Consider the following 56,255-nt stretch of genomic DNA (forward strand, 5'->3'; position numbering starts at 1 on the left):
ATCGCTTCGGCAGGTCCAGCTGGTGCGCATCCGTTCCGCTCAGCAACTCCTCCGCCTGGTGCTGCGTGTGCTCAGCCGCCATCTGGGCCTCCGCGACGACGTCGCCGCGTTCGCGTACCAGGTCCTCGTAGATCGGCAGGTGATCGTTTCCACTGGAGATGCGTGGCACAGTGCCGGTCCTTCCCTGTTCGTGCTTCTTCCGGCTTCTTCCGGCGGCCGGGAATTCTGTCAGGCCCGATTGAGCCGTGCGGCGATCCCATGCCCGATCAGCAAATAAATCACAGCCGGAAGTCCATAATTGAGGACGACCCGTAGACCCTCTGTGTCCATCGTGAAAATGTCCTGTGCCCACCAGGCCAGCCAGTCCGCCGATCCGTGCACGAACTCGACGAACGGATTCGCCGTATTCGCGTCGAGCAGGAAGAGAAGGATCCACAGGCCCAGCAGACCGGCCGCCACATCCGCGACGGTGCAGACCGCCAGGGCAGTCCGGCGTGCGGCGGCCCGGTTGCGCAGGGAACGGTCGGGCTCGGGGGGCCGGTCGTAGCCGTGGTATCCGGAAGCCGGTTCGGTGCTGCTCATGAGAAATCCGATCTGACGCTTTGTCGGGGCAGCGGACCACTCGAGCACTGATATTCAGCCACCCGCAGCCCGCTTCTTCTCACTTCTGCGCCCCGCACGCCGCACCGCGTTACACCGCCCCTTTGATGACGCACAATATGGCCGCCTATTCGGGCACGTCCCGAAATACCCATGCGGGAGGGGACATGTGGGGACGGCGAGAAACGACCAACGTCGCTTTTCGGCGCCGCCCCGGGCCTACTGCCGTACGCCGATCACGACCTGCGCGTACCGCTCCTCGCAGACCGCCAGGCGGGTGTGCAGTCCGCCGCGGGTGAAGGCGTCGACGGCCGCCGGCGCCTGCCGCCGGCTCGTCTCCACCAGTACGCATCCGCCGGGAGCGAGCCAGCGGGGCGCCTCGGCGGCGACCCGCCGCAGGATGTCGAGGCCGTCGGCTCCGCCGTCGAGGGCGACCAGCGGCTCGTGGTCACGGGCCTCCGCGGGCAGCAGCCCGATCTCGTCGGTGGGGACGTACGGCACGTTCGCCGCGAGGATGTCGACACGGCCGCGCAACGCTCGGGGCAGTGCCTCGAAGAGGTCGCCCGCGTGGACGTGCCCGCCGAAGGAGGCGACGTTGCGGCGTGCGCAGCGCACGGCGGCGGGGTCGATGTCGGCGGCGTGCAGCTCGACGGCGCCGAGCGCGGCGGCCAGGGCGGCGCCTACGGCTCCCGACCCGCAGCACAGGTCCACGACGACCGCCGCGCCGGGCGTCTGGGCGAGCGCCTGTTCCACCAGGAACTCGGTACGGCGCCGGGGCACGAAGACCCCGGGTTCCACGGCGATGCGCAGGCCCCGGAACTCGGCCCAGCCGACGACGAGTTCGAGCGGCAGACCCGCGACCCGGCGCTCCACCAGGGCGGCGACCTCGTCCGGGCTGTGTGCGGCGGAGAGGATCAGCTCGGCCTCGTCCTCGGCGAAGACGCAGCCCGCGGCGCGCAGGGCGGCCACGACGGCGGCACGGGTCGAGGACGAGGAGGACGGCGACGAGCGGTACGGCGACGGAGAGGACGAGGAGGAGGACGAGGACGGCGGGACGGAAGGAAGAGACGGCATGAAAGCCAGGAGCCTTTCGAGAAACCGAAGGGCGCTCCGGCGGTCACCTACTGACGGTGATCCGCGTCGCCTCGCGGTGAGAGCACCCGGTCCGACACAGCGGTAATGGGTCTCACCTCCCCGGCTTCCGGCGGCTGGGACCGTCCGCAGCCGGACCGTCACACTACCCGATGGCCCGGCCCGCCCGGCCGGCTCCCGCACCCCGGCACGCTGACCAGGCACGGAGCACTGCCGGCCACCGCGTACCGTTGAACCATGAACGTCACCCGAGGCTTCACCGGGCGCCCGCGCGTGGACCGCCCCGGACTGCCGCCCGGTCAGTACGACACGGGCGACGACTGGCCCGTGCTGTCCGCCGAGGTCACCCCCGACCTGGCACCGCAGGACTGGACCTTCCGGATCGACGGTCTGGTGGACGAGCCCCGCACCTGGGACTGGGAGGCCGCGCACCGGCTGCCGGCGTCGTCGTACGAGGGGGCCATCCACTGCGTGACGAGCTGGTCGAAGTTCGGGGTGCGGTTCGGCGGGGTGTCCCTGGACGCGTTCCTGGACGCCGTGCGGCCCCAGGGGACGGCCACCCATGCCGTCGCCTACGCGCACACCGGCTACACCACCAACCTCCCGCTCGCGGACCTGACCGGCGGACGTGCCTGGATCGCCTGGGAGTACGACGGGAAGCCACTGCCCGCCGAACACGGGGGCCCGGCGCGGCTGCTGGTGCCGCACCTGTACTTCTGGAAGAGCGCCAAGTGGATCGCGGGCCTGCGGATCCTCGACCACGACGAGCCGGGTTTCTGGGAGCGGAACGGCTACCACGATCGCGGCAACCCCTGGGAGGAGCAGCGGTACTCCGGTGACTGACACCTTCGTTCCCCCCACGCGCTTCGCCGTGCCCGGGCGGATCGCGGTGAGCGAGCAGGCGGCCTCGGTGTGGCGGACCGCCACGCTCGCGGAGATCCGCCGCGAGACCCCGCGTGTCGCGACCTTCCGGTTCGCCGTGCCCGGCTGGCCGGGGCACCTGCCCGGCCAGCACCTGCTGCTGCGGCTGACCGCCGAGGACGGGTACACGGCCCAGCGCCACTACTCGATCGCGTCCGCACCCGACGACTCAGGGCACATCGAGTTGACCCTCGACCACGTCGAGGGCGGCGAGGTCTCCGGCTGGTTCCACACGACGGCCCGGCCCGGTGACCAGGTCGAGGTGCGCGGCCCGCTGAGCGGCTTCTTCGCCTGGCCGGGCGACCGGCCCGCGCTCCTGGTCGGGGCGGGCTCCGGGGTCGTACCCCTGATGTCGATGGTGCGGCACCACCGGGCGCGCGGCCTGTCCGTGCCGCTGCGGCTGCTGGTGTCGGCGCGCAGTCCCGAACAGCTCGTCTACGCGCGGGAGTTCGGCGAGGAGACGACACCCGTGTTCACGCGGAGTGCGCCACAGGGTGTGCCGGTGGGACGTATGACGGCCGCACATGTGGCGCCGCTCCTGGCCGAGAGTCCTCCTGGTGGGTGGGAGGCCTATGTGTGCGGGTCCAACTCCTTCGCCGAGCACGCCTCCCGGCTGCTGGTGGCCGCCGGCCAGCCGGTGGACCGCATCCGGATCGAGCGCTTCGGCTGACCCGGGCCTGCACGGCTCCGCACCGGCGGCGGGCGGGGTGTGCGTCCCGCCGCGGGAGGTGACCGCCGGTGTTTCGCCGCACCCCCGACGGGCACCTGTCCGGGGGCTCGGCAAGTGCCACGGATCACCGTTGATCCGCCCTTCGCACCCGGACGGCTCGTGCCGGTCCTTCCGTACGGCGTGGACGAGCGGTGCCAGCGCGTGAGCGCCGGGGCCGCGCCGGGCGATCGACGACCGCCGGACGGGGTACCGGATCCCTGCCTGGGCACTCGCATGGTGACGCGCTGCGAGGGAAGCGGCGGTGCCGCCCGCGTACGAGCGGCGGTGCTGCCCCCGTACGGCTTGTCCGGCCCACCGGCTGCGGTGACGGCGAGGAGGTCGACATGCGAACCCGTGCGCGCGGCTGGCGCTGGCGGCGCAATCCGCTGCGGCGCCGGTCGGACGTCGTGGAGGCATGGACGGTGCTGGTGGTGGCCGTCCTGCTGTTCGTCGGCGCGCCCTTGGTGGGGGCGGTCGCGGCAGGTTGGGCCCACGGCGAGGCGCGGGCGATCGCGGCGCAGCAGCGCGCCGAGCGGCATCGCGTCCGCGCCGAGGTGGTCGGCAGGGCCGGTGACTCGCTGCCGTCGATGCAGGCCGCGGGGCAGCACGCCTACCGCGCGACGGTCCGCTGGAGCGAGCCGGGCGAAGGGCAGCGCACCGCCGTCGCGCGGGTGCCCGGCGGCACGCGGCAGGGCGAGACGGTCGACGTGTGGTTCGACTCCCGGGGGCGGAGCGTCACGCCGCCGGCGGACGGTTCCACGGTCTGGCAGCACACGGTGGCGGTGGGCGTGTGCGCCGCGGGCGGTGCCGTGGCTCTGGTGCTGCTCGCGCACGGGATCGTGCGCCGGGTGGCGCTCAGCCGCCGGCTGGCCGAGTGGGAACGGGAGTGGGCCCGTACGGAGCCGCAGTGGACCCATCGCCGGGCGTGAGCCGGGCGGCCAGGGCCGACCGGGCCCCCTGCCCCGCCTCCGTGACCCACAGGTGACCCGACCACCTGCCCAGCCGGCTCGGCCACCCTCCGCGCGCATGCCCGGCCTCCCCGCGGGGCCTCCACAGTGCCTGACCAGCCCATCACTCACACGCCCCTTGGCCTCCGCACGGACGTGAGCAGGGCACAGACCTGGCGAGTCCTCCGACCAACCACGTACGGTGTGATCATCCGCACTGTCTCCTCACAAAGGCGGTCCCAGATGGCCCTGTTCGACCTTCCTCTCGAGGAACTCCGCGAGTACCGCAGCGCGTCCACCGAGCCCGAGGACTTCGACGCCTTCTGGGCCAAGACCCTGCAGGAGGCCCGCGAACACGACCTGGACGCCCGTTTCGAGCCGGTCGACACGGGCCTGGCCACGGTGCGGGTGTACGACGTGACGTTCGCCGGGTACGGTGGCCACCCGGTCAAGGGCTGGCTGACCCTGCCCGCGGACGCGGAGGCGCCGCTGCCGCTGGTCGTGGAGTTCATCGGCTACGGAGGCGGACGCGGCCTGCCGCACGAGCACCTGCTGTGGGCGTCCACCGGGCGGGCCCACTTCGTGATGGACACCCGCGGCCAGGGCAGCGCCTGGGGCGCCGGCGGCGGCACCGCGGACCCGGTGGGCGGCGCGCCCGCGTACCCCGGTTTCATGACGCGCGGCATCGACGCGCCCGAGAACTACTACTACCGCCGGGTGTTCACCGACGCGGTCCGCGCCGTCGAGGCGGCCCGCTCCCACCCGCTGACCGACCCGGCCCGCACGGTCGCCGTCGGCGCCAGCCAGGGCGGCGGCATCACGATCGCGGTGGGCGGTCTGGTGCCGGACCTGGCGGGCATCGCGCCGGACGTGCCGTTCCTGTGCGACTTCCCGCGCGCCGCCACTCTCACGGACCGTCACCCGTACCGGGAGATCGGCCTGTACCTGAAGACGCACCGCGGCCGCTCGCAGGACGCCCTGCGCACGCTCTCCTACTTCGACGCCGTGCACTTCGCCGCCCGCGGTCGGGCCCCGGCCCTGTTCTCGGCGGCGCTGGAGGACCAGACGTGCCCGCCCTCCACCGTGTTCGCGGCCTTCAACGCCTGGGCGCACGACGACAAGGCGATCGAGGTGTACGACTTCAACGACCACGAGGGCGGCGGCCCCTTCCAGGAGGCGGCCAAGCTGCGCTGGATGCGGTCGTACGTCTGAGCCCGCGCTCCGCACGCCCTGGCACCTGATTCGGCCTTTCCCGGTTCGCGGGGTTTCCCCTGGTCCGACCAGTCGGTACGTTCTGGGCGCCCGGGTCGCGGCAGCGCGGCCCCGGGCCTGGTGACGGCCGAGGGAGGGGCGATGTCCGGGCACGAGGCAGCCGTTGACGGCCACTGCGACCGGCGTTTCGCGGCGGTGCGCGCGGCGTTCGAGGAGAACGTCCGGGAGCGGGGCGAGCTGGGGGCCGCCGTGACCGTCATGGTCGACGGTGTGACGGTGGTGGATCTGTGGGGCGGCTGGGCGGACGCGGCACGCACCCGCCCCTGGGAGCGGGACACGCTGGTCAACGTGTGGTCGACGTCGAAGGGCCCGGTGGCGCTGTGCGCGCACATCCTCGCCGACCGGGGACTGCTCGACCTCGACGCGCCGGTGGCGGCGTACTGGCCGGAGTTCGCGGCGGCGGGCAAGGAGAAGGTGCTCGTACGGCATCTGCTGTCGCACCGGGCCGGTCTGTCCGGTCTGCGTGAACCGCACTCGCTGACGCAGTTGTACGACTGGGAGCTGACCACGCAGCGGCTCGCGGCGGCGCGGCCCTGGTGGGAGCCGGGGACACGGTCGGGGTATCACGCGCTGACGTACGGCCACCTCGTGGGCGAGGTGGTCCGGCGGGTGTCCGGACTGCTGCCCGGTGCGTTCCTGGAGCGGGAGGTGACCGGGCCGCTCGGCGTCGACTTCACCATCGGGCTGCCGGAGAAGGAGTGGGACAGGGCGGCCGAGCTGGTGCAGCCGCCGGCCGCGCCGACCCGTGCACGGGCCGCCGTCTTCGCCCGGTCGGCGCCTGCCGCGCTCGCCGCGCTGACCAATCCGCCGGTGGGTGCGGCGGAGGCCAACTCGCCGGGGTGGCGGGCCGCCGAGATACCGGCCGTGAACGGACACGGCACCGCGCGGGCCGTCGCCGCGCTGTACGCGATCTTCGCGGGGCACGGCGCGTACGGCGGCCACCGCTTCCTCTCCCCCGAGGCGGCCGAGCGGGTGCGCGAGGGGCAGGGCGCCTGCCGGGATCTGGTGCTCGGCGCAGGCTTCGAGGGCGAGACCGAGGCGGGGCTCGGCCTGTGGCTCAGCGGTCCGAACGGCTCCTACGGACCCAACCCGCGCGCTTTCGGTCACGACGGTTTCGGCGGCTCCTGCGGGCTCGCGGACCCGGAGGCGGGGGTGTCGCTGGGCTACGCCCTGAACCGCATGGGGCCGCACATCGCCGACGACCCGCGCAAAACGGCTCTCGTCGACGCCTTGTACGGCGCGCTGTAACACGGTCGCGGGCGGGCCGGTTTCGGCCGAACCGGCGGATCACCCTTCCCTGCTGGTTTAGACCAATGCTAGATCTGGTGGCGCTACGAGCCCGCACGGCTACCGCATGTGACCACCAGGAGGCGCGGCATGGCCCGCAGCACCCCGCACGACCACCCGCTCACCCGAGGGGAGCCCCTGTACCGGCGGATCGCGACGGAGTTGCTCGGTGAACTGCGCGGCGGGACCATCCCGCCCGGCGAACGGCTGCCGGGCGAACGGCAGTTGGCCGAGCACTTCGGGGTCAGCCGGGAGACCGTACGGCAGGCGCTCGACCTGCTGCGCCGGGACGGACTGGTCGCCACCGACCGCCGGGGCAGCCACGCCACCCTGCCCGGCCTGCCGGTGGAGACCCCGGACTGCCTCACCTTCCCGGTCGGGGCCCGGGCCGCGCGTCACGGCGCGGTGGCCCGGGCCACCGTCACCTGGGAGCCCCCGTCACCGGAGCACGCCGAGGCTTTGGGACTGGCCCCGCACCGGCCGACCCTGGTGCACCGCTACCGGTCGGCGACCGCCGACGGGCGCGGGCGGCGGACGGCGGTGACGTCGTTCTCCGCGGTGGCGCTCGCCGAGGTCGAGGAACTGGCCCGCTACCGCGACCGTGCCGACGGCCGGGCCGGCGCACAGTTGCGGCGGGCCTACGACTGGATGCGCAGGGCCGGGCTCACCCTGCACCACCGGGACTGCATCACCCCGCTCCCGGGCACGACCTCGGTGCGCGTCACCCGGCGGGTGCACGACCAGTACGCCCGCCCGCTGGAGATCACCGACCTCGTGGTGGACGACCAACGGGAGGCCCTGGTCTACGAGTTCACCCTGCCGTCCGCGGGCTGACCGCGCGCGGCCGGGCGGCCGGCGGCGGTGCCGTACGGCCGGTCAGGCGGGACCCGCCCGCACCACCCTGGCCTGCCGCCCCAGCGCCAGCAGCCGGCCGTCCGCCGACCACACCGCGCTGTCGTCCACGGCCCACCCGCCGCCCGCGTGGTCGGTGCGGATGCGCACGAGCGCCCAGCCGTCCAGGGCGTCCTCGACGGCGTCGGTGAAGTGGACGGTCAGTTCCGCGGTGGGCACCGGGCGCGGCGTGCGCCAGCGGGCGAAGAGGGCGGGCGGCAGGACATCGGTGAGGGTGGTGACGCCCGCGGCGTCGAGCACCTGCCCGTCCGCGAACCGCACCCAGGCGACGAGTTCGGCCCGGGGGCCGCCCGCCAGCGGGAGATCCGCCGTGGCGGGCCGGATGTCGACCCGCTGGGCGAAGGGGGCCAGCCAGGGCTGGAGCCGCAGGGGCGGGCAGTCGTGGGGTCCGGGTACGTCCGGGGCCGGCTGTCCGGCATGCGCGGGTCCGGAGCGGTCCGGGCCGAACAGCGCCGAGCCGAGCAGGACGGGTGCCCCGTTCTGGTGGCCGGTGAAGACACAGGCGGCGGTCCGGCGGCCGGTCGAGGGCGCGGTGCCGGACACGTGCAGCGGGTCGGCGGCGACGGGGGCCAGGAAGTGCGTGGTCAGCGTGCGGACCGGTCGGCCACCGCCGGCGAGACGTTCGCGTACGGCGGTCAGGGCCACGGCGGCGGCATGGCCGCCGTGCGCTCCCTCCCAGGACCACCACTCGGGGTCGATCCGGGTCTCGGTGTCGGTCGTTGTCGTCACGCGCTCACCATAGCCTGGCGAGTTGGAAAACCAAACTTACAAGTGGGAAAAGAACTTAGCCCGGCCGCCTCGTGCCCCTCACCGCCGTGCCACGACGAGCCGCACCCGCGGACTGCCGTCCTCGCGCCACCCGAACTCGGGCAGCGCCCACAACTCCACCCGGAACCCCGCCCGCGTCAGCTCCCGCCGGACGTCGCCGAGCCGGAAGGTCCGGTAGTACATGACGAACGGCGGCCGCCACACCGCGTTGCGCACCCGCATGACCGCGTCGAAACCCAGGAGCATCCAGTAGCCGAGCGACCCCGGGCGGGGCGGCGCGACGAGCGGGAAGGCGAAGCAGCCGCCCGGCCGCAGCACGGAGTGGACCTGCGCGAACAGCCCCGGCAGCTCGCGAGGCAGGAAGTGGCCGAAGGCCCCGAAGCTCACCACGAGGTCGAAGGCGGGCCCGAACGGCAGCGCGCGGACGTCCGCGCGGACCCAGGAGACGGGGGGTCCGGCCGGACGCGGCCGTTCCCGTGCGACGGCGAGCATCCCGGCGCTGAAGTCGACCCCGGTGACACTGTCCCGGCACGCCCGGGCCAGCACGTCGGTGCCCGCTCCCGTACCGCAGCACAGGTCCAGCCCGGCGCCGAAGGGGCCCGTCCGCTCCAGCGCCGCCCCGACCGCGTCGAGCACCGTGTCGGACGTCCGGAAGGGGGTGTGGTCGAACTTCGGCGCGAGGAGGTCGTAGCCGCGTTCGACGGACGACAGCGCCTGGACCGCGAGCTCGCGCAGACTGGGGCCTTCGGGGCTGAACATACTGTCAGCCTAGGTGAGCCCGCTGCTTCGCCGCAGACCAGCGACATGTACTTCATGGGTCCTGCCGGTCCTCATGGGCTTCCTTCACCCCACCGACGAACGGGACCCGGCCGCATCGGCACCGGGTGCGGTGCAGCGATTCGCGAAGTCGTCCGCCGCGCCCGGGCGGTGGGCGGTGGGATGCCGGCCGTTCGCTGAGTCGCGCTGTGTCTGCCCGTACCACCCCACGCGGTGTTACAGTGCGGTGAGCCCACATGTGCGCCCCATCTAGGGCGCCGGTACTCGATCATTCTCCGTTCGCCGATTCCGCCCGTCGCCGCTCGACCGGCGCATCGGCTTCCCAGCACCCCTCGTGACCAGGGCTTCCACGCCGTGGCCGAGGCGCTGTTCCCGCCGCCAGGAGGCGCGTGCCCGCCCTCACCGCGCGGCTTCCGTTCTTCCCCCCTTCGTTTGTCCCCCATCTGCCGTCCGCGAAAGGACACCCACCACATGACCACCACACTCGACCGTCCTGCCGTCCAGCAGGAGTCCCCGGCTCAGGCCGTCACCGGTGTCCTCGACATCGACGCGGGCGGGACGGGGCATCTGCGGGCCGTGAGCTGCCTGCCCTCGCCGGCCGATCCGCCGGTGTCCGCCGCGGTGATCCGCCGTCACGGCCTGCGCAGGGGCGACCTCGTCGAGGGCATCCGCGGCGACCGGCGCGGCCTGACCGAGGTCGTCCGCGTCAACGGCCGTACACCCGAGGAGCAGCGGAACCGGCGCCACTTCCGGGATCTGACGCCGCTGCACCCCCGGGAGCGGCTGCGCCTCGAACACCCGGCGGCCGGACTGGCCGGGCGCGTCGTCGACCTGATCGCCCCCGTCGGCAAGGGCCAGCGCGGCCTGCTCGTGGCGCCGCCCAAGACCGGCAAGACCGTCCTCCTCCAGCAGCTCGCGGCCGCCGTCGCCGGCAACCACCCCGAGTGCCGGCTGATGGTGGTGCTGCTCGACGAACGCCCCGAGGAGGTCACCGACATGCGGCGCTCCGTGCGGGGCGAGGTGTACGCCTCGACCTTCGACCAGGCGCCCCGGCAGCACATCGCGCTGGCCGAGCTGGTCATCGAACGGGCCAAGCGGCTCGTCGAGGCGGGCGAGGACGTCGTGATCCTCCTCGACTCGCTCACCCGGCTGTGCCGCGCGCACAACAACGCGGCGGCCTCCGGCGGGCGCACCCTCAGCGGCGGTGTCGACGCGACCGCGCTGCTCGGGCCCAAGCGGTTCTTCGGCGCCGCGCGCCACACCGAGGAGGGCGGCTCGCTCACCGTCCTCGCCACGGCCCTGGTGGAGACCGGTTCGCGCGCCGACGACTTCTACTTCGAGGAGCTCAAGAGCACCGGCAACATGGAGCTCCGCCTCCAGCGGGAGGCGGCGTCCCGGCGCCTCTTCCCCGCCGTCGACATCACCCCCTCCGGCACCCGCCGCGAGGAACTCCTGCTCTCCCCCGCCGAACTGACCGCCGTACGCGGACTGCGGCGTGCCCTGCACACCCGGGACGGGCAGGACAACCTGGACACCCTTTTGCAGCGGATGCGTGAGACGCCGGACAACGCGACGTTCCTGCGGCGCATCCAGCCGACGCTGCCCGGCGACTGACGGAGCGTCACCGCATCGCCCGTCCGGGTGCTCACCCGTGGCGTTCGGCCCGGCCAGCGCCGTGTTCGGCGCGCCCGTTCCTACGTTTGCGGTATGACCACCGGATTTGCTTCTCGGGCTGCCGTGTCCACCTGCGCGCTGTGTGTGGCGGGCCTGCTGGCGCTGTTCCCCGCCGCGGCGGCGGCCCGCACCGGGCCGGATCCCGGCCCCCCGGGTGGGAGCCCGCGGGCGGGGCTGCCGCAGCCGTCGCTGCTGTACCGGCCCGGTACACACGTCCGGCCCCACAAGGGGACCCCCGACGTTCCCGACGTCTCCGCCCTGTCGTGGCTGGTGGCCGACGCCCGCACCGGTGACGTGCTCGCCGCGCACGACGCGCACCGCCGGCTGCCGCCCGCCAGCACACTGAAGACGCTGTTCGCCCTCACCATGCTGCCGGTCCTGCCCGGCGGCATCCGGCACCGGGTCGGCGAACGGGAACTGGAGGACGTCGGGTCCGGCAGCAGCCTGGTGGGGGTCGCCGAGGGGCACACGTACCGGGTCGCCGACCTGTGGCACGGGGTGTTCCTCAACTCGGGCAACGACGCCGTGCAGGTGCTGGCCACGCTCAGCGGCGGGCGGCGGGCCGCGGCCGAGCGGATGGAGGCCAAGGCCCGCTCGCTCGGCGCCCACGACACCCGGGTCACGTCCCCGGACGGGTACGACGCGCCGGGCCAGGTGTCGTCGGCGTACGACCTGGCGGTCTTCGGCCGGGCGGGGCTGCGCAACGCCGACTTCGCGCGGTACTGCGCCACGGTCGAGGTCGGCTTTCCCGGCCGCGGCGGCTGGTCGTACCCGATCCGCAACACCAACCGGCTGCTGACGGGCGCCGACGGGGTGGAGCCGTACCGGGGGCTGATCGGCGTCAAGAACGGCTACACCAGCAAGGCGGGCCACACCCTCGTCGCGGCGGCGCGCCGGGGCGGGCGGACGCTCGTGGTGACGGTGATGAACCCTCAGCAGGGCGGCGGCTTCGCCGTGTACGAGGAGGCGCGCGCGCTGCTCGACTGGGGTTTCGAAGCGGCCGGGCGGGTCGATGCGGTGGGGTCGTTGGACGCGCTGCGGTCCCGTCCGCGGCCCGGACCGGACGCGGAGCCCGCGGTCGCGGCGGCCGTGCCCGAGGAGGCGGGGCCCGGCTGGACGGAGGCCGGGATGATCGCCGGTGCCGCCGGTCTGGGCGCCGGGTCCGTGGCGTTGGTGCTGCGGCCCGTGGGCCGCCGCTGCGGAGAGGACTGACCGGCCGGCAGCCACAGCAGCAGGCCCAGCGTGATCCAGGTGTAGGTGTTGCCGCCGAGGAACCCGTCGATCCCGGAGGCGTCGTCGACCCACAGCCACACCACGCTGCTGCACAGCACCGCGTACAGGACCCCGGCGGCGCGCGGGTGCCCGGCGCGGACCAGCACCGCGAAGGACGGCAGCAGCCACACCAGATGGTGCACCCAGGTGATCGGGCTGACGAGACAGGCGGTGAGGCCGGTGAGGGCGAACGCGGCCGTCCAGTCCTCTGCGGTGACCGCCCGGCGCGCCCGCCACGCCCACACGCACACCACCAGCAGTACGGCCAGCGCCCAGGCCGGGCGGCCCGGTTCGCCGAGCCGGGCCAGGACGCCCTGCAGCGACTGGTTGGAGACGTAGTCGAGGCGGCCCACCCGCGTCGTGTCCCACAGGGCCTGGGTCCAGTAGAACCGGGAGGCGTCCGGGGCCACTCGGTCCGCGAGGGCCGTGGCCGCCGCGGCGACCGCCGTGGCGACGGCCGCGGCGCGCCACCGTCGGGCGAGCAGCAGCAGCGCGATGAACAGCGCGGGCGTGAGCTTGACGGCCGCCGCGAGACCGACCCCTGCGCCGGCCCACCGTCCCCGGCCGGTGGACAGCAGCCACGCGTCGGTGAGGACGAGGGCCAGCAGCAGGACGTTGACCTGCCCGAAGCTGAAGGTGTCCCGCAGCGGTTCGAACAGCGCCAGCCCGCAGGCGGCCAGGGCGCAGCCGTACCAGCCGTGACGCCGCCAGGCCGGCCCCGCGAGGACGCGCAGGACGACCGCCAGGGCGGCCAGGTTGAGCAGCAGGGCGAGCGCGATCGTGGTGGGCCAGTCGAGCAGGGCCAGGGGCAGCATGGCGACCGCCGCGAACGGCGGGTAGGTGAAGCCGTACGTCGTCCCCGGGACCCGGTAGTCGTAGAGGTGTCCGCCGTGGTGGATCCAGGTGTCGACGGTGCCGTAGTAGACGCGCAGGTCGAACCAGTCGCGCAGCAGCGGCACGGTGGCGGTGAAGACGGTCACGGCGGTGGCGAGGGCCAGCACCAGCAGCAGCCGGCCGCGGCCGGTGCGGGGCGGTCTCGTGTTCACGCCGCACGCTCCAGCGCCGGGGCCGGCTCCGCCTGGTGGGCCTGCCACAGGACGACGACCGCGAGCGCGCCGCCGGACACGGCCAGGAGCAGTTGCCCGGTGTCCGCCGGGCCGCCGCTGGGCAGGACGGACAGGGCGAGGACGCCGGTGACGGCCGCCGTCCGGTGACGTACCGGGGTGCTGGGCGCGGCGGCGGCGATGAGGAACAGGCCCCACAGGGCGTACCAGGGGCGGACGGCCGGGCCGAGGGCGGCCACCGCGGCCAGGCTCAGGCCGAGCGCGTACACCGGCCGGGGCCGCAGCCGCAGCCAGATCACGAGGATCGCGACGAGCGCGGCCGCCACGCCCAGGGTCCGCCAGGCGGGTACGGCCAGGGGTGCGAGGTCGCTGCCGAGGTGCTCCAGCAGGGCGCGGGTGGCGCGGCCGAGCAGGCTGGTGAGGGCCCAGTTCTGGGCGGAGACGGGGGTGTTGAGGGCGGTGGTCCAGCCGTAGCCGGTGCCCGCTGCGGCGGTCGCGGCGACGGTGGCGGCCGCCGCCGCGAGGGCCGTGGTCATGACGGCCCGCGCCGGTGTGCGGCCCGCGCGCACCTGGAGGGCGACGACCGCGGCGAGGCCGAGCGCGGCCGGTGCCTTCACCAGGGCGGCGAGGGTGACGAGGACGGCGCCCAGGACCGGCCACCGGCCCAGCGCCGCGACCAGACCGACGCCGAGCAGGCCCAGCATGACGGCGTCGTTGTGGGCGCCCGCCACCAGGTGCAGCAGCACGAGCGGGTTGAGGGCGCCGAGCCAGAGCGCGGCGGAGGGGTCGGCGCCGCTGTGCCGGGCGAGGCGGGGCAGCGCGGCCACCATCAGCGCCACGCCGGCCAGTGCGACGAGCCGCATTCCGAACAGGCCGGCGGACAGGGTGCCGCGGGTGACGTCGGACAGGACGGCGGCGACGGCGAGGAAGACCGGGCCGTAGGGGGCCGCCGTGTGCCGCCAGAGCGGCGCGACCTCGTCGGCGAGCGGCCCGCCGAGCGCGGACGGGCCGTGCGTGTACACGTCGATGTGGGCCTCGACCATGGCGCCCTGCGCGAGATAGCTGTAGACGTCCCGGCTGAACAGCGGCGGCGCGAGCAGCAGCGGCGCAGCCCAGACGGCGAGGACCAGCAGCAGGGCACGCGGCGCGGGCGGCCGTGGGCCTCGGACGAGCCGCCCCAGCAGTACCCACGCGGCGATCAGCAGGACCAGACCGAAGTACACACCGACCAGGCCGAGGGCGGCGTGCACGGAGTCCGGGGCGAGCAACTCCCGCGCGGGCAAGGCTCCGGCGGTCTCACCGCCCAGCGCGAGAAAGGCGGTGCCGGCCAGACCGAGTATCTGGCAGCGGCGGAGATCGACGGGAAAGGCCATGGCCAACACTCGGGCAGCGTGTCAACGTCGGGTGGCCGGAAAGCGACGCCCCGCCTGCCGTGCGGCGGCCTGCGTGTGACCGCCGCGTGATCTCCGCACCGCACGGCAACCGGAGTACCGCCCCCGGATCGGTCCGTCAGTCAGTCGAAGCGCGAACTGCGTACGGGCCCGGACGTCTTGAGGGCGGCGCGGTCACCCTGGAGCCAGGTGCCGCCGACTGCCGCGACGAAGTCGGCGAGGTGTGCGTCCGGGTCGGCGGGGGTCTCGCCGTCGCCCTCGTCCGTGGCCGGGTCGGCGGCCACGATCTCCGCGGCGATCTCCGCCTCCGGGCGGTCGTCCGGCTCGCCCTGCTCGACGCCGCCGTCGGCGCTCTGCCGCAGTCCCGCGCCCCACGGCGCCACGACCGACTGGTGGAGCAGCGCCACGCTGTCCGGGGTGACGGCCGGCGGGTCGGTCCAGCAGCTCGCGTGCTCGTGGAGCACCTGGCCGGGCACCCGGTGGAAGAGCTGTTGGAGGATCTCCGGGCCGCCGTCCTCGCCGGCCAGGTCGTTGAGGTCGTACGCGACGACGACGGTGTTCTCCCGGCCGGGGGCGAAGGGCAGCGCCGGGAGGCCGAGCACGTCGGCGGCGGCCAGGCCCAGGATGCGGCTGCTCCGGTCGGGCAGCAGGGACACCGACTCCGGCCGTGCCCCGGCCGCGTCGAGCACGGTCTTCAGGCGGGACAGGCCCCGCAGGCAGCCGTCGTGGGTGTCCTGCAGCCAGGCGTACCGGCCGGCCATGCCCGCGTCGAAACCGAACGGGGACAGGGTGCCCAGGACGGTGCCGCCGATGACGTACTGCCAGCCGCGCAGGTCGGTCAGGTCCAGCGGGGCGGCCTGTTCGGCGGCGTCCGCCCGCTCCAGCATCCGGCGCTGCCGGTCCCGCGCGGGCCGCCACGTCGTGTCGTCCGGGTCGGGCAGCAGGGCGTGCTGGCGGCGGGCGAGATCCAGGTCGCCCGCCATGAGCGCGTTGAACACCAGCAGGTAGCGGTCGGGCCAGTCGGCGAAGCCGTCCTCGTGTGCGCCGAGCACGTCGGCGGCCTCGCGGTGCCGGCCCTCGTCCTCGTACGCCGAGACCAGTTCCCGCAGGACCGCGGGCGTGCCCGGCGCCAGCCGCAGTGCCTCGCGCAGCGCGGGGATCGCCAGGTAGGACACGCCGCGTTCGATGCAGGCGTATCCGAAGTCGTAGAGCGGGCGCGCCTTGCCGGGGTGGGACGACAGGGTGGTGGCGGCTTCCTGGAGGTCGGTGAAGCCGGCCGTGCCCGCGGCCCGGGCCACCACGAGGGCGACCTCGGCGAGGGGGAGGGTGTCGGTGCCGTGCCTGAGGTGGCGCAGGGCCCCGGGGATGTCCCCTTCGTCCAGGCTCTGCCATGCCTTGAGCAGCTCGGGGGACTGGGGACGGCGTTGCTTGCGCGAGAACATGCGGAGGATCTTCACCCGTGACCGGGTTTGCCCACAACTGCATTAACCGTGAGCGGATGTTGCGTATCCGCACTCAGGGCGCGACGGGCCGGCGGCGGTGAGCCCGGGGGCATGACCGCGGCCCACGATGCTCACCGCTCCGGGCGGACGCGTACCCGGTGGCGGACGTGCAGCCGGCGCTGCTGCTGCTCGCGGCGGACGCCGTGGCCGCGCTGGTGGCCTGCGTGTGGAGCCTGGGCGCGGCCGGCTTCGAGCTCTTCGGCGACGGCGGCACCGACGCCGATGTCACACCGGTCGCCGTGACGTCGGCCGTGCCGGCCGCTCTCGTGCCGGGCACGGCGTTCCTAACGGCGCGGGGGAAGGCGGACGTCACGGCCGTCGTGCAGGTGCCGGCCGGGTTCCCTGCTGCTCGTGTCGGGGGCCGCGCTGAGCGAGCGGTACCGGGAGGACCACCCGCCCGCACCCGAGCCCGGTTGCAGCGGTCCGCACGCGCAGTGCCGGTCCGGCGGGGACACCAGCGCGTGCAACGGCTCCTGAGGCCGGATGCTCAGAACACCGACAGTCCGGTCAGGGTCGTGAAGCGGTCCAGTGCCGCCACGCCCGCCACCGAGTTGCCCCGCTCGTCGAGACCCGGGCTCCACACGCACAGCGTGCAGCGCCCGGGGACCACCGCGATGACGCCGCCGCCGACCCCGCTCTTGCCGGGCAGGCCCACGCGGTAGGCGAAGTCACCCGCCGCGTCGTACGTCCCGCAGGTCAGCATGATCGCGTTGATCTGCTTGGCCTGGCTGCGGGTGAGCAGGCGGGTGCCGTCGGCACGGATGCCGTGCCGGGCGAGGAAGGAGGTGGCCAGGGCCAGGTCGGCGCAGGACGCGGCGACGGAGCACTGCCGGAAGTACTGGTCGAGCAGGACCGGCACCGGGTTGTCGATGTTGCCGTAGGACGCCATGAAGTGGGCGAGGGCGGCGTTGCGGTCGCCGTGCGCGGACTCGGAGGCGGCGACCTCCTTGTCGCAGGTCAGATCCGGGTTGCCGCTCTCGGCGCGCAGGAAGGCGAGCAGTTCGCCCGCCGCGTCGCCGGTACGGGTGTGCAGCCGGTCGGTGACGACGAGGGCGCCCGCGTTGATGAACGGGTTGCGCGGGATGCCGTTCTCGTGCTCCAGCTGCACCAGGGAGTTGAACGGGTTGCCCGAGGGTTCGCGGCCCACGTGCTCCCACAGTTCGTCGCCCTCGCGGGCCAGGTCGAGGGCGAGCGTGAACACCTTGGTGATGGACTGGGCGGAGAACGGCTGCCGCCAGTCCCCCACCCCGTACACCGTGCCGTCCAGCTCGGCCACGGCCATGCCGAAACGGCGCGGGTCGCAGGCCGCGAGCGCCGGGATGTAGTCGGCGGGCCGGCCCCGGCCGGGGGTCCGCTCGATCTCCTCGGCGATGCGCTCCAGCACCGGTTGGAAGGTCAACGACGATGTCATGGTCGGCATTCTCCTCGGCCGCAGGTCAGGCCAGGGCCCGGCCGGTACCGGCGACCACCTCGGGACGCAGCAGGCCGGCGAGGGTCTCGGCGGGCAACAGGCCCTTTTCCAGGACGAGTTCGGCCACGCCGCGGCCGGTGGCCAGGGCCTCCTTGGCGATGTCGGTGGCGGCCGTGTACCCGATGTGCGGGTTGAGGGCGGTGACCAGGCCGATGGAGTTCTCCACGGTCGCGCGCAGCGCCTCGGTGTTGGCGGTGATGCCGTCGACGCAGCGCTCGGCCAGCGTCACGCAGGCGTTGCGCAGGTGGGTGACGGACTCCGACAGGGAGTGCAGGATGATCGGCTCGAAGGCGTTGAGCTGGAGCTGCCCGGCCTCGGCGGCCATGGTGATGGTGACGTCGTTGCCGATCACCTCGAAGGCGACCTGGTTGACGACCTCGGGGATCACCGGGTTGACCTTGCCGGGCATGATGCTCGAACCCGCCTGCACCGGCGGCAGGTTGATCTCGCCGAGCCCGGCGCGCGGACCGGAAGACAGCAGCCGCAGGTCGTTGCAGCTCTTGGAGAGCTTGACCGCGATCCGCTTGAGCACGCCGGACATCTGCACGAACGCGCCGCAGTCCTGGGTGGCTTCGACGAGGTTGGCGGCGGTCACGAGCGGCAGCCCGGTGAGGGCGGCCAGGTGGCGGCGGGCGGCCTCGGCGTATCCGGCGGGGGCGTTGAGCCCCGTCCCGATGGCGGTCGCACCGAGGTTGATCTCGTGGATCAGCTCCACCGCCTCCGCGAGCCGGCTGCGGTCCTCGTCGAGCATCACCGCGTAGGCGGAGAACTCCTGCCCGAGCGTCATCGGCACCGCGTCCTGCAGCTGGGTGCGGCCCATCTTCAGGACGTCACGGAACTCGACGGCCTTGCGGGCGAAGGCGTCCTGCAGCACCGCCATGGCCTTGAGCAGGCCGCGTACCGCGAACACGGTCGCGATCTTGACGGCGGTCGGGTAGACGTCGTTCGTCGACTGGCCGAGGTTGACGTCCTCGTTGGGGTGCAGGTGCTGGTACTGCCCCTTGGCGTGGCCGAGGAGTTCCAGCGCGCGGTTGGCCACGACCTCGTTGGCGTTCATGTTCGTCGACGTGCCGGCGCCGCCCTGGACGACGTCGACGACGAACTGGTCGTGCAGCTTGCCGTCGCGGATCTCACGGCAGGCCTCGACGATGGCGGTGGCCTTCTTCGGGTCGAGCAGGCCGAGTTCCTCGTTCGCGAGGGCGGCGGCCTCCTTGACGGCGGCCAGGGCGTCGATGAGGTGCGGGTAGGCGGAGATCGGGGTGCCGGTGATGGGGAAGTTCTCGGTGGCGCGCAGGGTGTGGATGCCCCAGTACGCCTCGGCGGGGACGTCGCGGTCGCCGAGCAGGTCGTGCTCGCTGCGGGTGGCTGCGGCGGTCATGGCTGTGCGGGCCTTCTCTCAGACGTGGGTGTACTCGGCCCGCGCAAGCGGGTCGAGGGCGCGGACCGGCCGGACACCGCCGACGGGTTCGCCGCCGCCGAGCAGCGGCTCGCCCGCGAACTCGGCGAGGAGCACCGGGTCGACGCCGGCCCGGGCGAGCGCCGCGGCGGCGACGGGCACGCGCGCCCGGTCGGCGCCGTCGGCGATCTTCACGGCGACGGCACGGCCGTCGGGCAGCGCGGCGACCTGCACGCCCTCGAAGCCGTCCTTGGTGAGCAGCCCGGGCACGGCCCGCATCAGCGCGGCGACGTCCCGGCCGGAGCCGGAGGCCATCTCGGCGTGGTCGCGCACGGCGTCCGCGACGCGGGCCTCGGGGGTGCCGGGCGCGGCGGTGGTGATGCGGGCGGCGGCGCGGGCCAGGCCGTGCAGCGAGACGGAGAACAGGGGCGCGCCGCAGCCGTCGACGGTCACCCGGGCGATGCGCTGGCCGGTGAGGTCCTCGACGATCTCGGCGATCGCCTGCTGGAGCGGGTGGCCGGGGTCGAGGTAGTCGTCGAGGGACCAGCCGTTGAGCGCGCAGGTGTAGAGCATGGCGGCGTGCTTGCCGGAGCAGTTCTGGGCAAGGCGTGAGGGCGGGCGGCCCTCATGCACCCAGGTGTCCCGGACCACCGGGCCGAACGGCAGGTCCGGGACATTGCGCAGGTGCCCCTCGGTGAGCCCGGCGAGTTCGAGGATGCGGCGGGTACCGGCGAGGTGGCGTTCCTCGCCGGAGTGGCTGGCCGCGGTCAGCGACAGCAGGTCGCCGTCGAGCGGGAGCCCGGCCCGCACCATGGCGACGGCCTGCACGGGCTTGAGCGCGGACCGGGGGTAGAACGCGGCCTCGATGTCGCCGAGTTGGAGCTGTACCTGTCCGTCGGCGCCGAGGACGACGACGGAGCCGTAGTGAACGCCCTCCACCACCCCGCCGCGGACGAGGTGGGCGACGGGGGCGTGGAGGGGTTCACGGACCTGGGGTGCGTCCGCGAGAGAACTGCTGTACATCACTGCCTGTATCACTGGTGGGTTGTCGTGGCCGGGTACGCGGGTCACGCGTCGGCCTCGGTGGAGGTGCGTGCGACACGGCCGCGGACGGCGAACCATCCGGCGACCAGCGCCGCGACGATCAGCGGCAGGCACAGCACCGTGGTGCGGCCGGCGCCGCCGTCGGCGTACATGAGGACCAGGACGGCGGCGAGGAACGCCAGCGTCACCCCTTCGGTCCAGGGGGAGCCGGGCAGCCGGTAGCCCGGGCGGGTCAGTTCGCCCCTCTGGGTCCTCCGCCAGAAGAGCAGGTGACTGACCATGATCATGCCCCAGGTGGCGAGGATGCCGATCGCGGCGAAGTTCAGCACGATCTCGAACGCCTCGGCCGGGACGACGAAGTTCAGGCCGACGCCGAGGACGCAGACGCCGCTGGTGAGCAGGATGCCGCCGTAGGGGACCTGGCTGCGGCTCATGACGCGGGTGAACCTCGGCGCGGAGCCCGCCATCGCCATGGAGCGCAGGATGCGGCCGGTGGAGTACAGGCCGGAGTTGAGGGAGGACATCGCCGCGGTGAGGACGACGAGGTTCATCACTCCGCCGGCCGCCGGGACGCCGATGTTGGACAGCACGGTGACGAAGGGGCTCTCCCCCGCCTTGTACGAGGACCAGGGCAGCAGCATCGACAGCAGCAGCACCGAGCCGACGTAGAACAGGCCGACCCGCCACATGATCGAGTTGATCGCCTTCGGCATGATCTTCTCGGGGTTCTGTGTCTCACCGGCCGCGACGCCGACCAGCTCGACCGACGCGTAGGCGAAGACGACGCCCTGGATGATCAGCAGCATGGGCAGCAGGCCGTTGGGGAAGAGGCCGCCGTTGTCGGTGATCAGGGACGGGCCGGGGGCGTGGCCGTCCACGGGGTGCTGGGTGACCAGCAGGAAGATGCCGATGCACAGGAAGACGACGAGCGCGCCGACCTTGACGATCGCGAACCAGAACTCCAGTTCACCGAAGATCTTGACCGAGATCAGGTTCACGGCGAGGACCACGGTGAGGGCGATCAACGCGATCACCCACTGCGGGATGTCGGAGAACATGCCCCAGTAGTGGGTGTACGTGGCGACGGCCGTGATGTCGGCGATGCCGGTGGTCGCCCAGTTGAGGAAGTACATCCAGCCCGCGGTGTAGGCCCCCTTCTCGCCGAGGAACTCACGGGCGTACGACACGAAGGCGCCGGAGGAGGGCCGGTACAGGACGAGTTCGCCGAGGGCGCGCACGACGAGGAAGGCGAAGACGCCGCACACCGCGTAGGCGAGGAACAGGGACGGGCCGGCGTCCACGAGGCGGCCGCCGGCGCCGAGGAACAGGCCGGTGCCTATGGCGCCGCCGATCGCGATCATGTTGACGTGCCGGGACTTCAGGGACTTGCTGTAGCCCGCGTCTCCGGCGTCCACATGGCCGCTGGGTGCCCGTACCTCTTCGTGCAGGGACTGCTCGCTCACGCCTCGGTTCCGCCTTCCGTGGGGGTGTCCGTGCGCGCGGGACGCACGATGTCGGTGAGGGTCGTCTCGACGCGGTCGATGTGGTGGGCCATCGCCTCCTGCGCGTCGCGTGCGGAACCGTCGATCAGCGCCTCGACGATCGCCCGGTGCTCGCGGTTGGACTGCTCGCGGCGGCCGCCCAGCTCGTTGAGGAAGGCCGACTGGCGGGCCAGCGCGTCCCGGATCTCCTCGATGACCCGGCGGAACACCGGGTTCTGGGCTGCCTCGGCCACGGCGAGGTGGAAGAGGGTGTCCATCGCGACCCACGCGGTGGTGTCCGTCTCCCGTTCCATACGGTCGAGCAGGTGGGCCAGGTGGTCGAGGTTCTCCGGGGTGCGGCGCCGGGCCGCGTACCCGGCGACCGGGATCTCGACGTGGCGCCGCACTTCCAGCAGGTCGCTGGCCGCGTAGTCGCCGAAGGTGGGGTCCTCGACGGTGTTAGCGACGACGAAGGTGCCCTTGCCGGTCTTGGAGACGGTCAGGCCCATGGTCTGCAGCGCCCGCAGAGCCTCGCGCAGCACGGGCCGGGAGACCTCCAGGGTGCGGCACAGCTCCGCCTCGGAGGGGAGCTTGGCGCCGATGGCGTACTCGCCGCGCTCGATGGCGCCGCGGAGGTGGGCGAGGACCGCTTCCATCGCGCTGACGCGCCGCGGCCCCGCACCACCTGTCTGGCTGTCTGACAGGTTCACGGGGTGATCCTGCGGGGGACGGCAGGTGACTGTCAAGGGGACTGAAAGGAAGCATTCAGCAGCCGGGAAGCCTGAAAGGGAGCATCCCGCCGGACGGATCAGCTGGTCAAGACGCCCGTGGCCAGCAGGCCGAAGAGCAGCACGCCGACCACGATCCGGTAGATCACGAAGGCGTTGAAGGAGTGCTTGGCGACGAACTTCAGCAGCCAGGCGATGGAGGCGTACGCCACGCCGAAGGAGACCACCGTGCCGACGGCCAGCGGCGCCGCGCCCACACCGGTGCCCAGCGCGTCCTTGAGCTCGTACAGGCCGGCTCCGGTGAGGGCGGGGATGCCGAGGAAGAAGGAGAGCCGGGTGGCGGCCACCCGGTCCAGGTCGAGGACGAGAGCGGTGGACATGGTGGCGCCGGAACGGGAGAAGCCGGGGAAGAGCAGGGCCAGGATCTGGGAGCTGCCGACGAGCATGGCGTCCTTGAACGACGTGTCGTCCTCGCCCCGCTTGTGGCGGCCCATCTGGTCCGCCGCCCACATCACGCCGCTGCCGGCGATCAGCGAGCCCGCGACCACCCACAGCGAGGCGAGCGGGCCCTCGATGAGCGGCTTGGCGACCAGGCCGACGGCGACGATCGGGACGGTCGCACAGACGACCCACCAGGCGAACGTGTAGTCGTGGTGGTGGCGCTCCTCCTTGTCGCGGAGCCCTCGGCACCAGGCGGAGACGATCCGCACGATGTCCCGGAAGAAGTACACGAGCACGGCGGCGATCGCGCCGACCTGGATGACGGCCGAGAAGCCGACGACGGCGGCGTCGTCGACCGGGATGCCCATGAGCCCCTCGACGATCTTCAGATGGCCGGTGGAGGAGACGGGCAGGAACTCGGTCACCCCCTCGACGGCTCCGAGGACGACGGCCTGACCGACGCTGATGACGCTCATGGGATCCAGTTCTGCTCAGACGGCTGCGGAGGGCACCGTCCTACACCGCGCGGGCAAGAATCCGCCTACGCCCCGATCCCGCGTGCCAGCGCGAAGCCCGCGAACGCCGCCCCGACCCCGCCCGCCACGCTCGCCACCACGTTGGCGGCGGCGTAGCCGCGCGCCCCCGTCTCGGCCAGTCGCAGCGTCTCGTAGGTGAAGGTGGAGTAGGTCGTCAGGGCCCCGCACAGCCCGGTGCCGATCAGCAGCCGCAGATGGGAACTCGCGGCCCCCGCCGCCGCGGCGCCGGTCAGCAGGCCGAGGACCAGGCAGCCGACGACGTTCACGGTGAACGTGCCCCACGGGAAGACGGAGTCGTGCCGCGACTGCACCGCGCGGTCGGTCAGGTAGCGGAGCGGGGCGCCGACCATGGCCCCCGCGACGACCATCAGCCAGTTCACAACGACTTCTTACCCTTCGCGTCCGTCGCGCCGGGATCCGCGTCCCGGCCGACGTATCTGCTGACCTCGCAGTCGTCGAGGATCACCAGCCCTTCGGTGACCAGTTCGTCGAGCTGCGGCAGGAAGGCCCGTACGCGTTCCTCGGTGTCGACGATGACGACGGCCACCGGCAGGTCCTCGCTCAGCGACAGCAGCCGTGAGGTGTGGATGAGGGAGGAGGCGCCGAAGCCCTCGATGCCGCGGAACACGCTGGCGCCCGCGAGGCCCGCCGCGTGGGCCCGGTGCACGATCTCCGAGTAGAGCGGCTTGCGGTGCCAGGTGTCGTTCTCACCGACGAAGACGGTGACGCGCAGGGCGCGGCCGGTCAGCCTCGTCATGGCTGCCTCCCCTTCAGGACGCGGCGGGTCGCCGTGGCGGCGAGCCACACCGAGGCGAGCGCCGCGAGCGGGGTCGCGGCGAGGTAGGCCAGGGCCGGTCCGGCCCGGCCGTGGTCGATGAGCTGCTGGATGTCGACGGCGTACGTCGAGAAGGTGGTGAAGCCGCCGAGGACGCCGGTGCCGAAGAAGGGGCGGACCAGGCGGTGCGCCGCCCGGATCTCGGTGATGACCACCATGAACACACCGATCACGGCGCAGCCGGCGACGTTCACCCACAAGGTCGTCCAGGGGAATCCGCCCGCCGCCGTGGGCCACCACACGGAGGCCGCGTACCGGGCGGCGGCCCCCGCTCCCCCGCCGAGCGCGACCACCGCGACGACGGGGGCCTGGGCACGCCAGGCGGGTGGCCGTGCGGTGGTTGCCGGGGGGCGGAGAGAGGGCACCGGCAGTCGTCCGCTGTCGGCTTCCGGGGTTGTCATGGCGCAGGTCTCCTACTCGCCGGGGCCCGGGCACGCGGGCACTCTCGATCGCAAGTAGGGACCGTTGGCGGCACCGGTGCCGCGGTTCGGGTACGGCGGGCCCCACCGCCGCGCCGCGAGGTGATCGCGACCGGTCAACAGGGTAACCCCACACCGCGGCGGGGGTCATTTCGCGGCGGGCGGCTCGCACACCGCCACGCCCCGCTCCCCCGGACTGCCCAGGAGGGGTGGTCGGCGGCCTCGCGGCCGGAGGCCGCCGATCGCCGTCCAGCGGAGCGGGACGGACCGCCGAGGCCGGGTCGGGACCGCAGGGCCGCAGGGTGTCGCGAGCCGGCTGCGGCACGGCAGGAGCCGAGGGCCGGTCCATGAGGGCCTCCGACCCTCTACCAGCCCTTCTCGAACATGCGGGCGACCTCGGCGATCCGCATCTCGTCGCGCCGGTAGTGCGGGCGGCCCGCGAGGGTGCCGGTGCGCAGCAGGCCGATGGCCGCGAGCAGGCGGAGGTGGGTGGTGGCGACCGGGAGGGGCATGCCGAACCGGGCGGCGACGGCGTCCGCGGTGGCGCCGGTGGCGGCGAGCCCCGGTTCCTTCAGCCACTCCAGGATGTCCAGACGGGTCTGGCTGACGGGAGTCCTCACCATCTCGTCCCCTTCACCCGAGCTTCCCGCTACCGGTTATGCCCACTGTCCCGCGGCTGATGCCACTGCGTCAGGGGCTCCGGGGCACCTTGTCCGGTACCGAACGGCCCTGCTGCCCAGGGATGTTGGCGTTTCGCGAGCGATGACGGGCGTGGGCCCGGCCGCGCGGGTGCGGCCGGGCCCACGGGTGCTTCGGTCAGCGGTGGCTGAACCACGCCATGGACGACAGGGCCCGGTCGTCGTAGCCGAACAGGGCCTGGTTCTCCCAGCCGTTGCCGGAGGAGGCGTCGTTCGGGTCCCAGCCGTTGCCGTTGACAGCGGTCCAGGTCGCCTCCCAGTAGAAGACGCCGAGACCGCGGCCGTTGGGGACGGCTTCCACGATGCTGGCGACGTCGTTCATCCACCGGGTCTGCCCGGCCACGGACGCCGGGTAGCCGGAGACCAGCTCGCCGGTGGTGTCGATGATGTCCTGGTGCGCGTCCTCGCTGCCGAGCCGGAACGGGTAGGCCGTCTCGGCGACGAAGACCGGCTTGCCGTAGCGGGAGGCCGCGTCGTCGAGGGTGGTCTGGAACTCGGCCAGCGTGCCGTGCCAGTAGCCGTAGTAGGACAGGCCGATGGCGTCGAACTTCACGCCGTTGGAGCGTGCGCTGTCGAACCACCAGCGGGTGCCGGACAGGTCACCGCCCTTGGCCAGGTGCAGCGCGACGGTCGTGCCGGAGTTGACCGCCTTGACCGCGTCGTAGCCGGAGTTGAGCAGACCGGCCAGCTGCGGCCAGTTGCTGGTGGAGCCCTCGTTCCACAGCATGCCGCCGTTGATCTCATTGCCGACCTGGACCATGTCGGCGGTGGTGCCCTGGGCCTTCAAGGCGTTCAACACGTCGTACGTGTGGTTGTACACGTCGGTCTTGAGTTGACTGTACGAATGGCCCGACCAGGCGGCCGGCTTGGACTGGGCGCCCGGGTCGGCCCAGGTGTCCGAGTAGTGGAAGTCGACCAGCAGCTTCATGCCCTGCGCCTTGACGCGCTTGGCCATGGCCAGGACGCGCGCCTTGTTGTTGTAGCCGTCGGCCGGGTTGACCCACACCTTCAGGCGGGCGTAGTTCATGCCGGCGGACCTCAGGATGGCGACCGCGTCGCCGGCACTGCCGGAGCCGGTGCGGTAGACGCCGCCCTTGGCCTCGCTCTTGGCGAGGGACGAGATGTCGGCACCCTTGATCGACGTGCCCGAAGTGCCCGACGTGAAGGTCAGGTCGTCGACATTGATCCAGTTGCCCGCGTTCGCGTCACTGTTGATGCTGATCGTGCACTGGTTGTTGGTCACGTTGACCGGCACGACGATCCGGATCCACCCGCCGGCCGAGACCGGCAGGTCGGTGCGCTGCTCGGCGCCGCCGCAGTTCTTCAGGGCTATGTACGCGGCGTTCTGTCCGCCGCCGGAGCTAACCCAGGCGGTGAGCTTGTAGGCGCCGTTCGTCAGCCCGGACAGGTACTGGTACGTCTCCACCTTGTAGGCGGAGGACGCCCAGTGGCTCAGGCGGTAGCTCCCGCTGCGGCCGCCGGACTCCACGAACGAGGCACCGGTGGAACCGTACTCGGACCAGTCCCTGGGCGTGGCCACGCCCGAACCGTCGGCCTCGAAGCCGCCGTTGGTGAGGGTGCTCGCGGCCTGGGCGGTCGTGGCGGGCAGGGCGGTGAGGGCGAGTCCCGCGGCGAGCGGCGGCAGCAGGGCCCTGAGGGAGCGTCTGGGATGGAACATCGTCGTCCGTCGTCCCTTCGACGTAAGGGGTTGGGGGGCCTCCGGCCATGACGGCGGGAGGAGCCCCTTGGCCCGCGGCTCGCGGCGCGCACGGGCGAAGGGGAGTCGGCTCAGCCGTCGAGTCGCACGACCCGGACGGCTCCGGCGGGGACCGGCAGGCGGCCCGCGGTGCGTTCGCCCGTCAGCAGTTCGGTGCCGGCGGTGTCCAGCGGCACCTTGGCGTCGGTCACGGTGTGGTTGACGGCGAACAGGTAGCTGCCCGACGCGCCGGTGCGGCGCACGACCTCCACGTCGCGGGGCAGGTCGGTGCGCGGGGCGATCCGGGCGTCCTCGATCGCCCGGCCGAGCAGCGCGTCGAGGCCGTCGGCACCGAGGCGGGTGGAGACGTACCAGGCGGTGCCCTCGCCGAGGCGGTGCCGGGTGACGGCGGGGTGGCCGGCGGTCAGTCCGTCGGCGTACGTCCACACGGTCTCGGCGCCGCGCGGCACCACGAACTCCGTCCACACGTCGCCGCCCAGCTCGGACCCGTCCGGGCCGGTGACGCGCACCCGCTCACCGGGCAGCAGCGGGGAGAACTCCTCGACCGTCAGGCCGAGGACGTCCCGCAGCGCGCCCGGACAGGAGCCCTCGTGCACGGCGTCGTGCTCGTCGACGATGCCGGAGAAGTACGAGACGACCAGGGTCCCGCCGTTCTCGACGTACGCCCTGAGGTTGTCCCCGGCGGCCCGCGTCATCAGGTACAGGGCCGGTACGACGACAAGGGGATAGCTCGACAAGTCGGCTTCCGGGTGGGCGAAGTCGACGGTGAGGTGGCGGTCGTAGAGCGTCTCGTAGAAGGCGTCGGCGCGTTCGCGCGCGTCGTGGTCCTCGCTGGGACGCCAGGCCAGGCTCTGCGCCCACCAGGAGTGCCAGTCCCACAGCATGGCCACGTCGGCCTCGGTGCGGGTGCCGCGGATCTGCGCCAGCGAGCCCAGACAGGAACCGAGTTCGACGACCTCGCGCCAGACGCGGGTCTCCGTGCCGCCGTGCGGGACCATCGCCGAGTGGAACTTCTCGGCGCCGCGCCTGGACTGCCGCCACTGGAAGAACATGGCGCCCTCGGAGCCGCGCGCCACGTGTCCGAGGGAGTTGCGGGCCATCTGCCCGGGCGCCTTGGCGGGGTTGCGGGGCTGCCAGTTGACGCCCGAGGTGGAGTGCTCCAGCAGCAGCCAGGGGGCGCCGCCGGCGACGGAACGGGTGAGGTCGGCGGCCATCGCCAGGTTGACGTGGGTGCGGCGGCCGTCGGTGATCAGGTAGTGGTCGTTGGTGACGATGTCGACCTCGCGGCCCCAGGCCCAGTAGTCGACGGAGTCGCACTGGCTGAGCGCGGTCATGAAGTTCGTGGTGACCGGGACACCGGGTGACAGGCGGTGCAGGATGTCCCGCTCCATGACGAAGTTCTCGCGCATGGTGGCGTCGGCGAACCGCTTGTAGTCCAGCGCCTGGGCCGGGTTGCCGACCGTCGGGGTCAGGCGTGGCGGGTTGATCTGGCCGAAGTCGGCGTAGCGCTGGCCCCAGAAGGCGGTGCCCCAGGCGTCGTTGACGGCGTCGACCGTGCCGTACGTCGTCTCCAGCCAGCGGCGGAAGTGGGCGGCGCAGGAGTCGCAGTAGCAGGCCGAGACGGGGACGCCGTACTCGTTGTGCACGTGCCACATCGCGAGGGCGGGGTGGTCGCCGTAGCGCTCGGCGAGCCGGGTGGTGATCGTCGCGGCGGCGGCGCGGTAGTCGGCGTTGCTGTGGCAGATCGCGGCGCGGGAGCCGAACTCGTAGCGCACCCCCTCGGCGGTCACCGGGAGCGCCTCGGGGTGGGTCCGGTAGAACCACGCGGGCGGAGCGACCGTGGGGGTGCCGAGGTCGACGCGGACGCCGTTGTCGTGCAGCAGGCCCAGGAGCCGGTCGAGCCAGCCGAAGTCGTACGCCCCGGGCGTGGGTTCCAGCAGCGCCCAGGAGAAGATCCCGACGCTCACCATCGTGACGCCGGCCTCCCGCATCAGCCGGACGTCCTCGTGCCAGACGCTTTCCGGCCACTGCTCGGGGTTGTAGTCCCCACCGAAGGCGAGCCTGGTGAGGCCCCTGGGCGTGGTCTCCGGCATGAATGGTCTCCCCGTGATCGATCAATTGGGAACGTGCACACACAGCTGCGCGGTGCGGAGCCCAACATAACCGCACAGCAACAACCATTGACAAGTGTCCGGGATGTTTCTCTACTGTGAACGCTCACAGAAGCGTGACAGGGCCTCGCGACGGGCGGGGCCCAGGTCAGCGCCTATCTGCATGGCAGGTCACCCGCAGCGGGCGGGGACCCAGGTCAGGGGAGAGATCCATGCCGTACACGAAGCGCCGTCGCCTCGTGGCGTCCGCCGTCGCCGTAACGCTCGGCACCACCGCCCTCGCCGCCTGCGGCTCGGAATCCGGGGACAGCGAGACCGAGTCGGGACCGGTCTCGCTGACGTACTGGACCTGGACGCCCGGCATGGACAAGGTCGTCGACCTGTGGAACAAGGGGCCCGGCAAGAAGGAACAGATCACCGTCACGGTGAAGAAGCAGGCGTCCGGCGACACGCTGGTCACCAAGATCCTCACCGCGCACAAGGCGAAGAAGGCTCCCGACCTGGTGCAGGCCGAGTACCAGGCGCTGCCCACCCTGGTCAGCAACGACGCGCTCGCGGACATCTCGGACACCGTGGGCGACACCAAGAGCAGCTTCGCCGAGGGCGTCTGGCAGCAGACCACGCTGGGCACGGACGCGGTCTACGCGGTGCCGCAGGACATCGGGCCGATGATGTTCTACTACCGCGAGGACCTGTTCAAGCAGTACGGCCTGAACGTCCCCACCACCTGGGACGAGTTCGCCGAGACAGCCCGTGAACTGAAGAAGAAGGCCCCGGACAAGGACCTCACCACCTTCTCCGCCAACGACTCCGGCCTCTTCGCGGGCCTGGCCCAGCAGGCCGGCGCCAAGTGGTGGACGACCCAGGGCGAGACGTGGAAGGTCGGCATCAACGACGCGGCGACCAAGAAGGTGGCCGAGTTCTGGGGCGGCCTCGTCAAGGAGGGCGCCATCGACAACCAGCCGATGTACACCCCGGCCTGGAACAAGGCACTCAACACCGGAAAGCAGCTCGCCTGGGTCAGCGCCGTGTGGGCGCCGGGCACGCTGACCACGGCCGCGCCCGACACCCAGGGCAAGTGGGCCATGGCCCCGCTCCCCCAGTGGTCCGAGAGCGAGAACGTCACCGGCAGCTGGGGCGGCTCCTCCACCGCCGTCACCACCGACTCCGAGCACCAGGAGGCCGCCGCGAAGTTCGCCGCCTGGCTGAACACCGACGGCAACGCCCTGAACGCGCTCGCCAAGGAGAGCGGCATCTACCCGGCCGCCACCAACGCCCAGACCAGCGGCGCCTTCCTCAAGCCGCCGGCCTACTTCTCGAACCAGACGGACTTCTACACCAAGGCCGCCGAGATCGCGGAGACCACCGCGCCCTCCGCGTGGGGCCCGAACGTCAACGTCGCCTACACGAGCTTCAAGGACGCCTTCGGCGCCGCCGCGAAGAACAAGTCCGACTTCGTCGCCGCCCTGGACAAGATGCAGGACGACACGGTCGCCGACATGAAGAAGCAGGGCTTCGAGGTCGCTCGGTGAAAAGCACGGCACGCCGGAGGCCGTACGGGGTCAAGGGGGCCCCGTACGCCCTCCCTGCTCCGACCACCAGCGTCGAACGAGCACGCAGCGCACCCTATTTCTTCCTCCTCCCTGCCACGGTCCTCTTCGCGCTGTTCTTCGCGCTGCCCATCGGCTACGCGGTCTGGCTCAGCCTCCGCAAGGTGAAGGTCTCGGGCCTGGGCCTGGGCTCCGGCGCCCGCAAGGAGGTGTGGGCCGGGCTGGAGAACTACACCGACGCCCTCTCCGACAGCGAGCTGCTGCACGGCGCGCTGCGCGTGCTGGGCTACGGCTGCATCGTCGTCCCGGTCATGCTCGGGCTCGCCCTGCTGTTCGCCCTGATGCTCGACGCGGAGAAGGTGCGCCTCGCCCCCTTCACCCGGCTCGCGATCTTCCTGCCGTACGCCATCCCCGGCGTCGTGGCGGCCCTGCTGTGGGGCTTCCTCTACCTGCCGGACGTGAGCCCCTTCTACTTCGTGCTCGACCGGCTGGGCCTGCCGCAGCCCGATCTGCTGGACGGCGGTCCGCTGTACCTCGCCCTGTCCAACATCGCCGTCTGGGGCGGCACCGGCTTCAACATGATCGTCATCTACACCTCGCTCCAGGCCATCCCCGCCGAGGTATACGAGGCGGCGAAGCTGGACGGCTGCTCGCCGCTGCAGATCGCGCTGAAGATCAAGATTCCGATGGTGGCGCCCTCGCTGGTGCTGACGTTCTTCTTCTCGATCATCGCGACGCTCCAGGTGTTCAGCGAGCCGACCACCCTCAAGCCGCTCACCAACTCCGTGTCCACGACCTGGAGTCCGCTGATGAAGGTGTACCAGGACGCCTTCGGCAAGGGCGACATCCACGCGGCGGCCGCCCAGGCGACGATCATCGCCCTGGTCACGCTGCTGCTGTCCTTCGGCTTCCTGCGGGCCGCGAACCGTCGTCAGAAGCAGGAGACGGCACGATGAGTACTCTTGCGATCGGCAAGGCCGAGCCCACGGCGGGCACCACGCCCGGCACCGCCCAGGGCCGTTCGCCGCTGCGCCGCCGTGTCGCGCTGCTCCCGACGATCACGCTGCTGCTCGGCGCGGCCTACTGCCTGCTGCCGGTGGCCTGGGTGGTCATCGCCGCGACCAAGTCCGGCCGTGAGCTGTTCTCCACGTTCACGTTCCTGCCAGGCACCGGTTTCGCCGACAACTTCTCCGACCTCAGTGCCTACCGCGACGGCGTGTACTGGCAGTGGATGGGCAACTCCGCGCTGTACGCCGGTCTCGGCGCGCTGCTGTCGACGTGCGTCTCGGCGTTCAGCGGCTACGCGCTGGCGACCTACCGCTTCCGGGGCCGCGAGACGATGTTCAACGTGCTGCTCGCGGGCGTGCTGATGCCGCCGGTGATCCTCGCGATCCCGCAGTACCTGCTGCTGGCGAAGGCCGACCTGACCGACTCCTACCTGTCGGTGCTGCTGCCGCAGATCCTCTCGCCGTACGGCGTGTACCTGTCGCGGATCTACGCCGCGGCCGCCGTGCCCGCCGACGTGGTGGAGGCCGGGCGGATGGACGGCGCGAGCGAGTGGCGGATCTTCACCCGGATCGCGCTGCCGATGATGATCCCCGGCATGGTGACGGTGTTCCTGTTCCAGTTCGTGGCGATCTGGAACAACTTCCTGCTGCCGTACATCATGCTCAGCAACGACGAGAAGTTCCCGATCACGCTCGGCCTGCACACGCTCCTGGAACAGGGCGCCAACACCCCCGCGCTGTACACCCTGGTGATCACGGGCGCGTTCCTCGCGGTGCTGCCGCTGGTCGCCCTCTTCCTGGTCATCCAGCGGTTCTGGAGTCTGGATCTGCTGTCCGGGGCCGTAAAGTCATGACCATGAACGCTTCGGGGGGCCGACGCAGGCCGCCGACGATCCACGACGTGGCGCGCGAGGCGGGGGTCTCGCGCGGCACCGTCTCGCGCGTGCTCAACGGCGGCCACTACGTCAGCCCGGCCGCCCAGGAGGCGGTCAACGCGGCCATCCGCAAGACGGGTTACGTCGTCAACCGGCACGCCCGCTCCCTGATCACCGGGCGCTCCGACTCGATCGGCTTCCTGCTCACGGAGCCGCAGGAGCGGTTCTTCGAGGACCCCAACTTCAACGTCCTGCTGCGCGGCTGCACCCAGGCGCTGGCCGCGCACGACATCCCGCTGCTGCTGATGCTGGCGGGCACCGAGGACGAACGGCGGCGCATCACGCGGTACATCACCGCGGGGCACGTCGACGGGGTGCTGCTGGTCTCCAGCCACTCCGGCGACCCGGTCGCCGAGCGGCTGCGCGAGGCCGGTGTGCCGCTCGTCGCCTGCGGCAAGCCGATCGGGCTGGGTTCCAAGGTGAGTTACGTGGCCGCCGACGACCGCGACGGCGCCCGCGACATGGTCCGCCATCTGCTGTCGCTCGGCCGGCGCCGGGTGGGCATGGTGACCGGCCCGCAGGACACGCCCGGCGGCGTCGAGCGCCTCGCGGGGTACAAGGAGGTGCTCGCCGAGGCGGGCGTCGCCCTCGACGAGAACCTCGTCGTCTCCGGCGACTACAGCCGGGCCAGCGGCGAGGCGGGCGCGGAGCGGCTGCTGGCGCAGGCGCCCGACATGGACGCCGTGTTCGTCGCCTCAGACCTGATGGCGCAGGGCGTGCTGACGGCCCTGCACCGGGCCGGGCGCCGCGTACCGGAGGACGTCGCGGTCGGCGGCTTCGACGACTCCCCCGCCGCCGTCGCCTCCAGCCCCGAGCTCACCACCATCCGGCAGCCGTGGGACCGGATCAGCGCGGAGATGGTACGGGTGCTCCTCGCCCAGATCGGCGGCGAGGACCCGGCCGCGGTGATCCTGCCGACGGAACTGGTGAAGCGGGAGTCGACGTAGGGCTGCGCGGCGGTGGGTGGCCGTGGGCGGGTGGCACCGGACGGGCCGCCTGTCCGCGTCGAGGCGGGCCGGGGCACCCCCGGGCCGGTCGAGTGTGCGCCGGCCCGTCGCCTGTCGGTCGTGGCAACCGGTCAGGATCGGAGAAGCCGTGCTCCGCCTCCCCGGCCTAGCGTGGCAGCACCGACGCTTTCGGACGTCGGCCACGCGAGGAGGAGTACGCCATGACCGCCGGTCTCAAGACGATCATCTACCCCGTGAAGGACCTCGGCCGGGCCAAGGCCCTGTTCAGTGCCCTGCTGGGGGTGGAACCGTACGCGGACGTGCCCTACTACGTCGGTTTCAAGGACGCCGGGCAGGACGTGGGCCTTGACCCCAACGGCCACGCCAAGGGGATGACCGGTCCGGTCCCCTACTGGCACGTGTCCGACATCAGGGCGAGCCTCGCGGCCCTGACGGAGGCGGGCGCGGAGCCGCTGCAGGACGTGCAGGACGTCGGCGGCGGCCGACTGATCGCCTTCGTGCGGGACGCCGACGGCAACCTGGTCGGGCTTCTGCAGGACCCACCCGCCTGAGGCGGCGGCCGGTGGCCGGTGGCCGCCCGACGGTAGTTGCACGTTCATCGAATGGCCGCTGCGGTGTTACCGTTCGGGTATGGCAGCGAAGACGGCCGACGCGCGGCTCGAGGAGCGGTGGCGGGACATCCTGTCGGTGCACGCGCGCACCCTGTGCGAGATCGACCGCGCCCTGCACCCGCACGGTCTGGGCGCGTCCGACTTCGAGGTTCTCGACATCCTCGCGAACGCCACGCCCGAGGAGGCCGACCACTGCCGGGTGCAGAACCTGGTCGGCCGTGTCCACCTCAGTCAGAGCGCGCTGTCCCGCCTCATCGCGCGGCTGGAGAAGGACGGCCTGGTGACGCGGTCCATGTGCGCGGAGGACCGGCGCGGCGTCTTCGTCTCCCTGACGCAGAAGGGCCGCGACCTGCACGCCGAGGTGCTGCCGCTGCAGCGCGCGGCGCTGGCGCGCACGCTGGGCGACGGCGAGGCCGCGTCCGGCCGGTGACGCTCACCGGCCGGGGAGGCCGGCCCGGTGCATCTCACCCCGTCACTGGGGGCGTGCCAGCAGGGTGCGCACTCCCTCCGAGGTGAGCGTCAGACGGTGGGACGAGCTGCCGTCGATGGTGAGCGACAGGTCGTCGGCGGGCCACTGCGCGGCGAGGGCGCCGAGGGGCACGAGGCGGTAGCGGGAGACGAACGGCAGCAGGTCGGTCATCTCCATCTCTGAAGTGAACACCGGCACCACCGGCTCGCCGCCCGGCTGCTCCAGCACGGGCAGCGCCACCGCCGAGGGGTTCGCGGCGTCCTCGTCGCTCGCGTCGTCGGGCACGGGGACGAGCACATCGCTGTTGGCCAGGGCGTCCAGCGCCGCCTGGTCCTCGGTGTTCTCGGCGAGCACGTCCAGGGCGCGCTGGGCCGGCGTGGGGGCGTTGTTGTTCGCGGGTGTCTCCATGGCAGATCCCCTGGTAGCGGCGGTAGTGCGGCCCACCCGGGACATGATCGCTCCCGGGCGCGTCCTGCCTCGCGTACCCGGTCGTGCCCGGCGCAATCCTCCGTTGCGCATGAGGTTCGCCGGCCACGACACAGGTGCTCTCGCCGGGCGGACGGTCTACCGGCCCGCGGGGAGCGGCCGGTCCAGTGGCCGGCAGTCCAGGGCGTGCTCGCGGACGCCGCCGGTGCGGTGCCGTCCGGTTCCACGCGGTACACCGTGGCTTCCGGGGTGCGCGTGACCGCCTCGGTGAGGGCACCGTCCGTGAAGAGGGCCGCGGCTCCGTCCTCCAGACGTGCTGCATGTCGATGACGGCGAGCCGTCCGGCCAGGCGGTCGGCTCCGGCCGCCTCGTCAGCCCGCGGGACGTCGTCCATGTTGGGAGCCTCCTTCGCCTCGAACGGTCGACTCCCGCGCGTCCGCCCGGCCCGGCGCCCGCTCCTCCTGTCGGCGCACGCGTGCGCGCCGCAGTGCGAGCGTGCCGAGGAAGCCGAGGGCGAGGGCGGCCAGGACACCCAGGTTGGCGTACGCCCAGGAGCCGGTGCGGCCGCCGAGGCCCAGGGGGGCCAGCAGATAGCCCTGCCAGTCCAGCCAGCCGGCGGCCGCGTTGGTGACCAGGCCCCAGCCGACGGCGGTGGCGGCGAGGGTGAGCAGGAGAGGGACGGCGGGTACGTCGCCGTAGCGGCCGTGCGGGCGGTAGAGGTCGGTCTCGTCGTAGGCGCGGCGGCGCAGCGCCAGGTCGGCGAGGAAGATGCCGCACCAGGCGGCGATGGGCACGCCCAGCGTGGTCAGGAAGCCCATGAACGGACCGAGGAAGTCGTCGGCGACGAACACGATGTAGACCGCGCCGGCGATCATCAGCACGCCGTCGGCCAGGGCGGCCAGCGGCCGGGGGATCCGCAGGCCCGCGGAGAGCAGGGCCAGTCCGGACGAGTAGATGTCGAGGACCGCGCCGCCGACCAGGCCGAGCACCGCGACGACGGCGAACGGCACCAGGAACCAGGTGGGCAGGAGCGTGGTCAGCGCGCCGATCGGGTCGGCGGCCACGGCCGCGTCCAGCCTGCTGGAGGAGCCGGCCAGCAGGAGCCCGAAGACCAGCAGGAGCAGCGGGGCGAGGGAGGCGCCGAAGGTGGTCCAGCCGGCCACGCCCCGCGACGACGAGGTGCGGGGCAGATAGCGGGAGTAGTCGGCGGCGGCGTTGACCCAGCCGAGGCCGAAGCCGGTCATCATGAACACGAGCGCGCCGACGAACTGCTGGGCGGAGCCCGCCGGGATCGCGTCGACGGTGCTCCACCGGACATGGTCGGCGACGAGCGCCACGTAGGCGAGGGTGAGCACACCCGTGACGACGGTGATCACGGTCTGCAGCCGCATGATCAGGTCGAAGCCCATCACGCCGACGACCACGGTCAGCGCGCTGACCAGGATCAGCGCCACCACCTTGGTCTCGGTGCCGCCGCCCCAGCCGAGGCGTCCGAAGACCGTGGCGGTGGCCAGGGTGGCCAGGGCGCACAGCACGGTCTCCCAGCCGACGGTCAGGATCCAGGAGATCGCCGACGGCAGACGGTTGCCGCGCACCCCGTACGCGGCGCGGCTGAGGACCATCGTCGGCGCGGAGCCGCGCTTGCCCGCGACCGCGACGAGGCCGCACAGCAGGAACGAGAAGACGATGCCGATCACTCCCGCGGCCAGGGCCTGCGAGAAGGAGATCCCGAAGCCGAGGACGAACGCCCCGTAACTCAGGCCGAGGACGGAGACGTTGGCTCCGAACCACGGCCAGAACAGCGTCCGGGGTGTGCCCTTGCGTTCGGCGTCGCCGATCACGTCCAGGCCGTGCGTCTCCACCTGGAGCTGCCGGGCCGCGGGTGGGCTGTCGAGAGGGTCCGTCATGGTCGGCCTGCCTGTCCGTGGGAGTCGGGCGGAAGGTGAGCGGGCGGGCCGCGGGCGTCAGAAGTGCCCCCGGTGGCCGCCGGGTGAGTACCGCGCCACGGGTGGATACCCGGGACGACACCGCTTGATCCACGCAGAGGACGAGGTGGCCCCGTCGGTGCGGGTGGACCTCCACTCCGGCCTGGGCCTGAACCCCGCCCAGCGCGCCGAGCAGACCCGCGCGGGCGGCAAGCCCGGCCAGTCGCGGCGCCTGTGGGTAGCGCCCTCCGGTAAGGGAGGAACTGGACCGCTGGCGATCCCAGACTGACAGCGCGCGGAGATGATCCGGAACGGCGCTGCCGTGGAGGCGGGTTACCTGGTGAGCTCCATCGCGCTGGACACGGCCGACCACGGCACCGTCGTCGAGGCCGTGAACCGGCTGTCGGCCGAGGGCGCCGACGGAGTGATCGCCATCGCCCCGCAACTGTGGGTGGGCCGGGCCCTGGCGGAGAGCGACCTGGACACTCCCCTGGTGGAGAGCCCCCTCCACGACGGCACCCCCTGGTCAGCCGAGATCGGCACCCGTTCGCTGCGTCTGCCGCTGAACCGCATCGACGGTATCGACGGTGGGCACGAGCCCGCGCGCACCGGCACCCTCGTCCCCGTGGACCTCGTGGTGCGCGCCGGCAGCGGTCCGGTGCCCGGGCGGTTCAGATGACGCGGTCGGTGCGCAGGGCGGCGATCGCGGCCGCGTCGTAGCCGAGTTGGGTCAGGATGCTCTCGGTGTGCTCGCCGACGGCGGGGACGGCGTCCATGCGCGGGGTGGTGCCGGCCAGGTCGGCGGGTGGCAGGAGGGCGGAGACCTCGGCTCCTCCGGGGATCCGCACGTCGCGCCAGCGGTCCCGGGCGCTCAGGACGGGATGGTTCAGGAAGTCCTCGATCTCGTTGACCCCGGCGTTGGCGATGCCCGCCTCGTCCAGCAGCTTCCCGATCTCCTCGCTGTCCAGTTCGGCGAAGCGTGCGGCGACGATCGTGTTCAGTTCCTCGCGGTGGGCCACGCGGTCGTCGCCGGTCGCGAAGCGCGGGTCGTCGACGAGTTCGGGGCGCCTCAGGAACCGCTCGCACAGGGCGACCCACTCGCGTTCGTTCTGGATGGAGAACAGCACGTCCCTGCCGTCGGCCGCGGTGTAGGCGCCGTACGGGGCGATGGTGGCGTGCTGGGTGCCGATCCGCGGGGGCGGGCTGCCGCCGTAGCGGGTGTAGTAGGCGGGCTGGTGCATCCACTCGGCCAGCGCCTCGAACAGCGAGACCTCCACGGGCCGTACGACGCCTGTGGTGGCCCGGGCGAACAGGGCGGTGAGGATGCCCGAGTAGGCGTACATGCCGGCGGCGATGTCGGCGACGGAGATGCCGGCCCGGGCGGAGCCGTGCTCGTTGCCGGTGAGCGAGACCAGGCCGGTCTGGCACTGCACCAGCAGGTCGTACGCCTTGCGGTCCGCCCACGGTCCGCTGGTGCCGTACCCGGAGACGCAGCACGGGATCAGGGACGGGTGGCGCGCCGCGAGGTCCTGTGCCCCCAGGCCGAGGCGGACCGCCGCGCCCGGGGCCAGGTTCTGCACGAACACGTCGGCGTCCGTGAGCAGCCGCTCCAGGATACGCCGGCCCCGCTCGGCCTTGAGGTCGAGCGTCAGTGACTCCTTGGAGCGGTTGAGCCACACGAAGTAGCTGGACTCGCCGTGCACGGTGGTATCGTACCGGCGGGCGAAGTCGCCGCCTCCCGGCCGCTCCACCTTGATGACCCTGGCCCCGAGGTCGGCCAACTGGCGGGTGGCGAACGGGGCGGCCACCGCCTGCTCCACGCTGACGACGGTGATGCCGGACAGCGGCAGGTCTGCGGGGCGTTCGGTCATGCGGCGGCCTCCAGGAGCGCGGCCCTGCCTGCGGAGTTCCATCATGGCCACTCACACGAGCCAGGGCGAACGGGACGTGACCGTCCACATGCTCGACCGCGAAGCCCGGCGAAGGAAGACCCACCGGTGTCGGACAGCTCACGCCGACGCTGCCGGAACGGGGACGCCCGGGGGCGGACGATCCCTCCTCCGCGCTACACCTCCAGCCACACCGCCTCGTCAGGTGGCAGCAGGCCGTCCGTGACGGGGGCGCTGGACAGGAGGACGGTGGTGTGGGGTGGCAGGGGGTGGGGGTCGGTGGAGAGGTTGACGGCGCATACGAATCCTGGGTCCCGGGCGAAGGTGAGGACGCCGTCGGGGGTCTCCAGCCAGGTCATGTCGCCGTCGCCGAGTGCGGGGTGGTCGCGGCGCAGGTGCAGGGCGGTGCGGTACAACTCCAGCATCGAGGTGGCGTTCCCGGTCTGGGCGGTCGCGGTGCGGTCCGCCCAGTCGGGTGGTTGGGGCAGCCAGGGGGCGGTGGACGTGTGGTCGGGGCTGAAGCCGTAGGGGGCCGTGCGTCCCGACCAGGGGATCGGTACTCGGCAGCCGTCGCGGCCTCGGTCGGTGTGCCCCGAGCGTTCCCAGATCGGGTCCTGGAGGACCGCCTCGGGCAGGTTCTCGACCTCCGGCAGGCCAAGTTCCTCGCCCTGGTAGATGTAGGCGCCGCCGGGCAGGGCCAGCATCAGCAGGGCGGCCGCTCGGGCGCGACGGGTGCCGAGGTCCAGGTCGAGGGGGCCGTCGGGGACGTACGGTTCGCCCGCCGTCCAGCGTGTGACCGTGCGGCGGCCGTAGCGGCTGACGTGGCGCATGACGTCGTGGTTGGACAGGACCCAGGTGGCCGGTGCGCCGACCGCGCCGAGCATGGCGAGTGAGTCGTCGATGACCGCGCGCAGGTCCTTGGCGTCCCAGCCGCACATGAGGAAGTCGAAGTTGAACGCGGTGTGCAGGCCGTCCGGGCGGACGTAGGCGGCGAGCCGTTCGGGAGTGTCCGCCCACGCCTCCGCGACGAAGCAGCGGTCGCCGGGGAACTCGTCGGCCACCTTGCGCCAGGTCCGGTAGATCTCGTGGACCTCGTCGCGGTCCCAGTGCGGGTGGTCGACATGCTGCCGGCACCGGTGCTCGGCGGGGTCGCGGCGTGAGAGCGGTCCCAGCACCGCCGGCTCCGTACGCGGGGGCAGGTCGGGGAGTTCGGGGTGTTTGACCAGTCCGTGGGCGACGTCGATGCGGAAGCCGTCGACGCCCCGGCTGAACCAGAAGCGGAGGATGTCTTCGAACTCGCCCCGCACCTCGGGGTGTTGCCAGTTGAGGTCGGGTTGCTGGGGCGCGAACAGGTGCAGGTACCACTCGCCGTCGGGCAGCCGGGTCCAGGCCGGTCCGCCGAAGCAGGAGACCCAGTCGTTGGGCGGCTGGGCGCCGTCGGGTCCGCGGCCGGGCCGGAAGACGTAGCGTAGGCGCTCGGGGCTGCCGGGTCCGGCCGCGAGTGCCGCCTGGAACCAGGCGTGCTGGTCGGAGGTGTGGTTGGGCACGATGTCGGGGATGACGCGGATGCCGTGCCGGTGGGCTTCCTCGATGAGCTGTTCGGCCTCGTCCGGTGTGCCGAAGACGGGGTCGATGGCGCGGTAGTCGGCGACGTCGTAACCGTGGTCGGCCATCGGTGACTTGTACCAGGGGTTGATCCATATGGCGTCGACACCGAGGGACTTGAGGTAGGGCAGGCGGGAGCGGATGCCGGCGATGTCTCCGACGCCGTCGCCGTTCCCGTCGGCGAAACTGCGGATGTAGACCTGGTAGATGACGGCGTCGCGCCACCACGGAGCTGTCTGGGACATGGTGCTGAACCGGTCCTTCGGGAGTCTGCGAGTCTGGGTGTCTACTTCGCCGCGCCGGCGGTGAGTCCGGCGACGATGCGGCGCTGGAAGAGCAGCACCATGACCACGAGCGGGACGGTGACGACGACGCCCGCCGCCATCTGGCTGCCGAACGGGGTCTGGTAGGTGGTGGCGCCGGAGAACTTCGAGATGGCGACCGTCGCGGTCTGCATGCCGGGCTTGTTGGTCATCGACAGGGCGATGAGGAACTCGTTCCAGGCGGCGATGAAGGTGATGATCGCGGTGGTGAACAGGCCGGGCGCGGCGAGCGGGACGATGACCTTGCGGAAGGCCTGTCCGCGGGTGCAGCCGTCGACCATGGCGGCGTGTTCCAGCTCGTCGGGCATCTGCCGGAAGAACGTCGTCAGGTTCCACACCGCGAGCGGCAGGGTGAACGACATGCTCGGCACGATCATGGCCTGGTAGGTGTTGATCCAGCCGATGTCGGTGAACAGTTTCAGCAGCGGCACGACGATCGACACGACCGGGAACATCGAGGTCGCGATGATCAGTGTCAGGATCAGCCGCTTGAAGCGGAAGTCCAGCCGGGCCATCGCGTACGCGGTGAACGTGGCCAGCAGCAGCGACAGGGCGGTGGTGGTCCCGGCGACGATCAGGCTGTTGAGCAGCGCGCGCGTGAATCCCTGGGCGGGGCTGAACACCGACCGGTAGTTCTCGAACGACACCGGGGAGGGCAGCAGCGAGGTGCTGAAGATGTCGGTGGAGCGGCGCAGGCTGGAGACCAGCATCCAGTAGAACGGGGCGAGGCAGTACGCCACCACGGCGGCGATGCCGACGTACGGCAGCCACCGGCGCCACCTGGCGGTGAGGGTCATGCCGCAACCTCCGCCCGGCGCGGCGCGGTGAGCCGCCGTCTGCTGCCGCCCGTGCGCCCGCCCGTGCGCCCGCCCGTGCGCCCGCTCGTCGCGCCGAGGTCGCCGACGAGGTCAGCGCCGAGCAGTCGGACGAAGGCCAGCGCGATGAGGAAGACGTAGAGGAAGAGCAGCACCGCGTAGGCGGAGGCCGGTCCGAAGCGGACGTTGGAGGCCTCGTTCTGCGCGAGCATCGACAGGGTCTCCACCGAGCCCTTCTGCGCGCCGATGAGGATGTACGGCAGGTCGAACATCCGCAGCGCGTCCAGGCACCGGAACAGGACCGCCACCAGCAGCGCGGGCTTCACCAGGGGCACGGTGATGTGCCAGAACCGGGCCCAGGCCCCTGCCCCGTCGATACGGGCCGCCTCGTGGACCTCCTTCGGGATGACCTGGAGGCCCGCCAGGACCAGCAGCCCGATGAAGGGAGCGGTCTTCCACACGTCGGCGATGATGACGGCGAACTTCGCCGACAACCCGTCGGCCGTCCACAGGACCTGATGGCCTATCAGCACATTGGCGATGCCGTCGGCGTTGAAGATCCACTTCCACAGCAGGCCGGAGATGGCCGTGGGAATCGCCCAGGGCACCAGGATGCTGGCCCGCACCAGGGCCCGGCCCCGGAACGCCCGGTGCATGATGAGTGCCATGGCCACGCCGATCACCGTCTCCAGCGAGACGGTGACGACGGTGAACAGCGTGGTGTTCCAGAAGGCGTTCCAGAACCGGTCGCCGGCCTGGGTGAAGATGTCGGTGTAGTTCTTCAGCCCCACGAACGGCTCGGTGGTGGAGATGAACCCGGTCTTGGGGTCCAGGCCCTTCGGGCCGTACAGCGACTCGTCGAGGGCCATGATCGTCGGGTAGATCACGACGATCGTCAGCACCAGCAGCGTCGGGGAGACCAGCAGTGCCGCCAGCCGTCCGGTGCCCCCGGTGGCCCGGGCCGCCGCCCGCGCACGGTGGCGCTTCGGCGGCGCCGAGGGCTGCCGCGTGCGGGCCGTCCCGGGTCGGGGCGCGGCGGTTTCGGGCGGGATCTCGATGTCGGTCATGACCCGCGTCCTCACTGGGCCGTCAGCTTGCGCAGGTCCGCCTGCAGGTCCTTCAGCGCCTGCGCGCTGCTCTTCTTACCGGTCAGCGCGGCGTACGCCTCCTGCTGGATCGCGGACGTCACATCGCCGTACTGCACGACGCGCGGGCGCGGCACGGCGTGTGTGATGGACGCCTTGAGGTCCGGCAGGTACGGGTACCGCTTGTCCAGCGCCGCGTTGTCGTACAGGGACGCGTACGGCGGGGCGAGGGAGGCGTTCTTGAGGAAGTAGCTCGCGCTCTCCTCGTCGGTGAAGAACTTCATGAAGTCCAGGGCGGTGGCCTTGTTCTTGGCGAAGTGCGACAGGGCCAGGTTGGAACCGCCCAGGCTGGAGGTGCCGGGCCCGTTCAGTCCGGGCAGCGGCGCGACCGCGAACTTGCCGGCGATGCCGCTCTTCTGCGCCAGGGAGTACACGTACGGCCAGTTGTTCAGGAAGACGAGCTTCCCGGACTGGAAGGCCTGCCGGCCGTCCTCCTCCTGGTAGGTGATGGCCTCCTTGGGGATCGTGCCGTCCTTGAAGGAGTCGACGAGGAAGTCCAGGCCCTTCTTGGCCTGCGGGGTGTCGACGTCGGGCTTGCCGTTGGCGTCGGTGACCTGACCTCCCGCGGAGTTCACGGCCTCGGAGAAGTTCACCGTCAGGCCCTCGTACTTCTGGAACTGGCCGGCGTAGCAGGACATGCCCTTGGCCTCGGGCAGCTTCTTCACCTTGGCGCAGTCGGCCGTCATCTGCGCCCAGGTGGTGGGGGGCCGGGTGATGCCGGCCTTCTTCAGCAGGTCGCTGCGGTAGAACAACAGGCCGCCGTTGGAGCTGGCCGGGACGGCGTAGAACTTGCCCCGGTACTGGCCCGTCTGCACCACCGGCTTGAGCATCTTGTCCAGCGGGAACTGGTTCGCGGGCAGCGGGTCGATCCACTGGTGGGCGGCGAACTCGGAGGTCCAGACGACGTCGGTGGCGAGCACCGTGTAGGCGTCGGACTTCGTCTCCGCGTTCTGGATCATCTGCTGGCGCTGTGAGTCGGCGTCCGTCGGCAGTTGGATGAAGGTGACCTTCTCCTTCGGGTGCAGCTTGTTCCAGCGGTTGATGATCGTCTGCACGGTGCCGGTGGTGTCCTTGCCGGCCACATAGGTGATGGGGCCGCGGCCCTTGAACGACGTCGTCGCGGCCTGCGCGGAGCCGCTGCCGCCGGACGAGCCGCAGGCGGTGAGGAGGAGTCCGGCGGCGGTGAGCGCTGCGGAACACTGAAGGGCTCTGGCGGTGCTGGTCTTCACGGTCTCTCCTGGTCGTGCGGAACCGAAGTCGTGGCTGTCCCCCGGAATGGAATGCCTCTGGTCATGAGATTGCGTTGTCACGGCATAGGGCTGATAAAAACCGCAGGCCAGACCCCTGAAAGAGCGCTCTTCCGGAGCTGCTTGAAGTCTGTCGGGACAACGTTTGCACGCTAGGAGCGTCACGTCGGCGAAGTCAATGCACCACCGCGTGGTAAGAAGGCAAGAAGATGGTGAGACAACGCTTGCACCATCAGCCGCTCGCGCTGATGTGCCTGTGCTACCGTCCGGCTCATGCCACCCGCTCAACGGCACCCGACCATGGCCGATGTCGCCGAACGGGCCGGGGTTTCGACCTCCACCGTCTCGCGCACGCTGCGCGGCCTGTCCACCGTCTCGCCCGAAGTGCGTGCCCGTGTCGAACAGGCCGCCCGGGAACTGCACTTCGCGGTCTCGCGGCAGGCGGCCAGTCTCGTCACGGGCCGGACCGGCAGCGTCGCGGTGCTCGTGCCCACGCTCGGCTCGTGGTTCATGGGCTCGGCGCTGTCGGGCCTGGCGCCCCTGCTGCGGTCCGCGGGCATGGAACTGACGGTCTATGTGATCCCGGATCTGGCCGAGCGCACCTCGTTCTTCGAGCGGCTGCCGGCCCGCCGGAACGCCGACGCGCTGCTGGTGTTCTCCTTCGACCTCACCGACGAGGAGACCGCCCGGCTGGACAACCTGGGCATGCCGGTCATCTACGTCAGCCAGCACGTCGCCGGACGCCCGAGCGTCTACGTCGACGACGTGGCCGGGGCCCTGCGTGGCACCCGGCACCTGCTTCATCTCGGCCACCGGCGGATCGCCTTCGTGCAGAGCGTGAGCGCCAGGGGCTTCTCGTTCAGCTCCCACGAACGGCTGCTCGGCTACCGGCAGGCGCTCACCGAAGCGGGCGTGCCCCTGGACGACGACCTGGTGGTCGCCACCCCGGCCGGCGACAAGCGGGGCGCCGCCGAGGCGGTCGGCAGGCTGCTGAGCCTGCGCGAGCCGCCCACCGCCGTCTTCGCCGAGCAGGACGAGATCGCCGTCGCCGTCATCTGGACCCTGCGCGCGACGGGGATCGAGGTGCCCGGGCAGATGTCCGTCCTCGGCTTCGACGACCAGCCGTCGGCCGAGTGGTTCGACCTGACCACGGTGGCCCAGTCACCGTCGGACGTCGGCCGCACGGCCGGGGAACTCGCCCTGGCGCTCGTCAACGACACGGAAGTTGACCGCGAGCGGCACATCGTCCTGCCCACCCATGTCATCCCGCGGGCCACCACGGCCCCGCCTCCCGTCACCCGGGGGCCGCGCGACGACTCCGGCCGACCGCCGCGCGGTCGATGGGCGCCGCGCGGCTGACGGGCCGCCGCGCGGTAGACGCACCGTGGGCGCCGAACCGGCGGCGTTGCGCGTTGACGGGCCGTGCCGCCGCACGGGTGCCGTCGCGCGTCAGGCGCAGCGCGCGGCCGACACATCGGCCGGCCGACACATCGTGCGGGCCGACGGCTACGTGCCGCGGGTGCAGCGGCCCTTCGGGGCGGTGGCGGGCGGGCGGCACTGGAGGGCGAAGTCCGCGGGGCTGGTGCTCAGATAGCGGCCGATGCAGGCGTTGGGCGTCGTGCGGCCGCGCTCGGCGCAGAAGGCGAGCGCCGCTCGGCCGTCGGCGAACGGGCCCGGCGCGTGGATCACCCAGTAGCCCGGGCGGAGGGAGGCGTAGTCGTCGCTGCGCAGGACGACCGCCTCGGGCACGGACGCGCGGATCCGGGCGAGACTGCGGTCGCGGGCCGCGGTGCCGGAGGAGACGGCTTCGGAGTGGAGCTGGGCGATCCAACGCCCGTCCCCGGGCGGGGCGGAGCGCGGCTCCTGCCCGGTCGGCGCCGATGACGCGGTTTTGCGGGGTGTGGACGCCGGGCCGGGGGTCCGTTTCGGCGACGGGCCGGGGGACGGGGTCCGGGCGGCCGGGGCGGAGGAGGTGCTCGCGGTGGCACCGCCCCGGGCCCCGACGGTCTTCTTGCCGTCGTCGGGTGCGAGCAGGGCGAGGACGAGAACCGTGGCGGCGACGACGGCCAGGGCCACGGTCGCGGCGACCAGGACCGGCGCGAGGCGGCGGGGCGACCGCCCGGGCGGCGCTCCGCCCGGCAGCGCGGGCGTCGCCGCTGGATCGGGCGCCGGTGCGGGTACGGGCGTCGGCGCCGGGACGGGTGCGGCCGTCACCGTCGGCTGCGCCCAGTGCGGTGCGGTGCCGGACTCCACCTGCGCCAGCAGGGCGTCCAGGTGCGCGGCGCCGGGGCGGGCCGCCGGGTCGCGTACGAGGAGCGACTGCAGGACGGGGGCGAGCGGGCCGGAGCGCACGGGGGGCGGGACCGGGTCGTCGAGGACGGCGGCCAGGGTCGCGAGCGTGGTCGGGCGGCGCAGCGGGCTCACGCCCTCCACACACACGTACAGGACCAGCCCGAGCGACCACAGGTCGGACGCCGGGTCGTCGTCGTGGCCGCGGATCCGCTCGGGCGCCATGTACTCCGGCGAGCCGACGAGTTCGCCGGTGACCGTCAGCGCGGTGGCGCCCTGGAGGGCGGCGATGCCGAAGTCGGTGAGGACGGCGGTGCCGTCGGGGCGGAGCAGGACGTTGGCGGGCTTGACGTCCCGGTGCTGGATGCCGGCCGCGTGCGCGGCACGCAGGGCGGCGAGCACCTGACGGCCGAGGCGTGCCGCCTCCACGGGGGTCAACGGGCCGTCCGTCAGCCGCCGCTGGAGCGACACACCGGGCACCAGCTCCATCACGATCCACGGGTGCGGATCGGCCTCGATGATCTGATGGACCGTCACCACATGCGGGTCGCTGAGCCGGGCCAGCGCTCTCGCCTCGCGCATGACCCGTTCGCGTACGGCGTCGGACGCCTCCGCGTCCGGGCGTACGGCCTTCAGCGCGACCTCACGGTGCAGCACGGTGTCCCGGGCCCGCCACACGGTGCCCATGCCTCCGCTGCCGAGCCGTTCGATCAGCTCGAAGCGTCCGTCGATCACGTCCCCCGGTGCGTTCATGCGGGTCAGGTTAGGGCAGGAGACGCGTTCCCGGGGCCGCGCCGGTCAGCGTCGCGGTGGGCGCAGTCCTGTCAGGTCGTCCGGAAGCACCTCGGGGTGGTACACGGCCAGGCACGCGCCGCCGAGCCACCAGCCGCGGTACACCAGGGCGCGGCACAGACCCGCGTCGAGGCGGTCGAACACGGTCGGCACGAGCGCCAGGTCCCGGCCGTCGAAGGAACGGTGTTCGGGGAACGCCGTACGCCAGCGGCGCAGGGCGTCCGGGCCGTCGGCCGGGAAGTCGGTGGAGAGCTGGGCCAGGACGCCCCGGCGGGCGCCGAGCGGCGGTTCACCGTCCGGGCCGGCGGCCCTCGCGCGCTCGAACCGCTCGACGACGGACCGGGTCCGCAGCGCGGTGCTCTGCCGGTACAGCAGGGAGTTGGCCCGGGCCAGGTCGCGCACGACCGGTACGCGGCCGTACACGCCGGGGCGCAGCAGTCCCCCGGCGTTGAGGGCGCACAGGAAGGTGTGGCGGTAGCGGTCGCCGTCGATGGCCTCCAGGCCGGTGTTGTCGTAGGTGCCGCCGTCGAGCAGGGCCGGGGGGTGGGTAGCGCACGGGAAGGGGGACGGGTCCAGGACGACGGGCGGGAAGGCGCCGGGTACCGCGGCGGAGGCCGACACGGCGCGGCTCAGCCGCAGCCCCGTTCCGGCCGTGGGGGCCAGGCCGATGGTGTAGTCGCCGTACACGTCGCGTTCGAAGGTGAAGCGGACGCCGGTGGTCAGGTTGGCGGCGTTGACGATCCAGCGCACCTGGGGGTCGAGCCGCTCCAGTTCGATCTCCTGGAGGAACCACTCGTCCAGGCGTCCGGCCAGCACGTCCGTGCGGGTCCTGGGGCCGACGGTCCGCCACAGGCCGCGGAGGAGGGCCTTCTTCAGGGAGTGGGAGGAGACCTGTTCCACGAGGGGTGCGATGACGAGGTCGTCGACGGCCTGCGGAGCGAAGTGCTCCCGCCGCAGCGCCGGCCAGGCGGCGGCGAGGCAGCCGTTGGCGACCGACCCTCCGGAGACGGAGGAGGAGTACCGCAGCCGCGGCAGCAGCCCGGTGTCGGCCAGCAGCCGGACGAAGCCCAGCGCGGCGAGGGTGGCGCGGAAGCCTCCGCCGGACAGGGCGAGTGCGACCGGGTGCGCGGTGGCGGGCGGTTCGGCCGGGCGGAGGGTGTCGCCGCAGGGGCGGGCCACCAGGCCGGTGCCGACGGCCGGCGAGTCCACGAGCCAGGCCGGGTCGACGGCGGGGCCGGTGGCCGCCGACGCTGTCGCCGGGGGTGCGGGGGCGTGCCGGGAGGAGGTCATGGCCGGTCTCCGATCGTGATGACGAGCGCCTGGTCGGTGGGGGCCCGGACGTCGACGTCGAAGGCGCGTCCCTCGCGCAGTCGCGTCAGCGTCTCCTCGGCGAAGGGGATGTGGTTGGTCAGGTGGACGACGTACTCGTCGTCGGGGTCGCGGGACTCGACGAGCCAGCGCAGGGTGTCCTCGTGCGGATGGTGGTGACGGACGCCGTCGGCGGATATGACGTAGTGGTCGGCCCGCACCTGCGCGAAGAAGTCCGGCTCCACGTTGCGGTCGCTGCCGTGGTGCGGGAGCTTGAGCAGGTCGACGTGGAGCGGCTCGCCGTCGTCGAGCAGGCCCAGCTCGCGCAGCCCGGCCAGGACGTGGTCGCCGCGCGCGTCGCCGGTGAGCAGCGCGGTGCGGCCCCCGTGGCGCAGCAGCAGGACGATGCTGGAGAGGTTCTGCACCGACTCGTCGGCGTACGCCGCCGTGATGACCTCGGGGTCGCCGCGCTGTTTCGCCTTGCGCCAGCGTTCCTCCAGTTCGGCCAGCGCCGCCTCGTCGGGCGCGACGACGGTGACGTCCAGGTCGTCGAGGGTGGCCTCGGCGCCCTCGGTGAGGGGGCCGCCGAACGGGGCGTTGCCGTCCAGGCGCAGCGCGGTGGCCGCGTTGCGGATGTCGCGTCCCTGGTTGTAGCTGGCGGTGACGGCCGCGTCGGCGGCGGCGCGTTCGAGGAGCGGCCGGACGGAGGCGCTCAGCCCGGGGGCGCGCCGGTCGACGAGTTCCTCCACGGAGTTGAACCACAGGGCGTCCACCGCGTACGGCAGGGCGTCCCCGTCCTGCTGGGCCTGCCGCATGTCGCGGAAGAGCCGGACCAGGCCGCCGGCGTGGTCGTCGTCCACGTGGGACAGGCACACGACGTCGAGGTGCGGCGGGTCGTCGCCGCCTGGACCGCCGAGTTGCCGCAGCCGGCCGCGGAGCGTGGCCTTGTAGACGCCGCCGGGTCCGCCGTCGACCAGCATGACCCGCTCCGCGGGTGTTCCCCAGTGGACGAGGAAGCAGTCGCCGTGCCGGGCGTCGAGGAAGTCGAAGGTGAACATGTCGGCCTGCCTGGCTGGTTGTGCGGGTGGTCAGACGGACTGCATGGCGCGCAGGACGTCGACGAGTCCATGACCCTGGAAGTCGCGCTCGCGGGCGAGGTCGGTCGCCGTCGCGCACAGGATCTCCTTCACGCGTTCGGGACGGCCCAGCAGTTCGCGGTGGCGGGCCAGCAGCATGGCCGCCGCCCCGCTGACGTGGGCCGCCGCCTGGCTGGTGCCGTGCATGGCGGCGATGCCCTCGCCGGGGATGGGCCCGTCGATGTCCTCCCCCGGCGCGACCAGGTCGGGCTTGGACCGGCCGTCGCCGGTGGGGCCCCGGCCGGAGAAGTAACTGACGCCGTGCCGGTGCGGGTTGCTGCGGTGGGTGGAGCCGACGGTGATGACGGACTCGGCGTTGCCGGGGTCGGAGATGCTGATGGAGTGGTAGTCGGCGCCCAAGGTGCGTGCGGTGCCGGTGAACCCGGCGTTCCCGGCTGCGGTGACGACCACGACGCCCGACCGCGTGAGGCGGTCGCACTCGACGCAGACGGGGGTCCACCCGGTGGAGTGGGTGGCCACGTCGTGCGGCACGGACAGGCTGATGTTGACCCCGGCGATGACGAACCGGCCCGCCGTCTCGTTGATGTGCCGGACCGCCTGGAGCGCGGTGACGATGGAGAATTCGTCGCCCTGCCCCTGGTCGTCCAGGACCCGGAAGTCGTAGAGCCGGATGCGCGGGCAGATGCCGCGGAAGTCCAGGTCCGGCCACCATCCGCCGATGATGCCGGCGATGTGGGTGCCGTGCTGGTCGGCGGGCGGCGGGTGGGCCGGCTGCCGCTCGGACGCACCGGGAGCGGGCGTGGTCTCGACGGTCGGCAGGGCGGCGGACCAGTTGACGAGTCCGTTGACGAGCACGTCGGCGGAGATCTTGGCCCGTACGCCGGTGAAGTCGAAGGAGCGGGCGATGCGCGACTCCAGTTTCCGGGGCTTCGATCCGGTGGTGTCCCAGTCGTGGAAGGCGGGGTGCCGTGCGTCGATGCCGCTGTCGACGACGGCCCAGCCGATGGAGGCGCTGTCTACGGAGAACACCTGCTCCGCGGCGTCGGCCTTGATCGTCCGCCGGGACCGCACCACCGCGCGGGTGGCCCGCCGATTCGTCGTGACGGAGACGATCGGGTACTTCTGCCTGCGGTCCACCGACCGCCCGGTGGGCAGGTGGGAGCCCCGCACCGGGGCGGTGTCCACGACGACGGCGTCGAGCATGTCGACGAGTACGCCGTCCACGGCCCGCTCCGGCGCCCCGGCGCGGGCCAGGTCCGGCCGCGCGCTCTCCACGACCCGGTGCAGCAGCCTGAGGAACCAGGTGAGATGGCGGCCGCGTTCCTGACGGCGCTCCATGCTGTCGTGGATCTCGCTGGTCGCAGGGGTCCGTATGTGTCCCTCGCGGGCCGCTTCGATGCCTTCCGCCCCGCCGTCCCGGGCGATCTCGTGGGCGACGCGCACCACGCCGGCCATGCTGGTCAGCGGCAGCAGGTCACCGACGAGTTCCTTCAGGGTCAGCCGTGCCGCGACGAAGCTGCCGGCCGCGATCGGACAGCACTGCCCCATCAGCCCGCGGCTCTGGAAACGCTCCAGCACCCGCTCCATGCCGTACTCCTCGCGGATCGCGAAGATCAGATCCTGCCGGCGGGTGTCCCGCGCGTCCGTGTCGCGCTGTTCCGGCGCGGCGGGCGCCGACGGTTGGGCGAACGCCAGCCACACGTCGAAGTGGACGGGACAGTCGGTGGCCCACAGGACGGGGACGGGTCCCTCCCCGTAGAACACCGTCGCGAGATCCGCTCGGTCCATGAGGACTCCCGATGCGCTGTGCTGGCGCGCTCTGCGCGTGGCGGAGGGAGACGGCGGTCGCGTCCGGAGGGGCTGCTTCCATGGTCCGCCCTGGTCATGGCCACTGCAACCGGACGCCGACTCCCCCCGCTTGGGCGGCGGCTCGTGCGGCGCCCCGCGCTCCGCAACGGCCGCCGCGCGCACTGGTCCCGCCAGTGGGTCGGTCTCGGTGCGGACCGGGGCGAGTGCGGCGGCGGTGGCGGTGGCGGCCCGCACGCGGGTGACCCGCCGGCGTGCTCGTCGGCGCGGTGCAGGTGCGGCGACCGGCCGGTGCCCGGGTGGTGCCGTCGTTGGCGGCGGTGAGGCAGGTGCCGAGGACGCGGAGCCCGCCCGCGTCGGTCGCGGTGGCGCGCTGGTGCTGGTTCGGTCCCGGTGGCCGACCCGGCAGCCCGGTGCGGGCGGGATACGGTCTCGCGTCAGGTGGCCCGGCCGTCCTCGCCCGGTCTGCGCAGGACCGTGAGCAGGCCGTCGCGCCCGGCCACCGCCTCCAGGGCCAGCGTGCGGTAACCGGCCTGCTCGAACAGCACGGTGATGCGGTCCTGGTCCTCGCTGAGCACCGTCCCCTCACCCCACCGCTCGTGCCGCACCTCGGTTCCCACCGGGTACGAGGCCGCCGCCGGGTGGGCGGGTTCCTCCCGGCCCCCGTTCCCGGTGTCCTCCTCGTCGCAGCTGTCGCAGTTGCCGCAGGGCGCCTCGTACTGCTCCCCGAAGTAGCCGAGCAGGAAACGCCGTCTGCAGCCGGTCGTCTCGGCGTACGCCCGGGCCATCTCCACCCGCGACCGGTCGGTCCGGCGGTGCGCCTGCGCGGCCCGCGCGGCCTGTTCGGCCGCCTCGCCGGGAGACACACCGGGGGCCGGGCGTACCTCGCCGTCCTCCCCCGTGGCGACGGCGTCGGCCTCCTCCAGCAGGTTCACCGCGGCGGTGACGCGGTTCCTGGACAGGCCGGTGTCCTCGCGCAGTTCGTCCAGGTCGGCGGGGTCCCGGCGGTGGTCGTGGACGGCGCCGGCCACCTCGGACAGGGTGTCACGGCCCGGTGTGCGGCCGGCGAAGTAGGTGTGCATCCCCGTGTCCTGCGGCCGGTAGTGCAGGACGGCGAGGGCAGGTCGCCCGTCCCGGCCGCAGCGGCCGATCTCCTGGTAGTACGCGTCCAGGGAGCCCGGCAGCGACGCGTGCAGGACGAACCGTACGTCCTCCTTGTCGATGCCCATGCCGAACGCGGAGGTCGCCACCACGACGTCGGCCGCGCCGGAGAGGAAGGCGTCGTGGATGCGGGCGCGTTCGGCGGCGCGCAGTCCGGCGTGGTAGGCCTCGGCGGCCAGTCCGAGGGAGGCCAGTTCCCCGGCGTAGTGCTCGGTGTCCTTGCGGGTCGCCGCGTAGACGATGCCCGGCTTGGGTTCGGCGGCGGCCCGCTCGACGACGGACACGCGCCGGTCGGTGTCGTCCTGGAAGCGGCGGACCTCCAGCCTGATGTTCGGCCGGTCGAAGCCGGTGACCATCAGCCGTGGCCGGCGCATGCCCAGCCGTTCGGTGATCTCCTTGCGCACCGGCGGGGCAGCGGTCGCGGTCAGGGCCAGGACCGGGGGTCGTCCGACGCGGCGCACCGCCTGTTCCAGGCGCAGGTAGTCGGGGCGGAAGTCGTGGCCCCAGGACGACACGCACTGGGCCTCGTCCACCACGAACAGGGCGGGACGCGCCTCGGCCAGCCGCTCCACCACCTCGTCCTTGGTCAGTTGCTCCGGCGACAGGTACAGGAGTCGGGCGTCGCCCCGCAGCACCGCGTTCCAGGCGTCCTCCGTCTGCGCGGCGCCGAGGTCGGAGTTGACGGCGACGGCACCGGGCGCGCGGTCGCCGTCGGGCAGACCGGCGATCTGGTCCCGCTGGAGAGCCAGCAGCGGCGACACCACCACGACGGGCCCGGACAGCAGCAGGGCGGGCACCTGGTACACGGCGGACTTGCCGGATCCGGTGGGCATGACGACGAGCGTGTCCTCGCCCCCCACGACCCATTCCATGGCGGTGAGCTGCTCGGGCAGCAGGTTTTCCCAGCCGAACACCTCGTCGGCGACCGCCCGCAGCCGCCCGGCCCGCTCCGGCTCTCTCCGCGCCCTTGTCCGTCCCATGGCCCTCTCCCTCGCTCCTCACCGGGACGCGTGTGAGGGTCGCGCCCGCGGGCTCCGGGTATCCACCGGGCGAAACCCGTATCCAGCGCTCACGGCCGCACGGTTCCCTCGCCCCTCCGCGGCGGCACACCGGTACCGCGCCCGCCGCTCAGGGGCGGGCGGGAAGACGACGGCGGCCCGGCGGTCAGGGGCAGGAGGACGACGGCGCCCGCCGATCAGCGCAGGAAGACGACGGCGTCCGTCGACCAGGGCAGCAAGACAACGGTGCCTCGACGGTCAGGGCAGGAAGACAGCGGCAGCTCAACGGTAAGGGCGGGAAGACAGCGGCCCCCGCCTGGCCAGGGCAGGAAGACAGCGACACCCCGATGGTCAGGGCAGGAAGACGGCGGCGCCAGGGCGGTCAGGCCCCGCCCCGGTCCGCCGGGCGGAGCGCCGGGGTTCCCCCTGTCCGCCGCAGTGCCGTCGCGTCGGCCCAGGCCGCCCGGCGCCGGTCAGCGCGGTTTCGGTGGTCTGATCCACCCCAGCGACCGCTCGACGGCTCTCTGCCAGTTGTCGTACTCCGACTCCCTGCGCTCGGGGTCCATGTCCGGCAGCCACTGGGCGGCCCGGTGCCAGTGGCGGCGCAGCACCTCCAGGTCCGACCAGTAGCCGATGGCGAGCCCGGCGGCGTAGGCGGCGCCGAGGGAGACCGTCTCGGCGACCATGGGCCGCACCACAGGCACGTCGAGCACATCTGCCACGAACTGCATGAGCAGGTTGTCCGCCGTCATCCCGCCGTCCACCTTGAGCTGCTTGAGAGGCACCGAGAAGTCGGCGTTCATGGCGTCGACGACCTCCCGCGTCTGCCAGCCGGTGGCCTCCAGCACGGCTCGGGCGAGGTGTCCCTTGGTGATGTACGAGGTGAGGCCGACGATGACACCGCGGGCGTCGCTGCGCCAGTGGGGTGCGAACAGCCCCGAGAAGGCGGGGACGACGTAGCAGCCGCCGTTGTCCTCCACCGTCCGCGCGAGCGTCTCGATCTCCGCCGCGCTGCTGATGAGTCCCAGCCGGTCACGGAACCACTGGACCAGTGAGCCGGTGACCGCGATCGAACCCTCCAGGGCGTAGGCCGGGGGCCGGTCGCCGATCTTGTAGGCCACGGTCGTCAGCAGCCCGTGCCGGGACCGTACGACCTCGGTGCCGGTGTTGAGGAGCAGGAAGCTGCCCGTGCCGTAGGTGCACTTCACCTCACCCGGCGAGAAGCAGGTCTGGCCGAACAGGGCGGCCTGCTGGTCGCCGAGCGCGGCCGTGAGGGGCACGCCGGGCAGCACCGAGCGGGCCTCGCCGTAACGCTCGGCCGAGGACCGGATCTCCGGCAGCATCGGCCGGGGCACTCCGAAGAACGCCAGGAGCTCCTCGTCCCAGGTCAGCGAGCGGATGTTCATCAGCATGGTGCGGCTGGCGTTGGTCGCGTCGGTGATGTGCAGTCCGCCGTCCGCGCCCCCGGTGAGGTTCCAGATCAGCCAGCTCTCCATCGTGCCGAACAGCACCTCGCCGTCCTTGGCGCGCTGCTCCAGCCCGGGAACGTGGTCGAACAGCCAGCGGATGCGCAGCGCGGAGAAGTAGGTGGACGGGGGCAGGCTGCACCGGTCGAGGAAGAAGTCGTCGCCGGGGCGGTGTCTGAGTTCCTCGACGAGCGGTGCCGTGCGGGTGTCCTGCCAGACGATCGCCCGGCCCAGCGGGGCGCCGGTCCGCCGGTCCCACAGGACGGTGGTCTCCCGCTGGTTGGCCAGACCGACGGCGGCGACCTCCTCGACACCGACCCGGGCGGCGGACAGCGCCTCGGGCACGACGCGCCGCAGGTTGCGCCAGATCTCCAGGGCGTCGTGCTCCACCCATCCGGGCCGGGGGAAGTGCTGCTGGTGTTCCCGCTGGGCGACGGAGACCAGACGCCCCTGGTGGTCGAACAGGATGCATCGGGTGGAGTTGGTGCCCTGATCGATGGACATTACGTACCGTGCAACCATGACCGGGTCTGCCTTCCGATGTGTCGGGGGGCGGCAGGGCTACCGCGGTGGGATCACCAGCGCGCCGCGCCCAGGTCTCTCGAGATCGCCCGTGCGGCCTCACGGAGCAGAGTGATCAGGGTCGGCCGGGGATGCCCCTGGCTGTCGCATATCCTCTCGATGGGGCCGGACATCCCGATGGCGCCCACCACGAGGCCGCCGTGCCCCCGGATCGGCGCGGCGACGCCCGCTTCGCCCATGCTCATCTCCTGTACCTCGGCGGCCCACCCGAGTTCCCTGACCTCGGCGAGCGCCCGGTTGAGGTGCTCGGGGACGACTAGGGTGTGCCGGGTGTACGCCTCCAGCCCGGTCTCCAGAGCCGACTCGACGGGCGCGGTCCCGAAGGCCAGCAGCACCTTGCCGAGCGAGGAGGCGTGCAGCGGCAGCAGCGAGCCGACGTCCAGGGTCTGCAGCGTGTCGTCCGGCCGGAACACGTGGTGGACGACGAGGACCCTGCCCTCCAGGGGCGTGCCCAGCCTGACCGCTTCCCCACTGCGGGCGGCCAGGGCGTCGGCCCAGTTGATGGAGCGCGACCGCAGTTCGTTGACGTCGAGGTAGCTGGTGCCGAGATGCAGCAGGGCGGCCCCTAGCTGGTACTTCCCCGTCGCCTCGTCCTGCTCCACGAAGTCCACGTGCTGTAGGGTCCGCAGAATGCCGTGGGCGGTGCCCTTCGCCAGCCCGAGGGAGGCCGCCACCTCGCCGAGCCCGAGTCGGCGGGGTCCACCCGCGAGCAGACGCAGTATCGCCGCCGCCCGTTCGATCGACTGGACAGGGCCTGCCATGATGCGAGCCTAGTA

The 56,255-nt window shown here is 72.4% G+C and carries 49 protein-coding genes and 2 pseudogenes (1 of these 51 only partly in view); 17 read left to right on the forward strand and 34 right to left on the reverse strand.

Features of this window, described 5'->3' with window-relative positions; translation table 11 throughout:
• The 3 genes from ACFPZJ_RS05175 to ACFPZJ_RS05185 form a co-directional block, all read right to left on the reverse strand.
• A protein-coding gene (locus ACFPZJ_RS05175; protein ID WP_381017832.1) for a hypothetical protein crosses the window boundary here: on the reverse strand, positions 1 to 169 show its 5' portion. It extends 2 nt beyond the left edge of the window; 169 of the gene's 171 nt are visible here — the first part of the coding sequence; its start codon is at positions 167 to 169; its stop codon straddles the left edge of the window (only 1 of its three bases is visible, at position 1).
• 59 nt (positions 170 to 228) lie between these two features.
• On the reverse strand, positions 229 to 582 hold the full coding sequence (locus ACFPZJ_RS05180; RefSeq protein WP_381017835.1) for a hypothetical protein: 354 nt from the start codon (positions 580 to 582) through the stop codon (positions 229 to 231).
• 237 nt (positions 583 to 819) lie between these two features.
• Entirely contained in the window at positions 820 to 1,674 is an 855-nt protein-coding gene (locus tag ACFPZJ_RS05185; protein ID WP_381017838.1) for a putative protein N(5)-glutamine methyltransferase, read from the reverse strand.
• Positions 1,675 to 1,929: 255 nt separating this feature from the next.
• On the opposite strand from ACFPZJ_RS05185, the gene ACFPZJ_RS05190 reads away from it, so the two are divergent.
• From ACFPZJ_RS05190 to ACFPZJ_RS05215, 6 genes are all read left to right on the forward strand, one after another.
• The gene (locus ACFPZJ_RS05190) at positions 1,930 to 2,535 is read left to right on the forward strand and encodes a sulfite oxidase-like oxidoreductase (RefSeq protein ID WP_381017840.1); all 606 of its coding nucleotides are present in this window, start codon (positions 1,930 to 1,932) and stop codon (positions 2,533 to 2,535) included.
• Positions 2,528 to 3,283, forward strand: a complete 756-nt coding sequence (locus tag ACFPZJ_RS05195) for a ferredoxin reductase (protein ID WP_381017843.1) — start codon at positions 2,528 to 2,530, stop codon at positions 3,281 to 3,283. The genes ACFPZJ_RS05190 and ACFPZJ_RS05195 overlap by 8 nt, the downstream gene beginning before the upstream one ends.
• Positions 3,284 to 3,666: 383 nt before the next feature.
• Positions 3,667 to 4,251 (forward strand): Rv1733c family protein, encoded by a 585-nt coding sequence (locus ACFPZJ_RS05200; protein ID WP_381017846.1) that lies wholly within the window; start codon positions 3,667 to 3,669, stop codon positions 4,249 to 4,251.
• Between the two features lie 261 nt (positions 4,252 to 4,512).
• The gene (locus ACFPZJ_RS05205; RefSeq protein WP_381017849.1) at positions 4,513 to 5,481 is read left to right on the forward strand and encodes an acetylxylan esterase; all 969 of its coding nucleotides are present in this window, start codon (positions 4,513 to 4,515) and stop codon (positions 5,479 to 5,481) included.
• 141 nt (positions 5,482 to 5,622) lie between these two features.
• The gene (locus ACFPZJ_RS05210; RefSeq protein WP_381017852.1) at positions 5,623 to 6,789 is read left to right on the forward strand and encodes a serine hydrolase domain-containing protein; all 1,167 of its coding nucleotides are present in this window, start codon (positions 5,623 to 5,625) and stop codon (positions 6,787 to 6,789) included.
• A gap of 129 nt (positions 6,790 to 6,918) precedes the next feature.
• Positions 6,919 to 7,662 (forward strand): GntR family transcriptional regulator, encoded by a 744-nt coding sequence (locus ACFPZJ_RS05215; RefSeq protein WP_381017855.1) that lies wholly within the window; start codon positions 6,919 to 6,921, stop codon positions 7,660 to 7,662.
• Between the two features lie 42 nt (positions 7,663 to 7,704).
• On the opposite strand, the gene ACFPZJ_RS05220 is transcribed toward ACFPZJ_RS05215, so the two are convergent.
• Positions 7,705 to 8,469, reverse strand: coding sequence for an acyl-CoA thioesterase (locus tag ACFPZJ_RS05220; RefSeq protein ID WP_381017857.1), 765 nt, complete (start codon positions 8,467 to 8,469; stop codon positions 7,705 to 7,707).
• Between the two features lie 78 nt (positions 8,470 to 8,547).
• Complete coding sequence (locus ACFPZJ_RS05225; protein ID WP_381017860.1) at positions 8,548 to 9,267, reverse strand: class I SAM-dependent methyltransferase; 720 nt, start codon at positions 9,265 to 9,267, stop codon at positions 8,548 to 8,550.
• 489 nt (positions 9,268 to 9,756) lie between these two features.
• Here ACFPZJ_RS05225 and rho point away from each other — a divergent pair, with 489 nt between their 5' ends.
• Complete coding sequence (rho, locus tag ACFPZJ_RS05230; protein WP_381017863.1) at positions 9,757 to 10,899, forward strand: transcription termination factor Rho; 1,143 nt, start codon at positions 9,757 to 9,759, stop codon at positions 10,897 to 10,899.
• A gap of 93 nt (positions 10,900 to 10,992) precedes the next feature.
• Positions 10,993 to 11,832: pseudogene (locus ACFPZJ_RS05235) on the forward strand (D-alanyl-D-alanine carboxypeptidase family protein); the annotation flags it as partial.
• Positions 11,833 to 11,891: 59 nt separating this feature from the next.
• Here the strand turns inward: ACFPZJ_RS05235 and ACFPZJ_RS05240 are convergent.
• The 15 genes from ACFPZJ_RS05240 to ACFPZJ_RS05310 all read right to left on the reverse strand — a co-directional run bounded on the left by ACFPZJ_RS05240 (position 11,892) and on the right by ACFPZJ_RS05310 (position 29,047).
• The gene (locus tag ACFPZJ_RS05240; RefSeq protein ID WP_381017866.1) at positions 11,892 to 13,277 is read right to left on the reverse strand and encodes a glycosyltransferase 87 family protein; all 1,386 of its coding nucleotides are present in this window, start codon (positions 13,275 to 13,277) and stop codon (positions 11,892 to 11,894) included.
• Entirely contained in the window at positions 13,274 to 14,668 is a 1,395-nt protein-coding gene (gene mptB, locus ACFPZJ_RS05245) for a polyprenol phosphomannose-dependent alpha 1,6 mannosyltransferase MptB (RefSeq protein WP_381017868.1), read from the reverse strand. The genes ACFPZJ_RS05240 and mptB overlap by 4 nt, the downstream gene beginning before the upstream one ends.
• Before the next feature lie 140 nt (positions 14,669 to 14,808).
• A complete protein-coding gene (locus ACFPZJ_RS05250; protein ID WP_381017871.1) occupies positions 14,809 to 16,128 on the reverse strand; it encodes a tetratricopeptide repeat protein in 1,320 nt (439 codons plus the stop codon).
• A 547-nt stretch (positions 16,129 to 16,675) separates the two neighbouring features.
• Positions 16,676 to 17,608, reverse strand: a complete 933-nt coding sequence (locus ACFPZJ_RS05255) for a glutaminase (RefSeq protein ID WP_381017874.1) — start codon at positions 17,606 to 17,608, stop codon at positions 16,676 to 16,678.
• A 16-nt stretch (positions 17,609 to 17,624) separates the two neighbouring features.
• Positions 17,625 to 19,037, reverse strand: a complete 1,413-nt coding sequence (gene aspA / locus ACFPZJ_RS05260) for an aspartate ammonia-lyase (protein WP_381017877.1) — start codon at positions 19,035 to 19,037, stop codon at positions 17,625 to 17,627.
• Positions 19,038 to 19,055: 18 nt separating this feature from the next.
• Entirely contained in the window at positions 19,056 to 20,078 is a 1,023-nt protein-coding gene (locus ACFPZJ_RS05265; protein WP_381017880.1) for an asparaginase, read from the reverse strand.
• 44 nt (positions 20,079 to 20,122) lie between these two features.
• Complete coding sequence (locus ACFPZJ_RS05270) at positions 20,123 to 21,562, reverse strand: amino acid permease (protein ID WP_381017883.1); 1,440 nt, start codon at positions 21,560 to 21,562, stop codon at positions 20,123 to 20,125.
• Positions 21,559 to 22,236 (reverse strand): FadR/GntR family transcriptional regulator, encoded by a 678-nt coding sequence (locus ACFPZJ_RS05275; protein WP_381018967.1) that lies wholly within the window; start codon positions 22,234 to 22,236, stop codon positions 21,559 to 21,561. Before ACFPZJ_RS05275 ends, ACFPZJ_RS05270 begins: the two co-directional genes overlap by 4 nt.
• A gap of 152 nt (positions 22,237 to 22,388) precedes the next feature.
• A complete protein-coding gene (locus ACFPZJ_RS05280; RefSeq protein WP_381017886.1) occupies positions 22,389 to 23,225 on the reverse strand; it encodes an undecaprenyl-diphosphate phosphatase in 837 nt (278 codons plus the stop codon).
• A gap of 65 nt (positions 23,226 to 23,290) precedes the next feature.
• Positions 23,291 to 23,665, reverse strand: a complete 375-nt coding sequence (crcB, locus tag ACFPZJ_RS05285; protein WP_381017889.1) for a fluoride efflux transporter CrcB — start codon at positions 23,663 to 23,665, stop codon at positions 23,291 to 23,293.
• On the reverse strand, positions 23,662 to 24,042 hold the full coding sequence (locus ACFPZJ_RS05290) for a DUF190 domain-containing protein (RefSeq protein WP_381017892.1): 381 nt from the start codon (positions 24,040 to 24,042) through the stop codon (positions 23,662 to 23,664). The genes crcB (ACFPZJ_RS05285) and ACFPZJ_RS05290 overlap by 4 nt, the downstream gene beginning before the upstream one ends.
• Entirely contained in the window at positions 24,039 to 24,521 is a 483-nt protein-coding gene (gene crcB, locus ACFPZJ_RS05295; protein WP_381017895.1) for a fluoride efflux transporter CrcB, read from the reverse strand. The genes ACFPZJ_RS05290 and crcB (ACFPZJ_RS05295) overlap by 4 nt, the downstream gene beginning before the upstream one ends.
• Positions 24,522 to 24,904: 383 nt before the next feature.
• Complete coding sequence (locus ACFPZJ_RS05300; RefSeq protein ID WP_381017898.1) at positions 24,905 to 25,162, reverse strand: helix-turn-helix domain-containing protein; 258 nt, start codon at positions 25,160 to 25,162, stop codon at positions 24,905 to 24,907.
• A gap of 193 nt (positions 25,163 to 25,355) precedes the next feature.
• Entirely contained in the window at positions 25,356 to 26,915 is a 1,560-nt protein-coding gene (locus tag ACFPZJ_RS05305; RefSeq protein WP_381017901.1) for a glycoside hydrolase family 53 protein, read from the reverse strand.
• 110 nt (positions 26,916 to 27,025) lie between these two features.
• Complete coding sequence (locus ACFPZJ_RS05310) at positions 27,026 to 29,047, reverse strand: beta-galactosidase (protein WP_381017904.1); 2,022 nt, start codon at positions 29,045 to 29,047, stop codon at positions 27,026 to 27,028.
• Between the two features lie 230 nt (positions 29,048 to 29,277).
• On the opposite strand from ACFPZJ_RS05310, the gene ACFPZJ_RS05315 reads away from it, so the two are divergent.
• The 6 genes from ACFPZJ_RS05315 to ACFPZJ_RS05340 all read left to right on the forward strand — a co-directional run bounded on the left by ACFPZJ_RS05315 (position 29,278) and on the right by ACFPZJ_RS05340 (position 34,566).
• Positions 29,278 to 30,597 (forward strand): ABC transporter substrate-binding protein, encoded by a 1,320-nt coding sequence (locus ACFPZJ_RS05315; RefSeq protein ID WP_381017907.1) that lies wholly within the window; start codon positions 29,278 to 29,280, stop codon positions 30,595 to 30,597.
• Complete coding sequence (locus tag ACFPZJ_RS05320; RefSeq protein WP_381017910.1) at positions 30,594 to 31,571, forward strand: carbohydrate ABC transporter permease; 978 nt, start codon at positions 30,594 to 30,596, stop codon at positions 31,569 to 31,571. The genes ACFPZJ_RS05315 and ACFPZJ_RS05320 overlap by 4 nt, the downstream gene beginning before the upstream one ends.
• Complete coding sequence (locus ACFPZJ_RS05325; RefSeq protein WP_381017912.1) at positions 31,568 to 32,476, forward strand: carbohydrate ABC transporter permease; 909 nt, start codon at positions 31,568 to 31,570, stop codon at positions 32,474 to 32,476. Before ACFPZJ_RS05320 ends, ACFPZJ_RS05325 begins: the two co-directional genes overlap by 4 nt.
• Positions 32,473 to 33,504 (forward strand): LacI family DNA-binding transcriptional regulator, encoded by a 1,032-nt coding sequence (locus ACFPZJ_RS05330; protein ID WP_381017914.1) that lies wholly within the window; start codon positions 32,473 to 32,475, stop codon positions 33,502 to 33,504. Before ACFPZJ_RS05325 ends, ACFPZJ_RS05330 begins: the two co-directional genes overlap by 4 nt.
• Before the next feature lie 221 nt (positions 33,505 to 33,725).
• A complete protein-coding gene (locus ACFPZJ_RS05335; protein ID WP_381017917.1) occupies positions 33,726 to 34,076 on the forward strand; it encodes a VOC family protein in 351 nt (116 codons plus the stop codon).
• Positions 34,077 to 34,155: 79 nt separating this feature from the next.
• Entirely contained in the window at positions 34,156 to 34,566 is a 411-nt protein-coding gene (locus ACFPZJ_RS05340; RefSeq protein WP_381017920.1) for a MarR family winged helix-turn-helix transcriptional regulator, read from the forward strand.
• A 42-nt stretch (positions 34,567 to 34,608) separates the two neighbouring features.
• Here the strand turns inward: ACFPZJ_RS05340 and ACFPZJ_RS05345 are convergent, their stop codons facing one another.
• Both ACFPZJ_RS05345 and ACFPZJ_RS05350 read right to left on the reverse strand, forming a co-directional pair.
• Positions 34,609 to 35,013, reverse strand: a complete 405-nt coding sequence (locus ACFPZJ_RS05345; RefSeq protein WP_381017923.1) for an SseB family protein — start codon at positions 35,011 to 35,013, stop codon at positions 34,609 to 34,611.
• A gap of 389 nt (positions 35,014 to 35,402) precedes the next feature.
• Positions 35,403 to 36,938: a purine-cytosine permease family protein gene (locus ACFPZJ_RS05350; protein ID WP_381017926.1), complete on the reverse strand. Its 1,536-nt coding sequence runs from the start codon at positions 36,936 to 36,938 to the stop codon at positions 35,403 to 35,405.
• A gap of 124 nt (positions 36,939 to 37,062) precedes the next feature.
• Here ACFPZJ_RS05350 and ACFPZJ_RS05355 point away from each other — a divergent pair, with 124 nt between their 5' ends.
• Positions 37,063 to 37,245, forward strand: a complete 183-nt coding sequence (locus ACFPZJ_RS05355; protein WP_381017929.1) for a hypothetical protein — start codon at positions 37,063 to 37,065, stop codon at positions 37,243 to 37,245.
• A gap of 21 nt (positions 37,246 to 37,266) precedes the next feature.
• A pseudogene (locus ACFPZJ_RS05360) lies at positions 37,267 to 37,479 on the forward strand (LacI family transcriptional regulator); the annotation flags it as partial.
• A 148-nt stretch (positions 37,480 to 37,627) separates the two neighbouring features.
• Here the strand turns inward: ACFPZJ_RS05360 and ACFPZJ_RS05365 are convergent.
• From ACFPZJ_RS05365 to ACFPZJ_RS05385, 5 genes are all read right to left on the reverse strand, one after another.
• Complete coding sequence (locus ACFPZJ_RS05365) at positions 37,628 to 38,827, reverse strand: CaiB/BaiF CoA transferase family protein (protein ID WP_381017932.1); 1,200 nt, start codon at positions 38,825 to 38,827, stop codon at positions 37,628 to 37,630.
• A gap of 194 nt (positions 38,828 to 39,021) precedes the next feature.
• A complete protein-coding gene (locus ACFPZJ_RS05370) occupies positions 39,022 to 40,695 on the reverse strand; it encodes a glycoside hydrolase family 13 protein (protein ID WP_381017935.1) in 1,674 nt (557 codons plus the stop codon).
• A 41-nt stretch (positions 40,696 to 40,736) separates the two neighbouring features.
• Positions 40,737 to 41,570 carry a carbohydrate ABC transporter permease gene (locus tag ACFPZJ_RS05375; RefSeq protein ID WP_381017938.1) on the reverse strand — a complete coding sequence of 278 codons (834 nt, stop codon included), beginning with the start codon at positions 41,568 to 41,570 and terminating at the stop codon, positions 40,737 to 40,739.
• Positions 41,567 to 42,655 carry a carbohydrate ABC transporter permease gene (locus tag ACFPZJ_RS05380; protein ID WP_381017941.1) on the reverse strand — a complete coding sequence of 363 codons (1,089 nt, stop codon included), beginning with the start codon at positions 42,653 to 42,655 and terminating at the stop codon, positions 41,567 to 41,569. Before ACFPZJ_RS05380 ends, ACFPZJ_RS05375 begins: the two co-directional genes overlap by 4 nt.
• Before the next feature lie 11 nt (positions 42,656 to 42,666).
• Positions 42,667 to 43,962 (reverse strand): ABC transporter substrate-binding protein, encoded by a 1,296-nt coding sequence (locus tag ACFPZJ_RS05385; RefSeq protein ID WP_381017943.1) that lies wholly within the window; start codon positions 43,960 to 43,962, stop codon positions 42,667 to 42,669.
• 318 nt (positions 43,963 to 44,280) lie between these two features.
• Here ACFPZJ_RS05385 and ACFPZJ_RS05390 point away from each other — a divergent pair, with 318 nt between their 5' ends.
• Positions 44,281 to 45,339 (forward strand): LacI family DNA-binding transcriptional regulator, encoded by a 1,059-nt coding sequence (locus ACFPZJ_RS05390; RefSeq protein ID WP_381018969.1) that lies wholly within the window; start codon positions 44,281 to 44,283, stop codon positions 45,337 to 45,339.
• A 147-nt stretch (positions 45,340 to 45,486) separates the two neighbouring features.
• Here the strand turns inward: ACFPZJ_RS05390 and ACFPZJ_RS05395 are convergent, their stop codons facing one another.
• From ACFPZJ_RS05395 to ACFPZJ_RS05425, 7 genes are all read right to left on the reverse strand, one after another.
• On the reverse strand, positions 45,487 to 47,022 hold the full coding sequence (locus ACFPZJ_RS05395; protein ID WP_381017946.1) for a serine/threonine-protein kinase: 1,536 nt from the start codon (positions 47,020 to 47,022) through the stop codon (positions 45,487 to 45,489).
• A 45-nt stretch (positions 47,023 to 47,067) separates the two neighbouring features.
• Entirely contained in the window at positions 47,068 to 48,351 is a 1,284-nt protein-coding gene (locus tag ACFPZJ_RS05400) for a patatin-like phospholipase family protein (RefSeq protein ID WP_381017947.1), read from the reverse strand.
• A complete protein-coding gene (locus tag ACFPZJ_RS05405; protein WP_381017949.1) occupies positions 48,348 to 49,427 on the reverse strand; it encodes a ComEC/Rec2 family competence protein in 1,080 nt (359 codons plus the stop codon). The genes ACFPZJ_RS05400 and ACFPZJ_RS05405 overlap by 4 nt, the downstream gene beginning before the upstream one ends.
• A 30-nt stretch (positions 49,428 to 49,457) precedes the next feature.
• Complete coding sequence (locus tag ACFPZJ_RS05410; RefSeq protein ID WP_381017952.1) at positions 49,458 to 51,254, reverse strand: S8 family serine peptidase; 1,797 nt, start codon at positions 51,252 to 51,254, stop codon at positions 49,458 to 49,460.
• Positions 51,255 to 51,709: 455 nt separating this feature from the next.
• Positions 51,710 to 53,413 carry a RecQ family ATP-dependent DNA helicase gene (locus ACFPZJ_RS05415; protein WP_381017953.1) on the reverse strand — a complete coding sequence of 568 codons (1,704 nt, stop codon included), beginning with the start codon at positions 53,411 to 53,413 and terminating at the stop codon, positions 51,710 to 51,712.
• Positions 53,414 to 53,904: 491 nt separating this feature from the next.
• Positions 53,905 to 55,419: a glycerol kinase GlpK gene (gene glpK / locus ACFPZJ_RS05420; protein WP_381017956.1), complete on the reverse strand. Its 1,515-nt coding sequence runs from the start codon at positions 55,417 to 55,419 to the stop codon at positions 53,905 to 53,907.
• 53 nt (positions 55,420 to 55,472) lie between these two features.
• Positions 55,473 to 56,240 carry an IclR family transcriptional regulator gene (locus tag ACFPZJ_RS05425; RefSeq protein WP_381017959.1) on the reverse strand — a complete coding sequence of 256 codons (768 nt, stop codon included), beginning with the start codon at positions 56,238 to 56,240 and terminating at the stop codon, positions 55,473 to 55,475.
• Between the last annotated feature and the right edge of the window lie 15 nt (positions 56,241 to 56,255).

It is taken from the genome of Streptomyces bullii, from assembly GCF_042657145.1.
GTDB classification, from domain to species: domain Bacteria; phylum Actinomycetota; class Actinomycetes; order Streptomycetales; family Streptomycetaceae; genus Streptomyces; species Streptomyces bullii.

Coding starts and splice junctions, on each gene's coding strand:
- aspA (WP_381017877.1), bottom strand. CDS start 19,037: ATGACCGCCGCAGCCACCCGCAGCGAGCACGACCTGCTCGGCGACCGC.
- ACFPZJ_RS05405 (WP_381017949.1), bottom strand. CDS start 49,427: ATGTTCACCTTCGACTTCCTCGACGCCCGGCACGGCGACTGCTTCCTC.
- ACFPZJ_RS05425 (WP_381017959.1), bottom strand. CDS start 56,240: ATGGCAGGCCCTGTCCAGTCGATCGAACGGGCGGCGGCGATACTGCGT.
- ACFPZJ_RS05350 (WP_381017926.1), bottom strand. CDS start 36,938: ATGACGGACCCTCTCGACAGCCCACCCGCGGCCCGGCAGCTCCAGGTG.
- ACFPZJ_RS05340 (WP_381017920.1), top strand. CDS start 34,156: ATGGCAGCGAAGACGGCCGACGCGCGGCTCGAGGAGCGGTGGCGGGAC.
- ACFPZJ_RS05370 (WP_381017935.1), bottom strand. CDS start 40,695: ATGTCCCAGACAGCTCCGTGGTGGCGCGACGCCGTCATCTACCAGGTC.
- ACFPZJ_RS05265 (WP_381017880.1), bottom strand. CDS start 20,078: ATGTACAGCAGTTCTCTCGCGGACGCACCCCAGGTCCGTGAACCCCTC.
- ACFPZJ_RS05400 (WP_381017947.1), bottom strand. CDS start 48,351: ATGACCTCCTCCCGGCACGCCCCCGCACCCCCGGCGACAGCGTCGGCG.
- ACFPZJ_RS05380 (WP_381017941.1), bottom strand. CDS start 42,655: ATGACCGACATCGAGATCCCGCCCGAAACCGCCGCGCCCCGACCCGGG.
- ACFPZJ_RS05255 (WP_381017874.1), bottom strand. CDS start 17,608: ATGCCGACCATGACATCGTCGTTGACCTTCCAACCGGTGCTGGAGCGC.
- ACFPZJ_RS05215 (WP_381017855.1), top strand. CDS start 6,919: ATGGCCCGCAGCACCCCGCACGACCACCCGCTCACCCGAGGGGAGCCC.
- ACFPZJ_RS05315 (WP_381017907.1), top strand. CDS start 29,278: ATGCCGTACACGAAGCGCCGTCGCCTCGTGGCGTCCGCCGTCGCCGTA.
- ACFPZJ_RS05190 (WP_381017840.1), top strand. CDS start 1,930: ATGAACGTCACCCGAGGCTTCACCGGGCGCCCGCGCGTGGACCGCCCC.
- ACFPZJ_RS05365 (WP_381017932.1), bottom strand. CDS start 38,827: ATGACCGAACGCCCCGCAGACCTGCCGCTGTCCGGCATCACCGTCGTC.
- ACFPZJ_RS05300 (WP_381017898.1), bottom strand. CDS start 25,162: ATGGTGAGGACTCCCGTCAGCCAGACCCGTCTGGACATCCTGGAGTGG.
- ACFPZJ_RS05185 (WP_381017838.1), bottom strand. CDS start 1,674: ATGCCGTCTCTTCCTTCCGTCCCGCCGTCCTCGTCCTCCTCCTCGTCC.
- ACFPZJ_RS05395 (WP_381017946.1), bottom strand. CDS start 47,022: ATGAACGCACCGGGGGACGTGATCGACGGACGCTTCGAGCTGATCGAA.
- ACFPZJ_RS05335 (WP_381017917.1), top strand. CDS start 33,726: ATGACCGCCGGTCTCAAGACGATCATCTACCCCGTGAAGGACCTCGGC.
- ACFPZJ_RS05250 (WP_381017871.1), bottom strand. CDS start 16,128: ATGTTCTCGCGCAAGCAACGCCGTCCCCAGTCCCCCGAGCTGCTCAAG.
- ACFPZJ_RS05390 (WP_381018969.1), top strand. CDS start 44,281: ATGGCCGATGTCGCCGAACGGGCCGGGGTTTCGACCTCCACCGTCTCG.
- ACFPZJ_RS05225 (WP_381017860.1), bottom strand. CDS start 9,267: ATGTTCAGCCCCGAAGGCCCCAGTCTGCGCGAGCTCGCGGTCCAGGCG.
- ACFPZJ_RS05330 (WP_381017914.1), top strand. CDS start 32,473: ATGACCATGAACGCTTCGGGGGGCCGACGCAGGCCGCCGACGATCCAC.
- mptB (WP_381017868.1), bottom strand. CDS start 14,668: ATGGCCTTTCCCGTCGATCTCCGCCGCTGCCAGATACTCGGTCTGGCC.
- glpK (WP_381017956.1), bottom strand. CDS start 55,419: ATGGTTGCACGGTACGTAATGTCCATCGATCAGGGCACCAACTCCACC.
- ACFPZJ_RS05410 (WP_381017952.1), bottom strand. CDS start 51,254: ATGGACCGAGCGGATCTCGCGACGGTGTTCTACGGGGAGGGACCCGTC.
- ACFPZJ_RS05325 (WP_381017912.1), top strand. CDS start 31,568: ATGAGTACTCTTGCGATCGGCAAGGCCGAGCCCACGGCGGGCACCACG.
- ACFPZJ_RS05415 (WP_381017953.1), bottom strand. CDS start 53,413: ATGGGACGGACAAGGGCGCGGAGAGAGCCGGAGCGGGCCGGGCGGCTG.
- ACFPZJ_RS05280 (WP_381017886.1), bottom strand. CDS start 23,225: ATGAGCGTCATCAGCGTCGGTCAGGCCGTCGTCCTCGGAGCCGTCGAG.
- ACFPZJ_RS05275 (WP_381018967.1), bottom strand. CDS start 22,236: ATGGAAGCGGTCCTCGCCCACCTCCGCGGCGCCATCGAGCGCGGCGAG.
- ACFPZJ_RS05305 (WP_381017901.1), bottom strand. CDS start 26,915: ATGTTCCATCCCAGACGCTCCCTCAGGGCCCTGCTGCCGCCGCTCGCC.
- ACFPZJ_RS05290 (WP_381017892.1), bottom strand. CDS start 24,042: ATGACGAGGCTGACCGGCCGCGCCCTGCGCGTCACCGTCTTCGTCGGT.
- crcB (WP_381017895.1), bottom strand. CDS start 24,521: ATGACAACCCCGGAAGCCGACAGCGGACGACTGCCGGTGCCCTCTCTC.
- rho (WP_381017863.1), top strand. CDS start 9,757: ATGACCACCACACTCGACCGTCCTGCCGTCCAGCAGGAGTCCCCGGCT.
- ACFPZJ_RS05345 (WP_381017923.1), bottom strand. CDS start 35,013: ATGGAGACACCCGCGAACAACAACGCCCCCACGCCGGCCCAGCGCGCC.
- ACFPZJ_RS05200 (WP_381017846.1), top strand. CDS start 3,667: ATGCGAACCCGTGCGCGCGGCTGGCGCTGGCGGCGCAATCCGCTGCGG.
- ACFPZJ_RS05210 (WP_381017852.1), top strand. CDS start 5,623: ATGTCCGGGCACGAGGCAGCCGTTGACGGCCACTGCGACCGGCGTTTC.
- ACFPZJ_RS05180 (WP_381017835.1), bottom strand. CDS start 582: ATGAGCAGCACCGAACCGGCTTCCGGATACCACGGCTACGACCGGCCC.
- ACFPZJ_RS05375 (WP_381017938.1), bottom strand. CDS start 41,570: ATGACCCTCACCGCCAGGTGGCGCCGGTGGCTGCCGTACGTCGGCATC.
- ACFPZJ_RS05310 (WP_381017904.1), bottom strand. CDS start 29,047: ATGCCGGAGACCACGCCCAGGGGCCTCACCAGGCTCGCCTTCGGTGGG.
- ACFPZJ_RS05205 (WP_381017849.1), top strand. CDS start 4,513: ATGGCCCTGTTCGACCTTCCTCTCGAGGAACTCCGCGAGTACCGCAGC.